The 54,707-nt window shown below is 67.1% G+C and carries 57 protein-coding genes (2 of these 57 cut by a window edge); 25 read left to right on the top strand and 32 right to left on the bottom strand.

The genetic code is table 11. From position 1 onward, the window contains the following. The 7 genes from SB751_RS03740 to SB751_RS03710 form a co-directional block, all read left to right on the top strand. Positions 1-573, top strand: the 3' portion of a protein-coding gene (locus SB751_RS03740; RefSeq protein ID WP_410747792.1) for a histone deacetylase family protein. The gene continues 351 nt to the left of window position 1, outside the view; the window shows 573 of its 924 coding nt (coding positions 352-924); the start codon falls outside the window, past its left edge; it ends in the stop codon at positions 571-573. Positions 574-785: 212 nt separating this feature from the next. Then, positions 786-1,820, top strand: coding sequence for a methionine ABC transporter ATP-binding protein (locus tag SB751_RS03735; RefSeq protein WP_144197451.1), 1,035 nt, complete (start codon positions 786-788; stop codon positions 1,818-1,820). After that, on the top strand, positions 1,810-2,463 hold the full coding sequence (locus SB751_RS03730) for a methionine ABC transporter permease (protein WP_092301909.1): 654 nt from the start codon (positions 1,810-1,812) through the stop codon (positions 2,461-2,463). The genes SB751_RS03735 and SB751_RS03730 overlap by 11 nt, the downstream gene beginning before the upstream one ends. 39 nt (positions 2,464-2,502) lie before the next feature. Further along, a complete protein-coding gene (locus SB751_RS03725; protein WP_144197452.1) occupies positions 2,503-3,300 on the top strand; it encodes a MetQ/NlpA family ABC transporter substrate-binding protein in 798 nt (265 codons plus the stop codon). A 235-nt stretch (positions 3,301-3,535) separates the two neighbouring features. Next, a complete protein-coding gene (locus SB751_RS03720) occupies positions 3,536-4,285 on the top strand; it encodes an electron transfer flavoprotein subunit beta/FixA family protein (protein WP_144197453.1) in 750 nt (249 codons plus the stop codon). 17 nt (positions 4,286-4,302) lie between these two features. Then, positions 4,303-5,238, top strand: a complete 936-nt coding sequence (locus SB751_RS03715; protein ID WP_410747791.1) for an electron transfer flavoprotein subunit alpha/FixB family protein — start codon at positions 4,303-4,305, stop codon at positions 5,236-5,238. Between the two features lie 120 nt (positions 5,239-5,358). Further along, the gene (locus tag SB751_RS03710) at positions 5,359-7,143 is read left to right on the top strand and encodes an acyl-CoA dehydrogenase (protein ID WP_144197454.1); all 1,785 of its coding nucleotides are present in this window, start codon (positions 5,359-5,361) and stop codon (positions 7,141-7,143) included. Positions 7,144-7,233: 90 nt separating this feature from the next. Here the strand turns inward: SB751_RS03710 and SB751_RS03705 are convergent, their stop codons facing one another. After that, complete coding sequence (locus SB751_RS03705) at positions 7,234-8,538, bottom strand: D-amino acid dehydrogenase (protein WP_144197455.1); 1,305 nt, start codon at positions 8,536-8,538, stop codon at positions 7,234-7,236. A gap of 109 nt (positions 8,539-8,647) precedes the next feature. On the opposite strand from SB751_RS03705, the gene SB751_RS03700 reads away from it, so the two are divergent. Then, complete coding sequence (locus SB751_RS03700; protein WP_092301927.1) at positions 8,648-9,142, top strand: Lrp/AsnC ligand binding domain-containing protein; 495 nt, start codon at positions 8,648-8,650, stop codon at positions 9,140-9,142. 16 nt (positions 9,143-9,158) lie between these two features. Further along, positions 9,159-10,331 carry a PA0069 family radical SAM protein gene (locus SB751_RS03695; RefSeq protein ID WP_313818678.1) on the top strand — a complete coding sequence of 391 codons (1,173 nt, stop codon included), beginning with the start codon at positions 9,159-9,161 and terminating at the stop codon, positions 10,329-10,331. Between the two features lie 281 nt (positions 10,332-10,612). Here SB751_RS03695 and SB751_RS03690 read toward each other — a convergent pair whose 3' ends face one another. Then, a complete protein-coding gene (locus SB751_RS03690) occupies positions 10,613-11,107 on the bottom strand; it encodes an NINE protein (protein ID WP_144197457.1) in 495 nt (164 codons plus the stop codon). Positions 11,108-11,425: 318 nt separating this feature from the next. Further along, positions 11,426-11,833, bottom strand: a complete 408-nt coding sequence (locus tag SB751_RS03685; protein ID WP_144197458.1) for a hypothetical protein — start codon at positions 11,831-11,833, stop codon at positions 11,426-11,428. A 354-nt stretch (positions 11,834-12,187) separates the two neighbouring features. Between SB751_RS03685 and rpsP the strand changes: the two genes are divergently transcribed. The 5 genes from rpsP to SB751_RS03660 all read left to right on the top strand — a co-directional run bounded on the left by rpsP (position 12,188) and on the right by SB751_RS03660 (position 15,264). Further along, positions 12,188-12,439 carry a 30S ribosomal protein S16 gene (rpsP, locus tag SB751_RS03680; RefSeq protein WP_144197459.1) on the top strand — a complete coding sequence of 84 codons (252 nt, stop codon included), beginning with the start codon at positions 12,188-12,190 and terminating at the stop codon, positions 12,437-12,439. Positions 12,440-12,500: 61 nt separating this feature from the next. Then, entirely contained in the window at positions 12,501-13,178 is a 678-nt protein-coding gene (gene rimM / locus SB751_RS03675) for a ribosome maturation factor RimM (RefSeq protein ID WP_144197460.1), read from the top strand. A gap of 28 nt (positions 13,179-13,206) precedes the next feature. Then, positions 13,207-13,989: a tRNA (guanosine(37)-N1)-methyltransferase TrmD gene (gene trmD / locus SB751_RS03670; protein WP_144197461.1), complete on the top strand. Its 783-nt coding sequence runs from the start codon at positions 13,207-13,209 to the stop codon at positions 13,987-13,989. Between the two features lie 76 nt (positions 13,990-14,065). Continuing rightward, a complete protein-coding gene (rplS, locus tag SB751_RS03665) occupies positions 14,066-14,455 on the top strand; it encodes a 50S ribosomal protein L19 (RefSeq protein WP_144197462.1) in 390 nt (129 codons plus the stop codon). Positions 14,456-14,583: 128 nt separating this feature from the next. Further along, positions 14,584-15,264 (top strand): CoA pyrophosphatase, encoded by a 681-nt coding sequence (locus SB751_RS03660; protein ID WP_144197463.1) that lies wholly within the window; start codon positions 14,584-14,586, stop codon positions 15,262-15,264. A gap of 44 nt (positions 15,265-15,308) precedes the next feature. On the opposite strand, the gene SB751_RS03655 is transcribed toward SB751_RS03660, so the two are convergent. Then, positions 15,309-16,157 carry a sulfurtransferase gene (locus SB751_RS03655; RefSeq protein ID WP_144197464.1) on the bottom strand — a complete coding sequence of 283 codons (849 nt, stop codon included), beginning with the start codon at positions 16,155-16,157 and terminating at the stop codon, positions 15,309-15,311. Between the two features lie 195 nt (positions 16,158-16,352). On the opposite strand from SB751_RS03655, the gene dnaE reads away from it, so the two are divergent. Together dnaE and SB751_RS03645 are read left to right on the top strand one after the other, a co-directional pair. Then, positions 16,353-19,862, top strand: a complete 3,510-nt coding sequence (dnaE, locus tag SB751_RS03650) for a DNA polymerase III subunit alpha (protein ID WP_144197465.1) — start codon at positions 16,353-16,355, stop codon at positions 19,860-19,862. Then, positions 19,855-21,105, top strand: coding sequence for a glycosyltransferase (locus SB751_RS03645; RefSeq protein WP_244844493.1), 1,251 nt, complete (start codon positions 19,855-19,857; stop codon positions 21,103-21,105). The genes dnaE and SB751_RS03645 overlap by 8 nt, the downstream gene beginning before the upstream one ends. On the opposite strand, the gene SB751_RS03640 is transcribed toward SB751_RS03645, so the two are convergent. Beyond that, a complete protein-coding gene (locus tag SB751_RS03640) occupies positions 21,035-21,820 on the bottom strand; it encodes a glycosyltransferase family 2 protein (RefSeq protein WP_144197466.1) in 786 nt (261 codons plus the stop codon). The two genes, SB751_RS03645 and SB751_RS03640, sit on opposite strands and share 71 nt — an antisense overlap. Positions 21,821-21,916: 96 nt before the next feature. Here SB751_RS03640 and msbA point away from each other — a divergent pair, with 96 nt between their 5' ends. Then, positions 21,917-23,683, top strand: a complete 1,767-nt coding sequence (msbA, locus tag SB751_RS03635; protein WP_144197467.1) for a lipid A export permease/ATP-binding protein MsbA — start codon at positions 21,917-21,919, stop codon at positions 23,681-23,683. Positions 23,684-23,707: 24 nt separating this feature from the next. Here msbA and SB751_RS03630 read toward each other — a convergent pair whose 3' ends face one another. The 9 genes from SB751_RS03630 to phnG form a co-directional block, all read right to left on the bottom strand. After that, positions 23,708-24,220: a hypothetical protein gene (locus SB751_RS03630; protein WP_144197468.1), complete on the bottom strand. Its 513-nt coding sequence runs from the start codon at positions 24,218-24,220 to the stop codon at positions 23,708-23,710. Positions 24,221-24,426: 206 nt separating this feature from the next. Beyond that, the gene (locus SB751_RS03625; protein WP_144197469.1) at positions 24,427-24,999 is read right to left on the bottom strand and encodes an MOSC domain-containing protein; all 573 of its coding nucleotides are present in this window, start codon (positions 24,997-24,999) and stop codon (positions 24,427-24,429) included. Then, a complete protein-coding gene (locus SB751_RS03620; protein ID WP_410747790.1) occupies positions 24,999-26,207 on the bottom strand; it encodes an alpha-D-ribose 1-methylphosphonate 5-triphosphate diphosphatase in 1,209 nt (402 codons plus the stop codon). The genes SB751_RS03625 and SB751_RS03620 overlap by 1 nt, the downstream gene beginning before the upstream one ends. A 15-nt stretch (positions 26,208-26,222) precedes the next feature. Further along, positions 26,223-26,960 carry a phosphonate C-P lyase system protein PhnL gene (gene phnL / locus SB751_RS03615; RefSeq protein WP_144197471.1) on the bottom strand — a complete coding sequence of 246 codons (738 nt, stop codon included), beginning with the start codon at positions 26,958-26,960 and terminating at the stop codon, positions 26,223-26,225. Between the two features lie 5 nt (positions 26,961-26,965). Further along, entirely contained in the window at positions 26,966-27,742 is a 777-nt protein-coding gene (gene phnK / locus SB751_RS03610; protein WP_144197472.1) for a phosphonate C-P lyase system protein PhnK, read from the bottom strand. Further along, positions 27,739-28,644, bottom strand: a complete 906-nt coding sequence (locus SB751_RS03605; protein WP_144197473.1) for an alpha-D-ribose 1-methylphosphonate 5-phosphate C-P-lyase PhnJ — start codon at positions 28,642-28,644, stop codon at positions 27,739-27,741. Before SB751_RS03605 ends, phnK begins: the two co-directional genes overlap by 4 nt. Then, positions 28,641-29,783: a carbon-phosphorus lyase complex subunit PhnI gene (locus tag SB751_RS03600; protein WP_410747788.1), complete on the bottom strand. Its 1,143-nt coding sequence runs from the start codon at positions 29,781-29,783 to the stop codon at positions 28,641-28,643. The genes SB751_RS03605 and SB751_RS03600 overlap by 4 nt, the downstream gene beginning before the upstream one ends. A 1-nt stretch (position 29,784) precedes the next feature. Then, positions 29,785-30,456 carry a phosphonate C-P lyase system protein PhnH gene (gene phnH / locus SB751_RS03595; protein WP_211942770.1) on the bottom strand — a complete coding sequence of 224 codons (672 nt, stop codon included), beginning with the start codon at positions 30,454-30,456 and terminating at the stop codon, positions 29,785-29,787. Between the two features lies 1 nt (position 30,457). Then, positions 30,458-30,934 (bottom strand): phosphonate C-P lyase system protein PhnG, encoded by a 477-nt coding sequence (gene phnG, locus SB751_RS03590; RefSeq protein ID WP_144197476.1) that lies wholly within the window; start codon positions 30,932-30,934, stop codon positions 30,458-30,460. A gap of 195 nt (positions 30,935-31,129) precedes the next feature. Between phnG and phnF the strand changes: the two genes are divergently transcribed. The 4 genes from phnF (at position 31,130) to phnN (ending at position 34,527) form a co-directional block, all read left to right on the top strand. Next, positions 31,130-31,864, top strand: coding sequence for a phosphonate metabolism transcriptional regulator PhnF (gene phnF, locus SB751_RS03585; RefSeq protein WP_144197477.1), 735 nt, complete (start codon positions 31,130-31,132; stop codon positions 31,862-31,864). A gap of 97 nt (positions 31,865-31,961) precedes the next feature. Then, a complete protein-coding gene (locus SB751_RS03580; protein WP_410747787.1) occupies positions 31,962-33,194 on the top strand; it encodes an alpha-D-ribose 1-methylphosphonate 5-triphosphate diphosphatase in 1,233 nt (410 codons plus the stop codon). Next, the gene (locus SB751_RS03575; RefSeq protein ID WP_410747786.1) at positions 33,191-33,931 is read left to right on the top strand and encodes a DUF1045 domain-containing protein; all 741 of its coding nucleotides are present in this window, start codon (positions 33,191-33,193) and stop codon (positions 33,929-33,931) included. Before SB751_RS03580 ends, SB751_RS03575 begins: the two co-directional genes overlap by 4 nt. Further along, complete coding sequence (phnN, locus tag SB751_RS03570; RefSeq protein WP_410747785.1) at positions 33,928-34,527, top strand: phosphonate metabolism protein/1,5-bisphosphokinase (PRPP-forming) PhnN; 600 nt, start codon at positions 33,928-33,930, stop codon at positions 34,525-34,527. Before SB751_RS03575 ends, phnN begins: the two co-directional genes overlap by 4 nt. A 58-nt stretch (positions 34,528-34,585) precedes the next feature. Here phnN and SB751_RS03565 read toward each other — a convergent pair whose 3' ends face one another. The 12 genes from SB751_RS03565 to SB751_RS03510 all read right to left on the bottom strand — a co-directional run bounded on the left by SB751_RS03565 (position 34,586) and on the right by SB751_RS03510 (position 45,476). Further along, complete coding sequence (locus SB751_RS03565; RefSeq protein WP_149136493.1) at positions 34,586-35,131, bottom strand: phosphonate degradation HD-domain oxygenase; 546 nt, start codon at positions 35,129-35,131, stop codon at positions 34,586-34,588. Beyond that, positions 35,128-35,949, bottom strand: a complete 822-nt coding sequence (gene phnE / locus SB751_RS03560; RefSeq protein ID WP_092292169.1) for a phosphonate ABC transporter, permease protein PhnE — start codon at positions 35,947-35,949, stop codon at positions 35,128-35,130. Before phnE ends, SB751_RS03565 begins: the two co-directional genes overlap by 4 nt. Positions 35,950-36,027: 78 nt before the next feature. Then, positions 36,028-37,008, bottom strand: a complete 981-nt coding sequence (gene phnD / locus SB751_RS03555) for a phosphonate ABC transporter substrate-binding protein (protein WP_410747784.1) — start codon at positions 37,006-37,008, stop codon at positions 36,028-36,030. Between the two features lie 94 nt (positions 37,009-37,102). Then, complete coding sequence (gene phnC / locus SB751_RS03550; protein WP_144197483.1) at positions 37,103-37,951, bottom strand: phosphonate ABC transporter ATP-binding protein; 849 nt, start codon at positions 37,949-37,951, stop codon at positions 37,103-37,105. A 130-nt stretch (positions 37,952-38,081) separates the two neighbouring features. Beyond that, positions 38,082-39,545, bottom strand: coding sequence for a ribonuclease G (gene rng, locus SB751_RS03545; RefSeq protein WP_144197484.1), 1,464 nt, complete (start codon positions 39,543-39,545; stop codon positions 38,082-38,084). An 82-nt stretch (positions 39,546-39,627) separates the two neighbouring features. After that, on the bottom strand, positions 39,628-40,242 hold the full coding sequence (locus tag SB751_RS03540) for a Maf family protein (protein ID WP_144197485.1): 615 nt from the start codon (positions 40,240-40,242) through the stop codon (positions 39,628-39,630). A gap of 43 nt (positions 40,243-40,285) precedes the next feature. Further along, entirely contained in the window at positions 40,286-40,765 is a 480-nt protein-coding gene (gene rlmH, locus SB751_RS03535; RefSeq protein WP_144197486.1) for a 23S rRNA (pseudouridine(1915)-N(3))-methyltransferase RlmH, read from the bottom strand. A gap of 58 nt (positions 40,766-40,823) precedes the next feature. After that, the gene (gene rsfS / locus SB751_RS03530; RefSeq protein WP_144197487.1) at positions 40,824-41,591 is read right to left on the bottom strand and encodes a ribosome silencing factor; all 768 of its coding nucleotides are present in this window, start codon (positions 41,589-41,591) and stop codon (positions 40,824-40,826) included. A 45-nt stretch (positions 41,592-41,636) separates the two neighbouring features. Continuing rightward, positions 41,637-42,344, bottom strand: coding sequence for a nicotinate-nucleotide adenylyltransferase (locus SB751_RS03525; RefSeq protein WP_149136487.1), 708 nt, complete (start codon positions 42,342-42,344; stop codon positions 41,637-41,639). 11 nt (positions 42,345-42,355) lie between these two features. After that, positions 42,356-43,267 carry an oxygen-dependent coproporphyrinogen oxidase gene (gene hemF, locus SB751_RS03520; RefSeq protein ID WP_144197489.1) on the bottom strand — a complete coding sequence of 304 codons (912 nt, stop codon included), beginning with the start codon at positions 43,265-43,267 and terminating at the stop codon, positions 42,356-42,358. Positions 43,268-43,399: 132 nt separating this feature from the next. Beyond that, on the bottom strand, positions 43,400-44,668 hold the full coding sequence (purD, locus tag SB751_RS03515; RefSeq protein WP_144197490.1) for a phosphoribosylamine--glycine ligase: 1,269 nt from the start codon (positions 44,666-44,668) through the stop codon (positions 43,400-43,402). Positions 44,669-44,750: 82 nt separating this feature from the next. Further along, positions 44,751-45,476, bottom strand: a complete 726-nt coding sequence (locus SB751_RS03510; protein ID WP_144197491.1) for a YebC/PmpR family DNA-binding transcriptional regulator — start codon at positions 45,474-45,476, stop codon at positions 44,751-44,753. 167 nt (positions 45,477-45,643) lie between these two features. On the opposite strand from SB751_RS03510, the gene SB751_RS03505 reads away from it, so the two are divergent. Then, positions 45,644-47,188, top strand: a complete 1,545-nt coding sequence (locus tag SB751_RS03505; RefSeq protein ID WP_144197492.1) for a helicase HerA-like C-terminal domain-containing protein — start codon at positions 45,644-45,646, stop codon at positions 47,186-47,188. 95 nt (positions 47,189-47,283) lie between these two features. Here SB751_RS03505 and upp read toward each other — a convergent pair whose 3' ends face one another. Both upp and SB751_RS03495 read right to left on the bottom strand, forming a co-directional pair. Continuing rightward, complete coding sequence (gene upp, locus SB751_RS03500; RefSeq protein WP_144197493.1) at positions 47,284-47,934, bottom strand: uracil phosphoribosyltransferase; 651 nt, start codon at positions 47,932-47,934, stop codon at positions 47,284-47,286. Between the two features lie 158 nt (positions 47,935-48,092). Further along, positions 48,093-49,067: a Bug family tripartite tricarboxylate transporter substrate binding protein gene (locus tag SB751_RS03495; RefSeq protein WP_144197494.1), complete on the bottom strand. Its 975-nt coding sequence runs from the start codon at positions 49,065-49,067 to the stop codon at positions 48,093-48,095. Between the two features lie 272 nt (positions 49,068-49,339). Between SB751_RS03495 and SB751_RS03490 the strand changes: the two genes are divergently transcribed. The 3 genes from SB751_RS03490 to SB751_RS03480 all read left to right on the top strand — a co-directional run bounded on the left by SB751_RS03490 (position 49,340) and on the right by SB751_RS03480 (position 51,511). Then, a complete protein-coding gene (locus tag SB751_RS03490; protein ID WP_144197531.1) occupies positions 49,340-50,227 on the top strand; it encodes a DMT family transporter in 888 nt (295 codons plus the stop codon). A 76-nt stretch (positions 50,228-50,303) separates the two neighbouring features. Then, positions 50,304-51,092: an SDR family oxidoreductase gene (locus SB751_RS03485; protein ID WP_144197495.1), complete on the top strand. Its 789-nt coding sequence runs from the start codon at positions 50,304-50,306 to the stop codon at positions 51,090-51,092. Further along, positions 51,089-51,511, top strand: coding sequence for a methylglyoxal synthase (locus SB751_RS03480; protein WP_144197532.1), 423 nt, complete (start codon positions 51,089-51,091; stop codon positions 51,509-51,511). The genes SB751_RS03485 and SB751_RS03480 overlap by 4 nt, the downstream gene beginning before the upstream one ends. A 26-nt stretch (positions 51,512-51,537) precedes the next feature. On the opposite strand, the gene SB751_RS03475 is transcribed toward SB751_RS03480, so the two are convergent. The 4 genes from SB751_RS03475 to SB751_RS03460 all read right to left on the bottom strand — a co-directional run. Further along, entirely contained in the window at positions 51,538-51,831 is a 294-nt protein-coding gene (locus SB751_RS03475) for a YkvA family protein (protein WP_144197496.1), read from the bottom strand. 137 nt (positions 51,832-51,968) lie between these two features. Beyond that, on the bottom strand, positions 51,969-53,111 hold the full coding sequence (locus SB751_RS03470; protein WP_144197497.1) for a BMP family ABC transporter substrate-binding protein: 1,143 nt from the start codon (positions 53,109-53,111) through the stop codon (positions 51,969-51,971). A 73-nt stretch (positions 53,112-53,184) separates the two neighbouring features. Further along, positions 53,185-54,105 carry an ABC transporter permease gene (locus SB751_RS03465; RefSeq protein WP_211942763.1) on the bottom strand — a complete coding sequence of 307 codons (921 nt, stop codon included), beginning with the start codon at positions 54,103-54,105 and terminating at the stop codon, positions 53,185-53,187. Positions 54,106-54,123: 18 nt separating this feature from the next. Beyond that, a protein-coding gene (locus SB751_RS03460) for an ABC transporter permease (RefSeq protein WP_144197499.1) crosses the window boundary here: on the bottom strand, positions 54,124-54,707 show its 3' portion. The gene runs 511 nt beyond the window's last position; only the last 584 of its 1,095 coding nucleotides appear in the window; its start codon lies beyond the right edge, outside the window; its stop codon occupies positions 54,124-54,126.

Below are 54,707 nucleotides of genomic sequence, written 5' to 3'. Positions count from 1 at the left end.
TGCTGCGTGCGCCCGCCGGGCCACCACGCCGAGCCGGACCGCGCCATGGGCTTCTGCTTCTATAACAACGTGGCAATTGCCGCCCGTCACGCGCTGGCCGCGCACGGCCTGGAGCGCGTGGCCGTGATCGATTTCGATGTCCACCACGGCAACGGCACCGAGGCGGCCTTCCGCAACGACCCGCAGGTGCTGATGTGCAGCTTTTTCCAGCATCCGTTCTATCCGTACAGCGGCACGGAGCACATTGCGTCGAACATGTCGAACATCCCGCTGCCCGCCTATACCAACGGCATGGCCGTGCGCGAGGTGGTGGAGACGATCTGGCTGCCGCGCCTGAACGAATTCCGGCCCCAGATGCTGTTCATCTCGGCCGGCTTCGATGCCCACCGCGAGGACGACCTTGGCCAGATGGGCCTGGTAGAGCAGGACTACGCGTGGATCACCGAGCGGCTGATGGAGGTGGCGCGCGTGCACGCCAAGGGCCGCATCGTGAGCTGCCTGGAGGGCGGCTACAACCTCAGCGCGCTGGGCCGGAGCGTGCTTGCGCACCTGAAGGTGTTGATGGAAGGCTGAAAACCTCGTCAATCGTCAATCGTCGATTCAAGTGATTCAGAATTCGCAAAAATGCGATCGACGGTGCTTCTATATGCTCTCAATGCATAAGGAGATCGAAAAAATCTCGTTTGAGGTATGAAGCGGATCGCATAAAATGCGAGCTTCAGAAAAATAATGCGCGGCAACAACGCTGGAGACCCCACGCTGTTGCCGTTTTCTTTTCTCTTTCCATGATCGAACTGCAAGGACTCTCGCAGCGATTCCCCGGCGGGTCGGGGGAAGTGCATGCGCTGCGCGACGTCAGCCTCTCCATCGCGCCCGGTGAAGTCTTCGGCATCATCGGCCGAAGCGGGGCCGGCAAGAGCACGCTGGTGCGTGCCATCAACCTCCTGAACCGGCCCAGCGCTGGCCGGGTGATCGTCGACGGCCACGATTTGACCGCGCTGGACGCCAACCGCCTGCGCGCGGCGCGCCGCGAGATCGGCATGATCTTCCAGCATTTCAACCTGCTGTCGTCGCGCACGGTCTATGACAACGTAGCGCTGCCGCTGGAGCTGGCCGGCAAAACCAAGTCAGAAATTGCCGCGACGGTGCTGCCGCTGCTGGACCTCGTGGGCCTGTCGGCCCTGCGCGACCGCTATCCCGCGCAGATCAGCGGTGGGCAGAAGCAGCGCGTGGGTATTGCGCGTGCGCTGGCCAGCAAGCCGAAGGTGCTGCTGTCCGACGAAGCCACCTCCGCGCTGGACCCCGAGACCACGCGTGCGATCCTCGACCTGCTCAAGCAGATCAACCGCGAGCTGGGCCTGACCATCGTCATGATCACGCACCAGATGGAGGTCATCAAGCAGGTCTGCGACCGCGTGGCCGTGCTCGAGGCCGGCCAGGTCGTGGAAACCGGCCGCGTGATCGACGTCTTCCTGCGCCCGCAGCACGCCGTCACGCGCGCGATGATCGGCGACGTGATCGCCCAGGAGCTGCCGGCCAGCGTGCTCAAGCGCGTGGAAAGCCGGCTCGGCAACGGCCGCGACCACGTCTACCGACTGGCTTTCACGGGCGAGAACGTCGACCGGCCGGTGCTGGCCCAGGCGATCCGCCAGCACGGGCTGGACTTCAACATCCTGCACGGCCATATCGACGAGATCCAGGGGCAGGCGTTCGGCTCGCTGGCGATCATGGCTACGGGCGAGCCGGCCGCGGTGCGCGCGGCCATGGAGTATTTGCAGACGCAGGGCGTTGTGGTGGAGGAGATCGAACATGTGGTCTGAAATGTTTGACCTGTTCCTGGCGTCGTTCGGCGAGACGCTGTTGATGGTGTCGATCTCGGGCGTGGTGGGCGCATTGTTCGGCGTGCCGCTGGGCGTGCTGCTGCACCTGACCAACCGGGGCGGCGTGCTGTCGCATCCGCTGTTCAACCGCTCCATCGGCGTGGTCGTGAACGCGGTGCGTTCGATCCCGTTCATCATCCTGCTGGTGGTGGTGATCCCGTTCACGCGCTTTATCGTCGGTTCGTCGATCGGCACGACGGCGGCCGTGGTGCCGCTGACGATCGCGGCGGTGCCGTTCATCGCCCGGCTGGTCGAGGCGGCGCTGCGCGAGGTGGACAAGGGCCTCGTGGAAGCCGCGCAGTCGATGGGCGCCACCACGCGCCAGATCGTCTGGAAAGTGCTGCTGCCCGAGGCGATGCCTGGCATCGTGGCCGGCCTGACCATCACCTTCGTGAGCCTGGTCGGCTATTCGGCCATGGCCGGCGCCATCGGCGGCGGCGGGCTGGGTGACCTGGGCATCCGCTACGGCTACCAGCGCTATATCACCGAGGTCATGGTCGCCGTGGTGGTGATCCTGATCGTCTTCGTACAGGCCGTGCAGAGCTTTGGCGACTGGCTCGTGCGCCGCATCAGCCATCGTTGATCGGCTTCAATTCTTTGGGAAACTAGGGGTAAATCGAAAATGCAACGTCGTAATTTGCTGAAGACTGCTGCTGCAGTGGCGCTGGGCCTGGCCGTTTCCACGGGCGCGCTGGCGCAGGAAAAGCCGATCAAGGTTGGCGTGACGGGCGGCCCGCACGCGCAGATCATGGAGCAGGTGAAGAAGGTGGCGGCCAAGGACGGCCTGAATATCCAGGTGGTGGAGTTCAGCGACTACATCCAGCCGAACGCCGCGCTGGCCGCAGGCGACCTCGACGCCAACAGCTACCAGCATCTGCCGTACCTGGAAGCCCAGATCAAGGATCGCGGCTACAAGTTTACGCACGTGGGCTTCACGGTCACGTTCCCGATGGGCGTGTACTCGAAGAAGGTGAAGTCGCTGGACCAGATCAAGCAGGGCGCCCGCGTGGGCGTGCCGAACGATCCGACCAACGGCGGCCGCGGCCTGTTGCTGCTGCAGGCCAAGGGCCTGATCAAGCTGCGTCCGGATGCCGGCCTGAAGGCCACGCCGCTGGACATCGTGGAAAATCCGAAGAAGATCAAGATCGTCGAACTGGACGCCGCCCAGCTGCCGCGCTCGCTTGACGACCTGGATGCCGCCGCGATCAACGGCAACTACGCCGAGTCCGCCGGCCTGTCGCCCACGCGTGATGCAATCGCCACAGAAGGCCCCAAGGGCCCGTACGCGAACCTGATTGCCATCCGCGCGGCGGACAAGGACAAGCCGTGGGTGGCCAAGCTGGTCAAGGCCTACCACTCGGCCGAGGTGAAGCAGTACATCACCAACACCTACAAGGAGTCGGTGATCACCGCCTGGTAATCATCACTCGGGTGCCGGTCAGGGACGATTTTCGAGGAAATCGTCCAAACCCTGTGCACGCGGGGCATCCTGCGGCACAATGGGCGCAGATTTCTTCGATTGCCGGGCTAGCCCCGGCAATTCTTTGTCTATAAAATAGTACGATCGTTCGAAAAACTAAAGCTGCGCCACCCCGGTGGTTATAATGGCGAGCGATTTAAATCTTTGGACTATCAGCTATCAGTGGAGTGAGCGCATGAAAGTACTCGTCGCAGTCAAGCGGGTGGTGGACTACAACGTCAAGGTCCGCGTGAAGTCGGATGGCACGGGCGTCGACCTGGCCAACGTCAAGATGAGCATGAACCCGTTCGACGAAATCGCCGTGGAAGAGGCCGTGCGCCTGAAAGAAGCTGGCGTCGTCACCGAAGTGATCGCCGTGTCGTGCGGTGTCACGCAGTGCCAGGAGACCCTGCGTACCGCGATGGCCATCGGCGCCGACCGCGGCATCCTGGTGGAATCGAGCGAAGACCTGCAGCCGCTGGCCGTGGCCAAGCTGATCAAGGCACTGATCGACAAGGAGCAGCCGCAACTGGTGATCCTGGGCAAGCAGGCCATCGACGATGACTCGAACCAGACCGGCCAGATGGTGGCCGCGCTGGCCGGCCTGCCGCAAGCCACGTTCGCCTCGAAGGTAGTGGTGGCGGATGGCAAGGCATCGGTGACCCGTGAAGTGGATGGCGGTCTGGAAACGCTGTCGGTCAAGCTGCCGGCCGTGGTGACCACGGACCTGCGCCTGAACGAGCCGCGCTACGTGACGCTGCCGAACATCATGAAGGCCAAGAAGAAGCCGCTGGAAACCGTGAAGCCCGAAGACCTCGGCGTGGATGTGGCCCCGCGTCTGTCGACCGTGAAGGTCGTGGAGCCGGCCAAGCGCAGCGCAGGCGTGATGGTGCCGGACGTGGCCACGCTGGTGCAAAAGCTGAAGTCTGAAGCCAAGGTTATCTGAGCGCGGGGAGAGAAAACATGACTGCACTCGTCATTGCTGAACACGACAATCAATCGATCAAGGCCGCCACGCTGAACACCGTGACGGCTGCCGCCCAGTGCGGTGGCGACGTCCACGTGCTGGTAGCCGGCGCCAACGCCAAGGCTGCCGCCGATGCCGCTGCCAAGATCGCCGGCGTTACCAAGGTGCTGCTGGCCGATGCCGCCTATTTCGGCGACGGCCTGGCCGAGAACGTGGCCGAGCAGGCGCTGGCCATCGCCAACGACTACAGCCACATCCTGGCGCCGGCTACGCCGTACGGCAAGAACATCCTGCCGCGCGTGGCCGCCCGCCTGGACGTGGCCCAGATCTCGGAAATCTCCAAGGTCGACGCACCGGATACCTTCGAGCGCCCGATCTACGCTGGCAACGCCATTGCCACCGTGAAGTCGGCCGACAAGATCAAGGTCATCACCGTGCGCGGCACGGCGTTCGACGCGGTTGCCGCCGAAGGTGGCTCGGCTGCGGTCGAGACCCTGCCGGCCGTGGCTGACCTGGGCATCTCGCAATTCGTCTCGCGCGAAGTGGCCAAGAGCGACCGTCCGGAGCTGACCGCCGCCAAGATCATCGTGTCCGGTGGCCGTGGCGTGGGTTCGGGCGAGAACTACACCAAGGTGCTGACGCCGCTGGCTGACAAGCTGGGCGCCGCGCTGGGCGCCTCGCGCGCAGCCGTGGATGCCGGCTTCGTGCCGAACGACTACCAGGTCGGCCAGACCGGCAAGATCGTCGCGCCGCAGCTGTACATCGCCGTCGGTATTTCGGGCGCGATCCAGCATCTGGCCGGCATGAAGGACTCCAAGGTGATCGTCGCGATCAACAAGGACGCCGAAGCCCCGATCTTCTCGGTGGCGGACTACGGCCTGGTGGGCGACCTGAACACCGTGGTGCCGGAACTGGTGGCAGCACTGGGCTGATGTCTGGCCCGCGCCGGGCCGCGTACCGTCAGGTATGGGCGCCGGCGCCACAACAAGAAGAATGAAGCCGTTCCGGGAGCATCCCGCGAGCGGCTTTTTTACAATATCCAGGAGACTTCGATGACTTATCGCGCACCGCTCAAGGACATGCTGTTCGTCATGAACGAACTGGCGGACCTGAACGCCGTCAGCCAGATGCCGGGCTACGAGGAAGCCACCCCGGACACGGCGCAGGCCGTGCTCGAGGAAGCGGCCCGGTTCAACGAGGAAGTGGTGGCCCCGCTGAACCGCGCGGGCGATCTCGACCCCAGCAGCTGGAAGGATGGCGTGGTCACCACCACGCCCGGGTTCCGCGACGCGTTCCGCCAGTTTGGCGAGGGCGGCTGGCAGGGTGTGCTGCACCCGAGCGATTTTGGCGGCCAGGGTTTGCCCAAGCTCGTCGCCACGCCGTGCATCGAGATGCTGAACAGCGCCAACCTGTCGTTCGCGCTGTGCCCGCTGCTGACCGACGGCGCCATCGAAGCCTTGCTGACTGCCGGTACCGACGAACAGAAGGCGGTCATCCTGCCCAAGCTGATCGCAGGCGAGTGGACCGGCACGATGAACTTGACCGAGCCGCAGGCCGGCTCTGACCTGGCCGCCGTGCGCACGCGCGCCGAGCCGCAGGGCGACGGCACGTTCAAGCTGTTCGGCACCAAGATCTTCATCACGTACGGCGAGCACGACATGGCGAAGAACATCGTCCATCTGGTGCTGGCCCGCACGCCAAGCGCGCCGGAGGGCGTCAAGGGCATCTCGCTGTTCGTCGTGCCGAAGTTTCTGGTCAACCCGGACGGCACGACCGGTGCGCGCAACGACGTGCACTGCGTGTCGATCGAGCACAAGCTTGGCATCAAGGCCAGCCCGACGGCGGTGCTCCAGTTCGGCGACCATGGCGGCGCCATCGGCACGCTGGTCGGCGAGGAGAATCGCGGCCTCGAATACATGTTCATCATGATGAACGCGGCGCGCTTCGCGGTGGGCATGCAGGGCATCGCGGTGTCCGAGCGCGCCTACCAGCACGCCGTGGCCTATGCGCGGGACCGCGTGCAGAGCCGGCCGGTCGATGGCTCGGCGCGCGAGGCCGTGACGATCATCCATCACCCCGACGTCAAGCGCATGCTGATGACGATGCGCGCGCTGATCGAGGGCGCACGCGCCGTGGCCTACGTGGCCGCCGCGGCCAGCGATGCCGCCCACCAGCATCCGGACGAGGCGACGCGCCGCGAAAACCAGGCGTTCTACGAGTTCATGGTGCCTGTGGTCAAAGGCTGGAGCACCGAGCTGTCGATCGATGTGACCAGCCTTGGCGTGCAGGTGCACGGCGGCATGGGTTTCATCGAGGAAACCGGCGCGGCCCAGTACTACCGCGATGCGCGGATCCTGCCGATCTACGAGGGCACCACGGCCATCCAGGCCAATGACCTCGTGGGGCGCAAGACCGTGCGCGATGGCGGTGCCGTGGCGCGCGCGATCTGCGCGAAGATCGCCGAGACCGAGGCCGCGCTGGGCCAGCATGGCGGCGCTGCCTTCGTGGCAGTGCAGGGCCAGCTCAAGCGGGGCCGCGAGGCGCTCGAGGCCGTGGTGCGCTTCGTCGTGGAGAATGCCAAGGGCGATCCGAACGCGGTATTCGCAGGCAGCGTGCCGTACCTGAAGCTGTGCGGCATCGTGTTCTCGGGCTGGCAACTGGGCCGCGCGATGCTGGCGGCCGATGCCAAGCGCGGCGAAGATCCGTCGTTTTACGATGCCAAGATCGCCACGGCGCATTTCTTCGGCGAGCACATCCTGTCGCAGGCGACGTCGCTGCGCGACGCCATCGTGGCCGGTGCCGAGCCGGTCAAGGCGATGTCGGTGGACCAGTTCTGACGCGCAGCTTGCGTTGGGGATGAAAAAGGGCGACCCGAAGGTCGCCTTTTTTTCGTCGAAGTACGGACGCTCAGGAACGCTCAGAACCGATCAGGCCGGCACCGGACGCGGCACGCCGTGTGCGCGCGCGGGCTGGCGGTAGCGGTCCACCGACAGGTCGTCGGCGCGGATCGCCGGCTGCGTGCCGGAGACCAGGTCGGACAGCAGCTTGCCCGAGCCGCAGGCCATGGTCCAGCCGAGCGTGCCGTGGCCGGTGTTGAGCCACAGGCCGCGAATGCCGGCGGGGCCGACCACTGGCGTGCCGTCCGGCGTCATCGGACGCAGGCCGGTCCAGAACGTGGCGCGGCTGACATCGCCGGCGCCGGGGAACAGGTCCGTCACCACGTGTTCGAGCGTGCGGCGCTTGGCCGGGTCGAGCGAACGGTCATAGCCGACGATCTGCGCCATGCCGCCCACGCGGATGCGGTCGTCGAAGCGCGTGATCGCCACCTTGTAGGTCTCATCGAGCACCGTCGACACCGGGCTGCGTGCGGCATCGGTCATCGGCACCGTGATCGAGAAGCCCTTGAGGGGATACACCGGCAGGTTCGACAGTCCCGGCAGCACGTTGCGGACGAACGGCGTGGACCAGCTGCCCAGGGCCACCACCACGGCCTCGGCATACATCGGCTGGCCGCCGACCACGGCACCGGTCACGGCGTCGCCCTGGGTCATCAGGCCGTCGATCGAGCGGTTGTACAGGAACTGCACGCCAAGCGATTCGGCCATGGCTGCCAGCCGCTGGGTAAACAGCTGGCAATCCCCGGTTTCATCGTTCGGCAGGCGCAGGCCGCCGGCCAGCTTGTGGCCTGCGGCGGCCAGCGCCGGTTCGCTCGCGCCGAGTTCCTCGCGCGAAAGCAATTGATAGGGCACGCCCGCTTCCTCGAGCACGGCGATGTCGCGCGCGGCGGCTTCGAGCTGCGCGTCCGTGCGAAACACCTGGAGCGTGCCCTGCTGGCGGCCTTCGTAGGCAATACCGGTCTCGGCCCGCAGCGTGCGGATGCAATCGCGGCTGTACTCGGCCAGTCGCACCATGCGTTCCTTGTTCACGGCATAGCGTGCCGGCGTGCAGTTGCGCAGCATCTGCCACATCCACTGGAGCTGGAACAGCGTGCCATCCGGCCTGATGCTCAGCGGGGCGTGTTCCTGGAACATCCACTTGATGGCCTTGAGCGGCACACCCGGCGCGGCCCACGGCGACGCGTAGCCCGGCGAGATCTGGCCGGCATTGGCAAAGCTGGTGCCAAGCGCCGGCGCGGCCTCGCGATCCACGACGGTCACTTCATGACCGGCACGGGCCAGGTACCACGCGCTGGTCACGCCAATAACACCACTGCCAAGCACAAGAACACGCATTTCGATGACTCCGGACCTGCGAAAGAATGAAATGGAAGGATTCGTATCTATACTATTGACTTCAAAGCAGTGTTAGTTACCGATTAATTTAGAAAAACAGGAAAAAGTCATGAGAACGACGCGTCAGCCAGTGCGCGGCCTCGATCGGCTGGATCGGAAGATTCTTACGGTGCTCCAGGACGACGGGCGGGTGTCGATGAAAGACCTGGCGGAGCGGGTGGGGCTGACCATCACGCCGTGCATCGAGCGCGTGAAGCGGTTGGAGCGCGACGGTGTCATCATGGGCTACTACGCCCGGCTGAATCCGGGGCTGCTGGGTAGCGCGCTGCTGGTATTCGTGGAGATTTCGCTGGGCAACAAATCGGGCAATATGTTCGAGCAGTTCCGGCGCGAGGTGCTGCGGATTCCCGAGGTGCTGGAGTGTCACCTTGTCTCGGGCGACTTCGACTACCTGATCAAGGCGCGGATTCGCGAGATCAGCGAGTACCGCCGCCTGCTCGGCGACATTCTGTTGCAGTTGCCGGGCGCAGCCCAATCCAAGAGCTATGTAGTGATGGAAGAAATCAAGGAGACACTGGCCATCTCGGTGGAAGAACGCGAGTAAGGCCGTCCGACGCAAGATGGGTGACGATCACGATTTCGGCGGCGACGGGGAGGGCGAAGGTGCCCGCCGCCCGCCCGTGGCCCGCAAGGGGCGCGGCGCCGTCAGCAATCTCCAGGGACGCTTCGAGCGCGACCAGCGCGAGGCGTTCGACGACGGCTGGGCGCCGGCCGACGACGTGGCTCCCGCCGATGGCGCGCTGCCGCCCAGGCTCGTCACCCAGGTCACGCTGGAGCAGGCCCGCTCGATCCTGACGCGCAACGCCTCGCCAGACATCCCGTTCGATGTCTCGATCAATCCTTACCGGGGCTGTGAGCACGGCTGCATCTACTGCTTCGCCCGGCCGACGCACGCCTATCTGGACCTGTCGCCGGGGCTCGATTTCGAGACGAAGCTCTACGCCAAGACCAATGCGGCCGAGCGCCTGCGTGACGAATTGTCCAGGCCGTCATATCGCTGCGAAACCATCGCGCTGGGCGTGAACACTGACGCCTACCAGCCCATCGAGCGCGAGCAGCGCATCACGCGCAGCCTGTTAGAGGTATTGCAGGAGACCGACCACCCGGTGGCGCTGATCACGAAGTCGTCACTGATCGAACGTGATATCGACTTGCTGGCGCCCATGGCCGCCAAGCGGCTGGCGGTGGGGGCTGTGACGATCACCACACTCGACGCTGGCATCGCCCGCACGCTGGAGCCACGCGCGGCCACGCCGGCGCGGCGACTGCGCACCATCCGCGAACTGACCGATGCGGGGATTCCAGTGGGGGTGAGCGTGGCGCCGATCATCCCGTTCGTCACCGAACCGGACCTCGAGCGCGTGCTGGAAGCCGCCCGGGAGGCCGGGGCGGTCTATGCCAACTACATCGTGCTGCGTCTGCCGTGGGAGGTGCGCCCGCTATTCCAGGAGTGGCTGGAAGCGCATTTCCCGGACCGTGCCGAGCGGGTCATGAACCGTGTACGCGAGATGCGGGGCGGCAAGGATTACGATGCCGACTTCGCCTCGCGCATGCGCGGCACGGGGATCTGGGCGGATCTGATGCGTCAGCGGTTCTACAAGACCGCCGAGCGGCTAGGCTTCCGTTACAACCGGTTCGAACTGGATACGTCGCTGTTCAGGCCGCCGCCCAGGCCGACCCGGCCCACCGGGCGACCCCGCGACACCGATGACCGGCAGGGTTCGCTGTTCTGAGGCGCCGCCTGCTGGTCCTCGATCATGCGGCAGGCCAACTCCAGCGCGGCCTTCGCACTGGTCGCCGGCAGGCCGGACGACAGGGCCAGCCTGACCGCGATGGCAGCCAGGCGTCCTTCTTCATACGTGGGATGTTCCATCGGGCGCTCCTTTGCATCGACCCGCCATGGCGGGCCATGCTCCATACCGTGCGTACTCGGACTTACCAGTATGGGCGATTTGCAGGAGCGCGTTTGACCAATGTCATCCCATTGTCATGTTGCAGCGAAAGTGCGCGCTAACTATTGGGAAAGCGCCTTGGCCGCCTCCACCTGCGACTCGAAGAACGTCTGGAAGCTGATGGCGAGCCCGGCCATCAGGAGGCCGGTACCGATCAGCAGCGACAGGATGACCAGGATCACCACGGGCCAGCCGGAGCGCGTGGGTGTGCCGTGTGCGTTGTAACGCGCATCCCAGCGGTCGTCGGGACGCAACCCGAACACGATGGCGGTCAGGAATGCCGCAATTACCGAGGTGCCGCCCGCTACTGCGAACGTCCAGTTCAGCGCGGTGGAGCCGGCGCCTGTCACCAGCGAGGCAATCCCGATCGCGCCGGCCAGCGTGGCCAGCAGGTGCGCCCAGCCGAACTTGTCGCCGAAACCCTTCAGATAGAAGCGATGCGCGCCCAGGCTGCCGAACAGGAACGCCAGGGCGACGGTGATCAGCTTGGACTTGCCCCGGGCCGGGCGGCGTGCATCGGCGCCGAGGGCGGGGGCTTGGCTTGCGGTGGTAGGCATTGTGGGTGGCGATGTGGCAGGCACGGGGGCCGACAATCGTCACATTGTACGTGGAGGCTGCGCCCGGCGAGGATATCGGGACAAGACCGGAGTGGCCGGAGCCGGACCAGTGGGTGCCGGGCAGAGGCAGGTCAGTTCGATTGCCGTCTGCGCAACGACGGCACGCTGCGAGGGCGCCGGGGTTGAACCCCGTCTGGAATCGCCGACTGCACCGGGCGGCAGCCTGTACGGGCACGAGGCACGCACATCCTGAGAGACACGGCAAAACGGCCGGAGTTCCGGCCGTTCGAGAAAGGGGAGTGGGGAGGGGCGGGGATCTCAGCGCCCGCCATCGCGGCCGCGCGCCTGCCAGCCCGGGCCCATGCCCGCCGGGCGCATGTCGTTGCCGCGACCCGGGGTAGCATTCATGCTGCTGCGGTCGGACGTCTGCCGCACCGGGCGGTCATCGTCGCGTCCCGCGGCTCCGGGCGGGCGCCCGCTCAGGCGGTCGTCATTGCGCGCCCGCTGTTCCATCCGTTCGATCTGCGCCCGCACATGGTCCCGGCTTTCGGCACGCACACTCGCCATTTCCCAGCCACCGGCAACGCGATTGACGCGCGCCGATTGTTCGGCCCGGGCGGTGTGCCAGAAGGCAACTTGCGCGTGGCTGGCGGCAATACTGCCGATCAGGCCCGAGAGGGCCAAGGTACCAGCCACCAGGAGACGCAGGTGGGGGCGGGTAAGCATGCGAGATCCCAAGATCCTTAGCAGGGAAAAGAGTCAGGAAGATGGGTTCATGGTACGCAGGCGCCGTGTGACCGCCTATGCCAATCCCGTTACCCGTGTAACCGATTGTTTCGACATTTTTGCCAGCTTTGTAACGTCGTGCCGGCCGGAGATTTCGCGACAGGTTTCACAGCGGGTTTCACGGCGAGTTGCAACGGTTTACGCGACGGTGCCAGCAGCCCATGTTGCGCCAACGGCGCACAAAGGGCCGGGCGCGGCGCGAAATGCGCGCTAAGTGTTTGTTTGGCATCGGGAACTGGGCTATACTCTTGCGTTTCGTGTTCGCACACCCCCGTTTTTTCGAGGAATAACCCCATGGTCGTAATCCGTCTGGCTCGCGGCGGCAGCAAGAAGCGCCCCTTCTTCAATATCGTTGCCGCTGACTCGCGCAACCGTCGCGATGGCCGTTTCATCGAGCGCGTTGGTTTCTATAACCCGCTCGCCTCCGGCAAGGAAGAAAGCCTGCGCCTGGTGCAAGACCGCCTGACGTACTGGCAAGGCGTTGGCGCGCAGCTGTCGCCGACGGTTGCCCGCCTGGTCAAGCAAGCCGCCAAGGCCGCTGCCTGATTGCCGCCATGGCGCGCGGCCCGTTGTGGCGCGTGCCTGACGCATCGGACGCATCGTCTCAGTGACTGGCAACGCCCCCGGCCGCAAGCCGTTGAACCGGCAAGGTACCGCGGCGCAGGCCGAGGTATCGGGCCAGCCGCCCAAGCCCCGCAAGCTGCCCGCTGCGCTGCTGTTCACCGACAGCCTCCCCGACGATCTCGTCGAAGTGGGCTATGTGGGCGCCGCCTATGGCATCCGTGGCTGGATCAAGGTCCTGCCGCACGCGGACGACGCCTCCGCATTGCTCCACGCCCGCCGCTGGTGGCTGCTTCGCGCGCCGCAGGCCGGCGTGGTGGTGGCGCCGGCACAGCCGGACGAGGCGTTGTGCGTCAAGATTGCCCAGTCGCGCGAACATAGCGGCACCGTGGTGGCCCAGGCCACCGGCGTAGCGGACCGCAATGTGGCCGAAGCCCTGAAAGGGCGTCGCGTCTGGATCCGGCGTGCGGATTTTCCGCCGCCGGAAGAGAATGAGTTTTACTGGGTCGACCTGATCGGTTGCGCCGTGATCAACGAACAGGGCGAAACCCTGGGCGAAGTATCCGGCCTGATCGACAATGGCGCCCACCAGATCCTCCAGGTGGCGTACACGCTGCCGGATGGCAAGCCCGGCGAGCGGCTGGTGCCGTTCGTGGACGCGTTCCTGCGCACGGTGGATACCGCCGCCCGGCGCATCGTGGTGGACTGGGGGCTCGACTACTGAAGTACCGAAGCACACCAAGGGGCCGCGGATGCAGTTCGATGTAATCACGCTGTTTCCCGAGATGTTTCGGGCGCTGACCGACTGGGGCATTACCAGCCGGGCGGCCAAGCAGCAGCGTTACGCGCTGCGCACCTGGAATCCGCGCGACTTCACGGTCGACAATTACCGCACCATCGACGACCGGCCTTACGGCGGTGGTCCTGGCATGGTGATGCTGGCCAAGCCGCTGGACGACGCGATCGACGCGGCGGCCGCGGCGCAGGCGGAAGCCGGTGTGGCAGTCCCACATGTGGTACTGATGTCGCCGCAGGGCGCCCCGCTCACGCATGAGAAGGTGATGTCGCTGTCGCGGCGGCCCGGGCTGGTGCTGTTGTGCGGCCGCTACGAGGCCATCGACCAGCGGCTGATCGACCGCCGCGTGGTCGAGGAAATCAGCCTCGGCGATTTCGTCCTGTCCGGTGGGGAACTGCCGGCCATGGCGCTGATCGACGCGGTGGTGCGGCATCTGCCTGGCGTGCTGGGCGATGCGCAGTCGGCCGTGCAGGACAGCTTCGTCAACGGCCTGCTGGATTGTCCGCATTACACGCGGCCGGAAGAATACGAAGGTGTGCGGGTGCCCGATATTTTGCTCGGGGGCCATCACGCCGAGATCGAGAAATGGCGGCGCCAGCAGGCGCTGGCCAACACCGCGCGCAAGCGTCCCGATTTGATCGAGGCGGCGCGCGGACAAGGTTTGTTGTCCAAGGCCGATGAGAAGTTTCTGTCGGAGTGGACGGCGAAAGCAGGGCGGGAGTTCGCTCCCGTCAAATGAAACCCCATCCTCTGCCGGGGCCCGGGCCAAGTCCTGGGGCATACAACGCTGGCATGATGGTAATGGAGAAGAAACGATGAACCTCATCGAGCAAATCGAGCAGGAAGAGATTGCGCGCCTGACCGCGAACAAGACCATTCCCGCGTTCGCCCCGGGCGACACCGTGATCGTCAACGTGAACGTCGTGGAAGGCACCCGCAAGCGCGTGCAGGCCTACGAAGGCGTGGTGATCGCCAAGCGTAACCGTGGCCTGAACTCGTCCTTCATCGTGCGCAAGATCTCGTCGGGTGAAGGCGTGGAACGTACGTTCCAGCTGTACTCGCCGCTGATCGCCGGCATCGAAGTGAAGCGTCGTGGCGACGTGCGCCGTGCAAAGCTGTACTACCTGCGCGAGCGTTCGGGCAAGTCGGCACGTATCAAGGAAAAGCTGGTCTCGAAGGCTGCGAAGGCTGCTGCCGCCGAGTAAGGCGATGCCGTCCGGCACCGGGCAACCGGTGCTGTATCGGATTCGGAAAGGACACCTTCGGGTGTCCTTTTTGCTTATATGTGTGCTGCAGCGCGACATGGCGCGCTTCTGTCATACTCGATGGTGTCATGCGCCCCAAATTCGACCCAGAAACCTTGCCGGTCATCGGCACCGATGCCCTCCGCGCGCCGCTCTCGGCGCCCCGGATGCGCCCGGACTTTATCCGCCACCGCCTGCTATCGCCGCCAGCCTGGGAACCCGAGCTGACTGACGAGTCGCGTGTCTACGACAGGAGCCGGGGCCTGCGCGAAGCCGCCGTACTGGTGCCGCTGGTGGACCGTACCGACGGCCTGACCGTGCTGCTGACCGAACGCAACGCCAACCTCAATGCCCACGCGGGCCAGATCAGCTTTCCGGGCGGGCGGCAGGAAACCTACGATGCGGACCGCATCGCTACCGCGCTGCGTGAGACGAAGGAAGAGATCGGGCTTGATCGGGACTATATCGAGGTGCTCGGCTCGCTGCCCGACTACATCACGGGCACCGGCTACCACGTCAGCCCCATTGTGGGGCTGGTGCGCACCGGCTTCGCGCTGGAGGCTGATGCCGGCGAGGTGGCCGACATCTTCGAAGTGCCGCTGGCCTTCCTGATGGACCCGTCACGCCACGAGCGGCGGCTGTTTCGCTGGGAGGAGGGCGAACGTCAGTTTTATTCGATGCCGTACCCGCGCGAGGAAGGTGGCCACCGCTTCATCTGGGGTGCCACCGCAGGCATGCTGCGCAACCTCTATCACCTGCTCGCCGCGTAAGAACTCGGCGAATTGCCAGGTGAATTCGCGTTGGGATGTGTGCGTCAGGCGGCCGCCTGACCGCTCTGCGCCGCGCAATGCGGGCATTGCTTGCCCACCACATAGCTTGGATGTTGCTGTTCCTCTGGCGTGACCACCGCACGGCAGGCAAAGCACTGCACCGGGCCGGCCGGCTCGAGGCTGGGGTTCAGCGCGGTTCGATAGTCGAACACGAAGCAGTCGCCCTTGTAGTGGCTGCCGCCCACTTCCTCGAAGTACTTCAGGATGCCGCCTTCGAGCTGGTAGATGTGCTCCATGCCCACTTCCTGCATGTGGATGGCAGCCTTCTCGCAGCGGATGCCGCCGGTGCAGAACGACACTACGGTCTTGCCCTCCAGTTCGGCCTTGCGGGCGGCCACGGCGGGCGGAAAATCGCTGAACTTCGCAATGTCGTATTCCACCGCGTTCTCGAAGGTGCCCACGGCCACCTCGAACGCATTGCGTGTATCGAGCATCACCACGGGGCGGCCGGCGTCGTCGTGGCCCTGGTCGAGCCAGCGCTTGAGATCCACGGGCCGCACGGACGGCGCCCGGCCCGCCTCGGGGCGGATCAGCGGCATCTTCATGGTGATGATTTCTTTCTTGGCGCGCACCAGCATCCGCTTGAATGGCTGGTTGTCCGACAGGCTCTCCTTGGGCGCGATGTCCGCGAAGCGCGCGTCGGCGTGGAGCCAGGCCATGAAGGTGTCGATGGCGTCGCGCGGGCCGGCCAGGAACATGTTGATGCCCTCGGGCGCCAGCAGGATCGTGCCCTTGAGGCCGGCCGCCTCGCAGCGCGCGCGCATTTCCGGACGCAGGGTCTCGATGTCGTCCAGCGTGACGAATTTGTAAGCGGAAATATTGACGATCTGCATGGGATGGGCGCTGCCGGACCGCGCGGCGGGCCGCGCGATAACTGCCTGATTGGAAAGGCGAAATTATAGCCGCTTGCGAGCCTGGCTGACACCCTGTTTCCAGGCACCCTGGGCCGGGCCAGGCGTCGCCCGAGCCCCGCATTTTCCGAAAAGTCTCAAGTTTTCAGGCGGGGGGAGCCGGTACAATGGCGCCCTATGTCTGCACCCCGCTTCGTACACCTCCGCCTGCATTCCGAATACTCCGTCGTGGACGGCATCGTCCGCCTGGAGGATGCCGTCAAGGCCGCCGCCAAGGATGGCATGGGCGCGCTCGCCCTGACCGACCTCGCCAACGCCTTCGGCCTGATCCGCTTCTACAAGGAAGCGCGCGGGGACGGCGTGAAACCGGTAGTGGGCGCTGACGTCTGGCTGACCAACGCCGATGACCGCGACAAGCCCGCGCGCATGCTGCTGCTGGTGCAGGACCGCCGTGGCTACCTGAACCTGTGCATGCTGCTCTCGCGTGCGTGGCTGGGCAACCAGCACAAGGGCCGCGCCGAGATCGAGCCGGGCTGGTTCGACGAACCCGGCGAGGACGGGCTGCCGCTGGCCACGGGCATGATCGCGCTATCCGGCGCCATGGGCGGCGATATCGGCCAGGCGCTGGCCAACGGCAACGAGGAAGGCGCCCGCCGCGCCGCGCAGCACTGGGCGCGCGTGTTCCCGCAGCGGTTCTATATCGAACTGCAACGGGCCGGGCACCCCGGCACCGATGCCTACGTCCAGCAGGCCGTGCAGCTGGCCGCCGCGATGCAGCTACCGGTGGTGGCCACCCACCCGGTGCAGTTCATGACGCCGGACGACTTCACGGCGCACGAGGCCCGCGTCTGCATCGCCGAGGGCGAGCTGCTGGCCAACCCGCGCCGCACGCGCAAGTTCACGACCGACCAGTATTTCAAGACGCAGGACGAGATGTGCGCGCTGTTCGCGGACATTCCTTCCGCGCTGCAGAACGCCGTCGAGATCGCGCGGCGCTGCAACCTGACGCTGGAGCTGGGCAAGCCGCGCCTGCCGCTGTTCCCCACGCCGGACGGCATGTCGCTCGACGACTACCTGATCCACATGGCGCGCGAGGGCCTGGAGAAGCGGCTGGTTGTCCTGTTCCCGGACGAAGCCGAGCGCGAGGCGCAGCGGCCCGAGTACTACGCGCGGCTGGAGTTCGAGACCGGCACCATCATCAAGATGGGCTTCCCGGGCTACTTCCTGATCGTGGCGGACTTCATCAACTGGGCCAAGAACAACGGCGTGCCGGTGGGGCCGGGCCGGGGCTCGGGCGCCGGCTCGCTGGTCGCGTACGCACTGGGCATTACCGACCTGGACCCGCTCAAGTACGCGCTGCTGTTCGAGCGTTTCCTGAATCCGGAGCGGGTCTCGATGCCCGACTTCGACATCGACTTCTGCCAGCACGGCCGTGACCGCGTGATCACGTATGTGAAGGAGAAGTACGGCAAGGACGCCGTATCGCAGATCGCCACGTTCGGCACCATGGCCGCCAAGGCGGCCGTGCGCGACGTGGGCCGCGTGCTGGACCTCGGCTATGGCTTTGTCGACGGCGTGGCCAAGCTGATTCCGTTCAAGCCGGGCAAGCTCGTCACCATCGAGGAAGCCAAGAAGGAAGAGCCGGTCCTGGCCGAGCGCGAGAATAACGAGGAAGAGGTGCGCCAGCTGCTGGAGTTGGCGCAGCGTGTGGAAGGCATGACCCGGAACGTGGGCATGCACGCCGGCGGCGTGCTGATCGCGCCGGGCCGCCTCACCGATTTCTGCCCGCTCTACACCCAGGGCGGCCAGAATGACGGCATGAGCGGCGTGGTGAGCCAGTACGACAAGGACGACGTGGAAGCCGCCGGCCTGGTCAAGTTCGACTTCCTGGGCCTGACCACGCTGACCATCCTCGACTGGGCCGAGCGCTACATCCGCCGGCTGGACCCGAGCAAGGCCGACTGGAATTGCAGCCAGATCCCGCTGGCCGATGGCCCCGCATTCGACATCCTGAAGACCGCCAACACGGTGGCCGTGTTCCAGCTGGAAAGCCGGGGCATGCAGGGCATGCTGAAGGACGCCAAGCCTGACCGCTTCGAGGACATCATCGCCCTCGTGGCGCTGTATCGCCCGGGTCCGATGGACCTGATCCCGAGCTTCTGCGCCCGTAAGCATGGCCGCGAGAAGGTCGAGTACCCCGATCCGCGCGTGGAACCGGTGCTCAAGGAGACCTACGGCATCATGGTCTACCAGGAGCAGGTGATGCAGATGGCGCAGATCATCGGTGGCTACTCGCTTGGCGGCGCCGACCTGTTGCGCCGCGCCATGGGCAAGAAGAAGGCCGAGGAGATGGCCAAGCACCGCGAGTTGTTCCGCGAGGGCGCCGCCAAGAACGGGCTGTCGTCACAGCAGGCCGACGACATCTTCGACCTGATGGAGAAGTTCGCCGGCTACGGCTTCAACAAGTCGCACGCGGCCGCCTACGCGCTGTTGGCGTACTACACTGCGTGGCTCAAGGCGCACCACCCGGCCGAATTCATGGCAGCCAACATGTCGCTGGCCATGGACGATACGGACAAGGTCAAGATCCTCTACGAGGATTGCCGCCTGAACGGCATCGCCGTGCTGCCGCCCGACGTCAACGCCAGCGAATACCGCTTCGCCCCGACCGATGCCAGGACCATCCGCTACGGGCTGGGCGGCATCAAGGGCTCGGGGCAGGGCGCCATCGAGGACATCCTGCGCGCCCGCGAGGAAAAGCCGTTCGCGGACCTGTTCGACTTCTGCGAGCGCGTGGACCGCCGGCAGGTCAATCGCCGCACGATCGAGGCGCTGATCCGCGCTGGCGCGTTCGACAGCCTCAATGACAACCGAGGCCAGTTGCTGGCCTCGGTGTCCATCGCCATGGAAGCGGCCGAGCAGAAGGCGGAGTCGGCCAATCAGGTGTCGCTGTTCGACCTGATGGGCGACGCCGGCGATGCCCACCGGCCGGAACTGCTCGACGAGCCGCGCTGGACGCCCAAGCGCACGCTGCAGGAGGAAAAGCAGGCGCTCGGCTACTACTTCTCGGGGCACCTGTTCGATGCCTGGCGCGACGAGGTGCGCCGCTTCGTCAAGGGTACGCTGGCCGGGCTCGAGAAGGAAGTGCAAGGCAATGGCGGCGGCTATGGCCGCGACGTGCGGGGCAAGATCGTGGCGGGCGTCATCACCGGCATCCGCACGCAGATGACCCAGCGCGGCAAGATGCTGATCGTGCTGCTCGATGATGGCACGGGCCAGATCGAGATGACCGTGTTCAACGAATTGTTCGACGCCAACCGCCACATGTTCCGCGAGGATGAGCTGCTGATCGCGCAGGGCAATGCCCGCCACGATACGTTCACCGGCGGCGTGCGGTTCACGGCCGAGTCGGTGATGGACCTCGTGGCCGCGCGCGCCAAGTATGCCGATGCGGTCTGCCTGGGCTTCAACGGCAACGCCTCCACCGAGCGGCTGCGCGAACTGCTGACGCCGTACCTTGCCCACACGGCGCGTACGCCGGGCGTGCCAGTGCGTATCCGCTACGTCAACAAGACCGCGCAGTGCGAGGCCACGCTGGGCGACCAATGGCAGGTCACGCCGTCGGACGACGCGCTGACCACCTTCCGCAACGCGCTGGGCGATAGCGTCCGGATGATCTATGGCTGAGGCGGCGGTGCAATCGATGACGCAGGGCGGCAAGCGGCGCATCCTGTTCCATGTCACGCATCTGCTGCATGGGGGAATCGAGACCGCGCTGGTCTCGCTGCTGACCTCGCTGGACCGCAGCCAGTTCGAGATCGGGCTGACGATCACCTATCCGTCGGACGAACTGGCCTCGCATTTTCTTGAAAGATTGCCGAAGGACGTGAAGGTCCACGTGCTGGCGCCCGAGGCCTGGCTGTCGCACTGCCGGCAGCTCAAGAAGAAGCGCAAGCTCGGGCCGCTCGGCAAGATCTACGAGGAACTGCTGCTGCCGCCGGTGCGCAAGCCGGTGCTGAACCGGCGCTTCCGCAAGATCCTGCAGGGCTATGACCTGGTGGTGGACTACGACATGTCCGTGTCGCGGCTGACGGGCAAGCTGCCTGTGCCGATGATGGGCTACCAGCATTTCAGCGTGGCGCACCTTGCGCGCGGGCACGGCCGCAAGCTCCGCAAGCTGCGGCGGCAGTGCCGCGAGCACTACGATGCCGTGGTGGTGCTCAACGACAGCATGCTGCGCGATGCGCAGGCGCTGATCCCCGAGGCGGCAGACCGGTTCGTGCGGCTCTACAACCCGATCGATCTGGACAGCATCCGCGAGAAGGCCAAGGCACCGGTCGATGCGCCGGCCGGGCCGTTCGTCGTGTCGGTGGGTCGGCTCGAGGAAAGCCAGAAGGACTTCACCACGCTGCTGCACGCCTATGCACGGCTGGTGGCGGATGGTATCGAGGACAGGCTGGTCATCGTCGGAGATGGTGCCTCCCGCCCGCAACTCGAGGCGCTGGCGAAGTCGCTCGGCATCGCTGACCGCGTCACGTTCCAGGGTTTTCAGTCGAACCCGTACGCCTGGATCCGGCGCGCGCGCCTGATGGCGTTCAGTTCAAAGATGGAAGGGCTGCCGAATGTTCTGCTGGAGGCGCTGGCGGTCGGTCAGGTTGTGGTCAGTACCGACTGCCCGACCGGGCCGCGCGAGATTCTCGACGAGGGCCGCGCGGGGCTGCTGGTGCCGGTCGGCGATGCGCCGGCGCTGGCCGACGCGATCGGGCGGGGCCTGCGGGATGTCTCGCTGCGTGCCGCGCTGCTGGCGCACGCGGCGGTCCATATCGAGCAGATGGGCTTTGGGCCCACTGCGCGTGAATTCAGCGTGGTGGCAAACCGGCTGATGGCGGGAGTGTCTCCGCTGCCTGCCGGTGCAGCAGCCACAGCTTGACGTACTTGTAGTAACTGGCCTGTCCGTTCATCAGCGCCACGCCGAGCCCCTGCGGGCCGTCGAGGAAGCCGCGCCGGAACAGGTAGGTCCGCAGGAACGCCCAGGTGCCGTGCAGCAGGGCGCTGGCTGGCGAGGCGGTCTTGCCGCGCGCGAAGGCTTGCCGGGCGCCGAGCGTTGAATATTGATCGATCTTGCGCAGCACCTGCGAGAAGTCGTCGTAGGTGTAGTGCAGCAGCGGTGAACGCAGATGGGCCACCGGAGCATCGGTGACCACGTTCTCGTGGACGAGGTCATCGGTGAAGCGGGCCTTGCCCAGCCGGAACAGGCGGGTGAGGCGGTCCGGATACCAGCCGCCGTGGCGGATGAACCGGCCGCAGAACCGCGAGAGCCGGGGCATGTCATAGGCATCGGCCTGGCCGGAGTCGATGGCGGCCAGGATCTCGTCGCGCAGCGCGGGCGTGACACGCTCGTCGGCGTCGATGGACAGGACCCACTCACTCTGGGCCTTGGAGAGGGCGAGGTTTTTCTGGGGGCCGAAACCAGGCCACGTGGCGGTTTCGTAGACCTCCGCACCCATGGAGCGGGCAGCCTCCACGGTGCCGTCCGTGCTGCCCGAATCCACTATAATCGCGCGGTCGCACCAGGAGACGCTTTCGAGGCACTCCCGGATATTGTGTGCCTCGTTTTTCGTAATCAGTACGACAGAGATTTTCATAGAGATGCTTGCAAGGTTCCCCTCTTGGAACGCCATTCTAGCGGTAGTCGCAGTCTTGGCAGGCACAACCCCCCGTGCGAGCGGGGCGGAGTCATCGTGAACGAAAACAATAAACAAACGCCCCAGGAAGCCGACACCCTCAAGCGGGTCTGGGCTTATCTGAAGCCCGAGATGCGCCTGTTCGCGCTGGCCATCCTCGCCATGGGCCTGGTGGCCGCCAGCGAGGGGATTATCCCGAAGGTGGTCAACGACCTGCTCGACAAGGGGTTTGGCGGCGACTACGCCGGCAAGCTCTGGCATGTGCCCGCGCTGCTGACTGGCGTGGCGCTGGTCCGTGGCGTGGCGCAGTTCGCGTCCGGCTACCTGCTGGCGCAGATCTCGAACCGCGTGCTGTTCAAGATGCGCATGCAGATGTTCGGCCGGATGCTGCAGGCGCCCGCGCTGTTCTTCCACCGCAACACCGCCGCGTCGCTGATCAATGCCGTGATCTTCGAGGTCAACCAGGTGATGCAGATCCTGACCGGGGTGCTGATCACGCTGGTGCGCGACTCGCTGACCGTGCTGGCGCTGCTGATCTACCTGTTCTATACCAACTGGCGGCTCACCCTGGTGGTGGCGGTGCTGCTGCCGGTGATCGGCTTCATCATGTCGAAGGTGAACCGGCGCCTGCGCCGGCTCAACCGTGACCACCAGACGCTGACCAACGAGGCCGCGTACGTGGTCGAGGAAGCCGCCGGCGGCTACAAGGTGGTCAAGCTGCACGGCGGGGAGGCCTACGAACAGTCGCGCTTCGAGGCCATGGCCGAGCGCCTGCGCGGCTACTCGATGCGCATGGCCGTGGCGGGCGGGCTGAACCAGCCGGTCACCGCGTTCCTGGCGTCGCTGGCGCTGTCCGTGATCCTGACCATCGCGATGATCCAGGCCCAGGGCAACCAGACCACCGTGGGCGGCTTCACCGGCTTCGTCATGGCGATGCTGCTGCTGATCTCGCCGCTCAAGCACCTGACCGACCTGAACCAGCCGCTGCAACGCGGGCTGACCGCCGCCGAGATGATCTTCCGTCTCATCGACGAGCCGATCGAGCCGCAGACCGAAGGGCTGCCGCTGGAGCGTGCCAAGGGCGATCTGGTGTTCGAGGACGTGGGTTTCCGTTATGGCGATGCCGGCCGGGCGGCGCTCCAGCATGTCAATTTCCGGGTGGCCCCGGGCGAGGTGGTAGCGCTGGTCGGTCCGTCCGGCAGCGGCAAGACCACGCTGGTCAATCTCGTGCCGCGCTTCTTCGATCCGACCGATGGCCGGATCCTGCTCGATGGCCAGCCCATCGGCCAGTTTGCGCTGGCCGATCTGCGCCGCCAGATCGCGTTCGTGAGCCAGGACGTGGTGCTGTTCAACGATACCGTGGCGGCTAATGTGGCCTACGGCGTGCATCCGCGTGAAGCGATCGATATGGCGCGCGTGGAGCGTGCACTCGCAGCAGCCTACCTGACCGATACGGTCAAGGGCCTGCCGGAGGGGCTGGAAACCAATATCGGCGACAACGGCATGAAGCTGTCCGGCGGCCAGCGCCAGCGGCTGGCCATTGCGCGCGCGATCTACAAGGATGCCCCGATCCTGATCCTGGACGAGGCCACCTCCGCGCTCGATTCCGAATCGGAGCGGCAGGTGCAGGCGGCGCTGGAGTCGCTGATGGTGGGGCGGACCACGCTCGTGATCGCCCACCGGCTGTCCACGATCGAGAACGCCGACCGCATCGTCGTGCTGGAGCAGGGCCGCGTGGCCGAGCATGGCAGCCATGCCGAACTGCTCGCCGCCAACGGGCTCTACGCGGGCCTGCACCGCATCCAGTTCGCGACCCAGCAGTAACTTCCTCCGATCCCCCGAGGGCGCTTAGCGGATCTCCGCGCAAGCGCCGCTTTTTGGATCGAACAGCACCGGCCACGCCTGCTCGTAGATACCCGGCGTGCAGTGCTTCTCGCAGCGGGCATGGGCCAGCGTCACCCGGCGCGGGTCCTGCCACACCATCAGCTTGCAGGCACTGCCGTCAATCGCGTGCAGTTCGATGTGTGGCGTCTGCTGTACCTGCTTGAAATCCTCCAGATCGAACTGGCACGAACCCTTCCGGGACACCCAGAGCTTCCATTTCAGCGTCTGCACGGCATTGCGCGAGACCTTGACCAGCGCGTCCTCGCGGAAACCATCCTCCTCGGTGCGCTTGCAGCTGCCGGACAGGTCGATCACACGCGTCGCGATGGGCGTGGCGCGGGTTTCAGGCGGCGGCGGGTAGGGCTTGGGGGCGGTGGGGCCTTGCATGGGCGCCGAGCGGTCGGCCAGCATCGGCGGCGTGCATGCCGCACATAAAAAAACAGCCAGCATGGCTGGCAGTGTGGGTTTGAACGGCATGCTGGCTCCTCGGTGCGATCCGGCCGTCCTGCAAGGCGGCCCGCCTTCCTTATATATATAGAGGACGGCGCCGGAACGCGAGCGGGAGGGGATCGGGACAAGTCCTGAGGAACGCGCCCGTCCCGGCAACCTATAGTGAGGGGATGCCCGGCACGCGCCGGTTCTCGTACTTGTCAGACCTGATTTAAACGCGCTTTACACCCGCTTCAGACGCGTTCCAGCCGCTTGTGCGGCAGCGGCGGCAGCGTCGTCTCGATACCCTGGCCGGGCCGCACCACGCCGCCCGCCACCACCACGCCCATCACGCCAGCCTTGCGCACAATCTCGCCGTGCGCGTCCTTAACCACCACCTGACTCAACAGGCCCTCGCGGAACTGCTCGATCTGCGCGCACGGGTTGCGCAGCCCGGTAATCTCGATCTGCGCATCGCCAATCCGCAAGCGGGTGCCGACCGGCAGCGCGAGCAGGTCGATGCCGGCCGTGGTGATGTTCTCGCCCAGTTCCCCGTAGCCGATGTCGAATCCGGCTGCCGCCAGCGCCGCGTGCAGCTCGGCGTGGATCAGGTGGACCTGACGCAGGTTCGGCTGGGTCGGGTCCACGGCCACGCGCGAGCGGTGCTTGACCGTAGTGCCGGCATGGGCGTCGCCTTCCACGCCGATGCCGGGCAGCAGCCGGATAGACGCCTCGCGCGGCTTGCTGAAGCCGTGCACGGGGCTGCGGCTGACTGCCACCACCTGCGCCAGCCCGGCGGCCTGTTCGTCCGACTGCGCGTCCGCCATCAGGCGACCTCGCGCACGGCTTGGCGCGGCGCGGCATGCTGCACCGCGCCAGCCGGGTAGCCGGCCGAGAACACCAGCCGGCCCGCCGACCACGTGTGCGTGACCATCGGCTGCCCGGCCACGGTGGCCACGGCGATCAGGTCCGCGCGCAGGCCCGGCGCCAGGCGGCCCCGGTCGGCGAGCAGGCAGGCGTCGGCGGGGTTGGCGGTGACCAGCGCCAGCGCCTCGTTGAGCGGCAGGTCGGCCTGCCGGGCGGCGGCGTAGGCCGAGGCGATCAGCGTGGACGGCTGGTAGTCCGAGCAAAGGATGTTGCCCACCCCGGCGTGGATGGCGTCGATGGCGCGCATCGACCCACTCTGGCTCTTGCCGCGCAGCACGTTGGGGGCGCCGAGGATGGTCGGCAGCGCGTGCGTGGCCGCCGCGCGGGCCGTTTCCAGGTTGATCGGGAACTCGCTCATCCGCACGCCGAGTGCCTGCATCGCGGCGATGCGCTGGGGGCTGTCGTCGTCGTGGCTGGCCGTGGGAATGCCCAGCTCGTGCGCCCGGGCCACCAGCCGGTTCACGCGCTCGTGCGCGCCATCCAGCTCGGCCGTCTTCTTGGCGGCGGCATCGGCGGCTTCCTCGCGGCTCATGCCGTGGTTGCCCATCATGTACGACAGATAGGCGTCCAGCGTCTTGAACTGGCCCTGGCCCGGCGAATGGTCCATCACGGAGAGCAGGTCCACCACGCCTTCGGCCATCAGCATTTCGAGCACGGGGACGGCGGCGGCGTCGGTCACCTCGTAGCGGCAATGGATGCGGTTGTCGACCAGGCTACTCGCACGGTACGCGGCCACGGTGCGCACCAGCGTGGCGGCGGTGTCGTTGTTGCGCACGCCGAACTGGTTGCTGGCGAACGAGAGCGCGTGGTACGGCGTGGTGATGCCGGCGGCGGCGTTGCGGCGGTCCACCTGCGCCACGGCGAAGTCCAGCGGAAACAGCACATTGGCGCGCGGCTCGGCTTCCTTCTCGATGGCGTCGCAGTGCACGTCGATCAGCCCCGGCATGACCGCGTGGCCGCGCAGGTCGATCACGGTGGCGTGGGCCGGCACGGCAGCCGGGGCGGATTCGATGGCGGCGATGCGGCCATCCTCGATCAGCAGGGCGCTATCTTGCAGCACGCGGTCCGGCAGGACCAGCGTGGCGTGGGTCAGGTAGGTGGTGGTCATGGGGGCGGTCGTCCGTCAGGCGATGGCGGTAGCGGGTTGCAGCGGCAGCAGGCGCGTGGCCACGGCGTCGCGCACGGCTTCGTCGTGGAAGATGCCGATCAGTGCGCGGCCTTCGGCCAGGGCTTCGCGGATCAGGTCGATCACCACGGCGCGGTTGTCAGCGTCGAGCGAGGCGGTGGGCTCGTCCAGCAGCAGGATCGGATGGCCGCCGATCAGCCCGCGCGCGATGTTCACGCGCTGCTGCTCGCCGCCCGAGAAGGTGGCGGGCGGCAGGTCCCAGAGGCGGCGCGGCAGGTTCAGCCGTTCGAGCAGCACGGCGGCGCGGGCGCGGGCTTCTTCGTGCGAGGTGCCGCGCTGCTGGAGCGGGTCCGCCACGACGTCGAGCGCCGAGACGCGCGGGATGGCGCGCAGGAACTGGCTGACGTAGCCGATCACATGGCGGCGCAGGTGCAGGATGCGTTGCTCCGGGGCCTGCGTCAGTTCGACCCACGGCGCGCCTTCGGCGCTGGTATCGCGCAGGCGGATGGTGCCTTCGGTGGCGAGATAGTTGCCGTAGAGGCAGCGCAGCAGCGTGCTCTTGCCGGTACCGGAGCGGCCGGACAGCACCAGGCATTCGCCGCGCGCGGCGTCGAAGTCGATCGCGCGCAGCACGGGCAGGCGGATGCCGCCCTGGTTGTGCAGCGTGAACATCTTCCCAAGGCCGCGCACCTCGATCAGTCGCTCGGCAGGGGTGTGGAGGTTGTCGGTGGACATCGTCGTCAGCCTTGCAGGATGGAGGAGACCAGCAGCTGGGTGTACGGGTGCTGGGGGTCGTCGAGGATCTGGTCGGTCAGCCCCTGTTCCACCACGCGGCCGCCCTGCATGACCAGCGTGCGGTGGGCCAGCAGGCGGGCCACGGCCAGATCGTGGGTGACCAGCACGGCGGCGAGGCCGAGATCGGTCACCAGTCGGCGCAGCAGGTCGAGCAGGCGGGCCTGCACGGAGACGTCGAGCGAGGCGGTCGGCTCGTCCATGAAGACCAGGCGCGGATGGGTGACGAGGTTCCGTGCGATCTGCAGGCGCTGCTGCATGCCGCCCGAGAACGTGCCGGGCACGTCGTCGAGCCGGGACAGGTCGATTTCCATCTTTTCGAGCCAGGCGCCAGCCACTTCGCGCAGATCGCCGTAGTGGCGCTCGCCCACGGCCATCAGCCGCTCGGCGATGTTGGCGCCGGCGCTGACCTGCATGCGCAGGCCGTCCCGGGCGTGCTGGCGCACGAAGCCCCAGTCGGTGCGCGCCAGCAGCCGCATGCGGGCGCTGGAGAGTGTGGCAAGGTCGGTCAGGCCCGATTCGCGCATGTCATAGCTGACGCTGCCGCGCTGCGGCGGCGCCTGCATCGACAGGGCCTGCAGCAGCGTGCTCTTGCCCGAGCCGGATTCGCCGACCACGCAGAGCACTTCGCCCGGATAGAGGTCGAAGCTGACGTCGTGGCAGCCGTGCAGGCCGTCCCAGGTGCGCGTGAGGTGGCGGACGGAAAGAAGCGGCGTGGCGGTCATTGGCGCACTCCCGCGGCTTCCACGGCTTCCACGGTCTGGGCGGCCTGGCGGTCGGCGCAGTACTCGGTGTCCGAGCAGACGAACATGCGGGTGCCGGCGTCGTCGGTGATGATTTCGTCGAGATAGCTGTCGGTGGCGCCGCACTGGGCGCAGCAGCTGGACCACTTCTCCACGGTGAACGGGTGGTCCTTGAAATCGAGGCTCTTGACGGACGTGTACGGCGGCACCGCGTAGACGCGCTTCTCGCGGCCGGCGCCGAACAGCATCAGCGCGGGGCTGCGGTCGAGCTTGGGGTTGTCGAACTTCGGAATGGGCGACGGACGCATCATGTACCGCTGGTTGACGATCACGGGATAGTCGTAGGTCGTGGCGATATGCCCGTGGTGGGCAATATCCTCGTAAAGCTTGACGTGCATGGCGCCGTACTCGGACAGCGCATGCATGGTGCGCGTCTCGGTCTCGCTCGGCTCCAGCCAGCGCAGCGGCTCGGGAATGGGCACCTGATAGACCATGGTCTGGCCCGCGCGCAGTGCCGTCTCGGGAATGCGGTGGCGGGTCTGGATGATCGATGCCTCGGCGGTGCGCTCGGTGGTCTGCACCCCGGTCACGCGGCCGAAGAAGCGGCGGATGTTGATGGCGTTGGTGGTGTCGTCGGAACCCTGGTCGATCACCTTCAGCACGTCCTGCTTGCCGATGATGGCGGCCGTCACCTGGATGCCGCCCGTGCCCCAGCCATAGGGCAGCGGCATCTCGCGGCTGCCGAACGGCACCTGGTAGCCCGGAATCGCCACGGCCTTGAGCAGCGCGCGGCGCAGCATGCGCTTGGTGGATTCGTCGAGGTAGCCGAAGTTGTAGTGGTCGTCGCGGGCGACGGTGGCCGGATGGGCGATGGTCTGTGTCATGCCAGCGTTTCCTCTTGGGTGGCGGCCGGTGCGGGGGCCGGCGTCGGCGCGGATGCGGCCTGCGGCGCGGCGGCCTCCTGCTCGGCGCGCAGGCGGCGCAGCAGTTCCAGGTTGGCCTGGAAGTCGACGTAGTGGGGCAGCTTCAAGTGCTGGACGAAGCCCGAGGCCTCCACGTTGTCGCTGTGATAAAGCATGAATTCGATGTCGTTGGCCGGGGCGTCGGCGGCTTCGCCCAGCTCCGCCGCCCGCATCGCACGGTCCGCCAGCGCCATCGACATGGCCTTGCGCTCGTTGTAGCCGAACACCAGCCCGTAGCCGCGCGTGAAGCGGGGCGCCTCGTCGGCATTGCCGCTGAACTGGCTGACCATCTGGCACTCGGTCAGCTCGACCTCGCCGATCGTCACGGCGAAGCCCAGTTCCTCGACGAACAGTTCCACCTCGGCGGTGCCGTAGCGGATCTCCGCCGCGAACGGGTGCGAGTTGCCGTAGCCGCGCTGGGTCGAGTAACCCATCGACAGCAGGAAGCCCTCGTCACCGCGCGCCAGGTTCTGCAGGCGGGCGGCGCGGTCGGCCGGCAAGGTCAGCGGCTCGCGCGTCAGGTCCGGCGGGGCGGGGTCGCCGGGCGGGATGGCGTCGGCTTCGACCAGTTCATCGGCTTCGAGCAGGCACGTCACGCGCGGCATGCCGCTGGCCAGCGGCTGGGCGGAGGGCGGCAGCGGTTCGGGGTCGCGGCCGGCTTCGAGCGTGAAGTCGAGCAGCCGCTGGGTGTAGTCGTAGGTCGGGCCGAGTACCTGGCCGCCCGGCACGTCCTTGAACGTCGACGAAATGCGGCGTTGGAGGCGCATGGCGCCGGTATCGAGCGGCTGGGTGTAGCCGAAGCGCGCCAGCGTGGTGCGATAGGCGCGCAGCAGGAAGATCGCCTCGATCTGGTCGCCGGCGGCCTGCTTGAGGGCGAGGGCGGCGAGGTGCGGGTCGTAGAGCGAGCCTTCGGCCATCACGCGGGCCACGGCCAGCGGCATCTGCTCGCGGATCTGGGCGAGCGTGAGTTCCGGCACCGACGTATCGCCACGGCGATAGCTGTCGAGCATCTGGTACGAGTTCAGGATGGCGCGTTCGCCTCCCTTCACGGCTACGTACATGTCAGTTCTCCCCGTGCGTCAGGTGCGTCAGGTGCGTCAGGTGCGTAAGGTGCGTAAGGTGCGTGGTGCGCGTCAGTGCGCAGAATTGGTCGCCGCTGGCCAGCAGCAGGTCCACACCGAGCGGGAAGCCGGCGTTGTTCGCGCGCCAGCTCGCCGGGAAATCGGCGGGCAGGCCGGTGACGGTCAGCGCCTGCGTGGTCTCGATGCCGGGGCCGTGCAGCGTGAGCGTGTCGCCTTCGGTCAGCGAGGCCACCTCCACGATCAGCGTGGCCGAGCGGTCCGGGTAGGCCGGCTGGCCCTGGGCGCAGTCGGCGAGGGCGGGCATCGCATGGCCGGCCGGCACGCAGACGAAGCTGGCGGCATCGAGCTGATCGACCAGCGGGCAGCCGCAGTGGAAGCGCAGGAAGGCGCGCGCCGGGGCGGGGACGGCGGCGGGCAGCCAGACCGGCGTGTCGGGGTCGGCCAGCGTCAGCAGCAGCGCGGCCAGCGCGGGCGAGAGGCCCTCGGGCACGCCGCTGGTGGCGGGCAGCGTCTCCAGCCGGCCCGGATGGGCGAAGGCTTCCAGCGTGGCGCGGAACACCTGCTGGGCGTCATCGACCGGGTTGTCGAAGCCGGGCAGCAGCGAGGCGGCCGGCGTGCCGAAGTTCGGCAGATTTGCTTGCGTGGTGGGCATGTCAGTCTTCTCCGCGTGCCATCGTGAAGAATTCGACGCGCGTCTGCGCGGCGGTGGCGGCCTGCTGCGCCGCGCGCTCGGCAAAGGCCTGCGCCATCGGGGCCAGGACGAGGTCGGTCACGCGCGGGTGCCAGGCCGGAAGCTGGAGCAGGGCGTCCAGCACGGCGGCCTGCTCGGCATGGCGGGTGCCCCGGCCCTGCACGTAGGCCACGCCGGCGGTTCCACCGGCTTCCCCATCCTCGATCACCACGGCGCAGCGCGTGACGGTCATCTCGCCCAGATTGAACTGGGCGCCCGTGCCGCCGGCGCGGCCCCGCACCATGGCCATGCCCGACTCCGGCTTGCGCAGCAGGCGGTAGGCCGGCAGCGCCGCTGCCTCGCCAAGCCGCGCGTAGGCCGCGTCCAGCGCGTCAGACTGCGCCAGGGCCAGGGTTCGCAGCCATGCGGCGCGTGCCGCATTGGTTTCGCTTTGCATCATCACCCCTATACGTCTATACGTTTAGATGTAAAATACCACATCACGGCGATACTAGACCACAGCCACATGAAGGTTTCATGACGCGCTGGCCGACCCGGAGCGGATTGATCGGGCACGCCACGCGGGCGCTCCGGCTGAGGCACAATCGCACGCAATTGTGGATTTACGATGAATGCATGATGAAAGAGGGAAGCGATGTCTGATCGGGAAGTCGAACGTGGCTCCGGCGTGGCCGTGTGGCGCCAGATTGGTGAGGCGCTGGCGGACGACATCCGCAACAAGCTCTACGGCCCGGGCGAGCAGCTGCCGCCCGAGCCGGAGCTGGCCACGCGCTTTGCCGTGAACCGTCACACCATCCGGCGCGCCATGGGCGAGCTGGAGCTGAGCGGCCTCGTGCGCATCGAGCAGGGGCGCGGCACCTTCGTGCAGGAGCACGCCATCGACTACGCCATCGGGCGCCGGACGCGGTTCTCGCAGAACCTGGCCGCGCAGGGCATGCGCGGGCATATGGAGATCCTGGGCAGCCAGGTGATCCGCGCGCCGGAGGTGGCCAAGCACCTCGGTCTGGCGCGCAATGCCGACGTGCTGCACGTGCAGATGGTGGGCAAGGCCGAGGATCGCACCATCGACGTAGCCGAGCACTACTTCGACCCCAAGCGCTTCCCGGGCATGGAGGAGCAGGTGCGCGCCAAGTTGTCGATCTCGCGCGCGCTGGCGCACTTCGGCATTGCCGACTACACGCGCAAGTGGTCGCGCATCACCGCCGCCATGCCGAGCGCGCCCGTGGCGCGGCTGCTGAACCAGCCCAAGACGCGGCCGGTGCTCCAGGTGGAAGCCCTCAATGTGGACATCGACGGCGCGCCGCTGCAATACAGCATGACCCGCTTTGCCGGAGACTGGGTGCAGCTCACCGTCTCCGACAGCGACTGAATCCGGGTGCGCCGCGAGGGGCGGCGCTTGCATCGCATTGGTCTAGACATCCGGTGTAGACATGCGACTGTCATCAACCAGGGGTAGTGTGTTGTCCATGCCTACGACAAACCAAACTCATTCGGCGCGGCTGGCCGGCATCACGGGTCGCCGTGTGCTGGGCGCGGCCGCCATTGGCCCGGCAACGCTGGGTTTCGACCAGGGCAGCATCGCGTCGCCGCAACAGGCGCCCGAGAGCGGCCCCTGCATCGATGCGGGCGATCTGCTGGTGCTGCCCGGCATCGTCGACATCCATGGCGATGCCTTCGAGCGCGCCGTGATGCCGCGCCCCGGCGTGAGCTTTCCGTACGCGGGCGCGCTGCTCGACGTGGACCGCCAACTGCTGTCGCACGGCATCACGACCGAATTCCACGGCGTGACGCTGTCCTGGGAAGGTGGCCTGCGTGGCGAAGCCTACGCGCTGCGTATGTTCGATGCCCTGGCGCACCTGCAACCGGTGCTGGGGGTCTCCCACAAGGTGCACCTGCGCTTCGAGGCCTATCACCTCGCCGGCGTGGAGACCGCGCTGTCCTGGATGGCCGATGGCCGCGTCGGCCTGCTCGCCATCAACGATCACCTGCCGATGATGGCGCGCAAGATGGCCAACGACAGCAAGCTGGCCCAGTACGCCGAGCGCGCCGAGTGCGACCCCGAGACCTTCCGTACGCGCCTGCGCACGGCCGGCCGCAACGCGCAGGACGTGCCGGCGGGCGTGTCCAGCCTGATCGCGGCCGCCCGCGTGGCGGGCCTGCCGGTGGCTTCGCACGACGACCCGGACCTCGCCACGCGCCAGCACTATCACCGCCAGGGCTGCCATATCGCCGAGTTCCCGCTGACCATCGAGGTCGCGAAGCTCGCCCGCCAGATCGGCGACGAAACCGTGTTCGGCGCGCCTAACGTGGTGCGCGGCACCAGCCACACCGGCGCCCCGAACGCCACCGAGATGGTGGCGGCGGGCCTGTGCACGGTGCTGGCCTCCGACTATTACTATCCCGCGCCGATCCAGGCCGCGTTCAAGCTCGCGCAGCTTGGCGTGGTCTCGCTGGCGGACGCCTGGCACCTCGTCTCGCGCAACCCGGCCCGTGCGGCTGGCCTGCGCGACCGGGGCGTGCTCGCGCCGGGGCTGCGCGCCGACGCCATCCTCGTCGATGACAGCGTGCCGGGCCTGCCGCGCGTGTGCGGCACCATCGTCAACGGTGAGCTGAAGCACGCCACGCGCGTGCTGCCGATGATCGACATCGCCGATGCCCGCTACGCGGCGGAGGGCGACGCAGGCAGTCTGGCCGCATGACGATGGCCGCCTCGCGCTTCGCGATCTACCTGGCGCCGGCCGAGCCGTTCCGCACGTTCGGCGCGCAGTGGCTGGGGCGCGATGCCGATACCAGCGCGCCGCTGCCACTGCCGAAGGACCTCGGGCCGCGCCCGGACGCCTGGGTGGCGGCGCCCGCCCACTACGGCCTCCACGCCACGCTGAAGCCACCGTTCCGGCTGGCGGCGGGCACGGACGGCCCGATGCTCGACGCCGCCGCGCGGGACTTCGCGCGCGGGCTCGATGCCTTCCACGCCCGGCTCACGCTGCGCGCGCTGCGCGGCTTCCTGGCGTGGTGTCTCGATGACGGCGCGGAGAGCCACGATGGCGCACGCCGGATGCACGCGCTGGCAGATGGCTGCGTGCGGGCCTTCGAACCGTTCCGCGCGCCGCCCACCGAGGCGGAGCTGCGCAAGCGCAAGCCGGACCAGCTCACCGCCGCCCAGCGGCGCATGCTCGAGGCGTGGGGCTACCCCTACGTGTTCGAGACCTTCACCTTTCATATCACCCTCACCGGCATGCTCGACGCCGCGGCGCAAGCCGCCGCGCTGGCGCAACTCGCGCCGGCCAGCCAGTCGCTCTGCAGCGCGCCGATGCATGTGGACGGCATCGCCGTGTTCGTGCAGCCCAAGCCCGGCGCCGATTTCCTCGTCGCGCGCCACTACGGCTTCAACGGCAGCACGCGCGATGGCACGGGCGTGGCGTTCCTCGGATCATGACGACCTATACCCGTGCCGACTCCGGCATCGATCCCCACGCGGACGGCCACGGCCTGTTCTACGTGATGGGCCCCTCTGGCAGCGGCAAGGATTCGCTGCTGCGCGCGCTGCGCGAGCGGCTGGGGCCGCAGGACCGCGTGGTGGTGGCCCACCGCTACATCACGCGCGCCGCCGATGCCAACGAGGCCTCGGTGGCGCTCTCCACTGACGAGTTCGCACGCCGCCAGGCGCTCGGCTGCATGGCGCTGCACTGGCACAGCCATGGGCTGGACTACGGCATCGGGGTGGAAATCGAGGACTGGCTCGCGCGCGGGCTCAAGGTCATCGTCAATGGCTCGCGCGAGTACCTGCCGAAGGCAGTCGCCCGTTATCCGGGCCTGTGCGCGGTGCACGTGCGCGTGAAGCCCGAGGCCCTGGCGGCGCGCCTGCGCCAGCGTGGCCGGGAGTCGGAAGCGGCGATCGCACAGCGGCTGGCGCGCGCAGGGCAGGCGTTCGACGTGCCGGCCGGCTGCAGGCTGGTCGAGATCGACAATAGCGGGGCGCTGGATGACTCGGCGGCGTCGTTCGCCCGGCTGATTGGGGTAGGGCACGACTGAGCCCCGGATCGAATGAAAAATGCCCGGGACTCCCGGGCATTTTTCATGGGCGCGTGGCTCAGGCGTGCCGCGTGCAGCGCGCGGCGATGTCCAGATAGTGCGCCAGCGCCGGCGTCGGCAAATCCACCACCTTGGCCAGATCGTCGTAGCGGCGCAGCCGCACCGCTGCCTCGGCATGCGGGCTGGCGATGAAGGCGTCCGCCTGCGCGGCGTCGTACGGTCCGCCCTGCAGGGCCAGGCTGTGGACCGAGGCGGGCGAGAGCGTGGCAAAGTAGGCCGGGTCCACCGCGCACAGGTAGCGCTTGGCGGCCACGTGCAGGCGTACAGGCTCGGTCACGTCCGCGCCGAACAGGTCGGCCAGCGCCTGGGCGGCGGCCTCCTGGTGGCGCATGTCGGTGGTGCTGCTCTCGGCCAGCATCAGATGACCCACGTCGTGCAGCAGCGCGGCGGCCACCAGCGCCGCCGGCTCGCCGGCCTGCTCGGCCAACTGCGCGCACTGCAGCGCGTGGGCGGTCTGGCTGATCGCCTCGCCGCCATACCAGTCCGTGCCGTGGTTGGCGAAGAGCGTCTCGATGCGTGCCAGGGTCAGGCGGTCCGCGCTCATACGAGCACCTTGCGGATCTGCGCGGACACGATGTCGATGCCGGTGACGAACAGGATGATGATGATCATCACCGCACACGTCTGCGCGTACTGGAAGCTGCGGATGATCTCCCAGAGCACGGTGCCGATACCGCCGGCGCCCACGATGCCGACCACCGACGCCGAGCGCACGTTCGACTCGAAGCGGTACAGCGCGAACGACAGCCACAGCGGCAGCACCTGCGGAATCACGCCATAGACGATTTCCTCGATCGGGCCGGCCCCGGTGGCGCGCACGCCTTCCACGGGGCGGGGGTCGATGGCTTCCACGGCTTCGGCGAACAGCTTGGCCAGCACGCCCGTGGTGTGGATCCAGATCGCCAGCACGCCCGCGAACGGGCCCAGCCCCACGGCCACAATGAACAGCATCGCAAAGACCATCTCGTTGATGGCGCGGCAGGCGTCCATGATGCGGCGCGCCGGCTGGTAGACCCACACCGGCACGATATTGGCGGAGCACAGCAGGCCGAGCGGCACGGCCATGAACACGGCGATGGCGGTACCCCAGAGCGCGATCTGCACGGTCACGAGCATCTCGTCGAGGTAGTTGCGCCAGTCGCGGAAATTGGGCGGGAAGAAGTCGGCGGCGAACTTCGCCATGTTGCCGGAGTCGCGCAGCAGGTCCATCGGGCGCATGTCGGCGCCTTGCCAGGACATGGCGAGCAAGGCCAGCACGATCGCCCAGACCAGCATCATGGACAGCGAGGTGCGCGGCGGGCGGACGTTGCTGTGCGGCGCGGGGGACGGGGGCGGGAGGCCGGGCTTGGCGGTGGCGGTCATGGGGGGCATCGGATGGAATACGGTGAAGATGGCACAAGGCCGATGGCAGCGCGCCATCGGCCCTGGGCGGGGTACGGCTTACTGGGCGCTGATGGCCTTGTCGATCTCGGCCAGGCGGCGCGACACGTCAGCCAGCTGCTTTTCCTTGTCGGCGGCGGTCAGCGTGGTGTCCGTCTCGATCTTGGACTTCTGCTTGGCCAACTCGATCTGGCGGATCGGCAGCAGCTGCGCGTCCGACGACACGCGGAAGCCCTGGTAGGTCAGCGTGGTCAGCACCTGCTTTTCGCGCGCGGCGTCGGCCCCCTTGCCGTAGTTGACGAAGAAATCCTGGATCTTTTTCTTCGTCTCGGCCGGCAGGTCCTTGCGGTAGACCATGGGGTCTGCGGCGATCAGCGGGCTCTTCCACAGCACGCGCACCTCGTCATAGGCATTCTTGCCCGTGTTGATGCGATAGCGCTCGAAGTTCTCGGTGTTGTTCACGGCCACGTCCACCTGCTTGTTCAGCACGGAGAGCAGGTTGGTCTCGTGGTTGCTGATGCGCACGGCCTTGAACAGCGTCTTCGGCTCCACCTTGTGGGCGCCCCACAGGTAGTAGCCCGGCACGGCCGTGCCGGACGTGGAGTTCGGGTCGCCGGCGCCGTAGGAGAGCTCCTTGCCGCGCTTGATCACGTCTTCCACGGTCTTCAGGTCGCTGTCCTTGCGCACGACCAGCAGCGACCAGTAGCCCGGGTTGCCGTCCTTGTCGATCACGGAGGCGAACACCTCGCCGTTGGCGCGGTCGACGGCTTCCATGGCCGACTTGTTGCCGAACCAGCCGATCTGCACCTTGTTGAAGCGCATGCCTTCGATGATGCCGGCGTAGTCGGAGGCGAAGAACGGCTTGACCGGCACGCCGAGCGCCTTGCTCAGGTCGTCGATCAGCGGCTGCCAGGCGGACTTCAGGTTCGACGACGATTCCGTCGAGATAAAGCCGATGTTCAGGGTCTTGGCGTCCTGGGCGTAGGCGGGCAGGGCCACGACGCCCGAGGCGACCACGGCGAGAAAGGTTCTGCGAAGCATGTGTGACTCCGTTTCGGATGAGTCGTTGTGGATAACGGCAAATGACCGCAAGACAGCGGGAAAGCGAAAACGGGGTGCGATGACGCGGCGGCGTTCAGGCGGCTGCGAGGTTCATCGTCACCATGGCCGGCACCGGCATGGCGCTGGTGGTGTCGGCCTGGTCGGGTACCGAGTCGTGGAGCAGTTCGTCGGCCTCGGTGCCGTACAGGTCGCGCAGCATGCCCGGCGTGAGCGCGGCGGACGGGCCGTCGTAGACCACCTTGCCCTGGCGCAGCGCCACCACACGGGGGCAGTAGCGCATGGCCACATCTACCTGGTGCAGCGACACCACCACGGCCACCTTGCGGGTGCGGTTGATCTGCGAGAGCAGGGCCATCACGCGGCGCGACGATTCCGGGTCCAGCGAGGCAATCGGTTCGTCGGCCAGGATGACCTTGGCGTTCTGCACCAGCGTGCGTGCGATGGCGGCGCGCTGCTGCTGGCCGCCCGAGAGCGTGGAGGCACGCTGAAACGCATAGTCGTCTATACCAACCTGGGCAAGTGCATCGAGGCCGGCTTGCACTTCATCAGCCTTGAACAGGCGGAACAGGCTGCGCCAGGCCGGGATGCGGGTGAGCATGCCGACGAGCACGTTGGTGATGACCGGCAGGCGGCCGACCAGGTTGAACTGCTGGAACACAAAGCCGATCTCGGCGCGCACCTTGCGCACGTTGCCGGCCAGGCGGCCCTGGCGCTGGATGGAGCGGCCATTGACCAGGATCTCGCCGGCGTCGCCGGTCACGAAGCCGGCCACATGGCGCAGCAGCGTGGACTTGCCAGAACCCGAGGCGCCCAGCAGGGCCACCATTTCGCCCGGCGCGACGTGCAGCGTGACATCGTCAAGCGCCTTGCGGTCCGCGCGGAACGATTTGCTGAGTCCGCGGACTTCGATTGCATGCGTCATGTCGACTCCCTTGCTTGAATGACTTGGCGCATTCTGGGGGGAGCGGATGACAGAACGATGACGTGGCGCGGGAGAGTGTGGGGGGAATGTCTGCGGGGTGAGGTATTGGGCGCGTGGCGCCCAATGCACTTTACATCAGGATGATGTCGTACTGTTCCTGATGGAACGTGGATTCCACCTGGAGCGAAATCGGCTTGCCGATGAAGTCGTTGAGCATCGCCAGATGCTGGCTTTCTTCCTCGAGGAACAGATCGATCACTTCCTGGGAGGCCAGGATGCGGAACTCGCGCGGGTTGAACTGGCGGGACTCGCGCATGATCTCGCGCAGGATGTCGTAGCAGACCGTGCGCGGCGTCTTGACCTGGCCCTTGCCCGAGCAGACCGGGCACTGCTCGCACAGCACGTGCGCCAGCGACTCACGCGTACGCTTGCGGGTCATCTCCACCAGCCCGAGCTGCGAGAAGCTGTTCACCGTAATCCGGGTGCGGTCCCGGGACAGCGCGCGCTTCAGCTCGGAGAGCACCGCGTCGCGATGCTCCACGTTCTCCATGTCGATGAAATCGATGATGATGATGCCGCCGAGGTTGCGCAGCCGCAGTTGCCGGGCGATGGTGTGCGCGGCCTCGAGGTTGGTCTTGAAGATCGTGTCGTCGAAGTTGCGGGCGCCGACGTAGCCGCCCGTGTTGACGTCGATCGTCGTCATCGCCTCGGTCTGGTCGATCATCAGGTAACCGCCGGACTTCAGGTCCACCCGCCGCGACAGCGCCTTTTCGATCTCGGCGTCGATATTGAACAGGTCGAAGATTGGCCGCTCGCCGGTGTAGTGCGAGAGCCGGGGCAGCACGGCCGGGGTGTACTCCTGGGCGAACTCCACCAGCTTCTGGTAGTTCTCGCGCGAGTCGATCTGGATCACGCCCGTGGCGTCGTTGATGAAGTCGCGCAGCACGCGCTGGGCCAGGTTCAGGTCCTGGTACAGCAGGCTGGTGGCCGGCTGGGTGGTCGCGTTCAGGCGGATCGACGCCCAGATCTTGCGCAGGTAGGCGATGTCGTTGCCGAGTTCGTCGTCGCTGGCTTCCTCGGCGATGGTACGCACGATGAAGCCACCACGCTCGTCGCGCGGCACCAGCCCCTGCACGCGGGCGCGCAGCGCCTCGCGGTCTACCTCGCCCTCGATGCGTTGCGAGATGCCGATATGCGGGTCCTGGGGCAGGTACACCAGCGTCCGGCCGGCAATGCTGATCTGCGTGGACAGCCGCGCGCCCTTGGTGCCGATGGGGTCCTTGATGACCTGCACCATCAGGGCCTGGCCCTCGAACAGCGTCTTTTCGATGGCGAGCTGCGCGGTGCCGTTCTTGTCGGGGTCGCGCGGATGCCAGATGTCGGCCACGTGCAGGAAGGCCGCGCGCTCGAGGCCGATGTCGATGAATGCGGATTGCATGCCCGGCAGCACGCGCACGACCTTGCCGAGATAGATATTGCCCACCAGCCCGCGCGTCAGCGTGCGCTCGACATGCAGTTCCTGCACGGCGGCCTGCTGCACGATGGCAACGCGCGTCTCTTGCGGCGTGATGTTGACGAGGATGTCTTCAGTCATAGCGATGGATGCGCGCTGCCGTGTTGTCGGCGGCTTGTTGTTGTCGTTCGGCGCCGGGCGGGATGGCTGCGGGACGGGGCGCTCAGAAGCGCAGGCCGGCCTCGCGCAGCAGGGCCGCGGTCTCGAACAAGGGCAAGCCCATGATACCCGAATAGCTGCCGTCGATTCGTTCGACAAACTCGGCCGCGCGGCCCTGGATGCCGTACGCGCCAGCCTTGCCGAGCGGCTCGCCGCTGGCCACGTAGCGGGCGATCTCATCGGCGTTCATCGGCCGGAAAGTGACGTGCGAGATCGACAGCGCATGGCGCTGGCCGAGTGTGGAAATCACGGTCACGGCGGTCAGCACGCGGTGGGTGGTGCCGGCGAGCGCGGCCAGCATCGCGGCGGCATCGTCAGGGTCGGCCGGCTTGCCCAGGATGTCGCCACCCCGGCATACCGTGGTGTCCGAGGTCAGAATCGGATGGTCGGGCAGGGCGCGGCGCTCGCGGCGGCGCAGGGCGGCCTCGGCCTTGAGCGCGCAGACGCGCTGCACGTAGGCGTCGGGCGTCTCGCCGGGGAGCACGGCTTCGAGCGCTTCGGCGTCCTCGTCGTCATCGGCGAGCAGCAGTTCGTGGGAGACGCCGAGCTGCGTCAGCAGTTCGCGGCGGCGCGGGCTTTGGGAGGCGAGGTAGAGGAGGTCGTGGGTCACGGCGCGCATCGGGAAAATCGATGCGGCGATTGTAACCGTCGGCGGCGGGAACTCAGACCCGGTGATACGGGTGGTTTTGCGTGACCGACCAGGCGCGGTAGAGCTGCTCGGCCAGCAGCACGCGCACCATGCCGTGCGGCAGCGTCAGGCTGGAGAGCCGGATCAGCGTGCTGGCGCGCGCCTTGAGGGCCGGGTCGAGCCCGTCCGCGCCGCCAATCAGGAAAGCCACGTCGCCGCCTTCGCGCTGCCAGCCGGTCAGCTGGTCGGCCAGCTGCACCGTGGTGAAGTCGCGCCCGCGTTCATCGAGCGCAACGATCCGGCATTGCTTGGACAGCGAACCGAGCACGGCGTCGATGCGCGCGGCTTCCCGCTGCATGACCGTGGCGGCGTTGTTGCTCGACGAACGGGCTTCCGGCTTGACCTCGCGCAGTTCGATGCGCAACTCCGGCGGCATGCGCTTGGCATACTCGCCGAAGCCGGTTTCGATCCAGCCGGGCATCTTGTGGCCGACGGCCACGATCACGAGTTGCATGGGCGATCTGGCGATACCTGGTGGATCGGTGCGGACGGCTTAAGTCGAATCCGCTGACTCAGGCCGAGCGCTTGCGCGGCGCGGCGGTCTTGGTCGCAGCCTTCTTGGCGGCCGGCGCCTTGCGTGCCGGGGCCTTGGCGGCGGTCTTTGTTGCCGGCTTCGTAGCGGGCTTCGTAGCCGTCTTGGTTGCCACCTTGCGGGCCGGCGCCTTCACGGCCGGGGCTTTGCGGGCCGGCGTCTTGGCAGCCGCCGTCTTGGTGGCGGCGCCGGTGCTGGTCTTGCGCACCGGCTTGCGGATGGTGGCGATGGCGTCCGGATCGGTGTCTTCGTGGCCCATCGGCGGCGAAGGTTCCTTCATGCCTTCCGGCAGCTTGGCCAGCGCCGGGCGCAGGCTCGAGGCACGGCGCGAGCGCGGGGCGGGCGCCGAGGCCTCGGCTTCGTCCTCGTCCATCGGCTCGCTGGCCTTGGCCAGGCTCCTGGCGCCGGTCAGCTTCACGCGCACCGGCTTGTCGCCCCAGATTTCCTCGAGGTTGTAGTACAGGCGCAGTTGCGGCTGGAGGATGTGCACCACGGCGTCGCCGCAGTCCACCAGCACCCACTCGCCGGTCTCCAGACCCTCGACGGCAATGATATGGCCGCCAGCGTCCTTCACCGTATCCCGCACAGAGGCAGCAAGCGCCTTGGTCTGGCGGTTCGAACTACCGCTGGCGATCACCACCCGGTCGAATAGTTCGGTCAGGTGAGTGGTGTCGAACACCTTGATGTCCTGCGCTTTGACATCTTCGAGCCCGTCGACGATGGCGCGTTGCAGTTTACGAATATCCATGGTGTCTTTCTTGTTCAGCTTCGTTCGGGATAGGGGCGAGCCGGCTCAGGGATTGCGGTACAACCCGCGACTCGCGATGTAGTGTGCCACGCCGGCAGGCAGTTGGTCATCCGCCGGCTGGCCATCGGCCAGGCGCTGGCGTAGACCGGTGGAGGACAGATCGACGGCAAGGGTCTGGTCGATCCACATCCGGCCGGAGGGCGTGCATTGTATCAGGTGCGTGTCCGCCAGCCGCTGGTTCATGGCTTCGAGCACCGGACCGTCCAGCGCGGCGAGGTCGAAACCGGGCCGGGTGGCGATGCACAGGTGCACTTGTTCGAACAGCGCCTCCCACCCGTGCCATGTGTGCAGGCGCAGCAACTGGTCGGCGCCCATCAGCCAGGCCATGGAGGTATCCGGGCCGTATTCGTCGCGCAGGTGGCGCACCGTGTCGATGGTATAGCTCGGGCCGGCCCGGTCCACCTCCATGCGGCTTACTCGTATCTTGGCGCGCGGGCTGTCCAGCGTGGCTGCGGCCAGTTCGGTCATGGCAAAGCGGTCGGCGGCGGGCGTTACCTGGTCACCCTTCTGCCAGGACTGGCCGGTCGGGATCCAGACCAGCTCGTCGAGCGCCAGATGGTCGATGCAGAGTTGCGCCAGCGCGACATGGCCGCGATGCGGCGGATCGAAGGTGCCGCCCAGGATACCCAGGCGGTACGGGCGGCCGGTGGACGGGGCGGGGTGGGTTGCGCGGGAGTCTTCAGGAACAGTCATCACACTCGCCGTCAGGCCCACTCGCGTGCCGGCAGGAAGTCGGTGTACAGCGCGGCCTCCGCGCTGCCCGGCTCGGGTTGCCAGTCGTAGCGCCAGGTCACCTGCGGCGGCATCGACATCAGGATGGATTCGGCGCGGCCGCCCGATTGCAGGCCGAACAGCGTGCCGCGGTCGAATACCAGGTTGAATTCCACGTAGCGCCCGCGCCGGTAGGCCTGGAAGTCGCGCTCGCGCGCGCCGTAGGGCGTGTCCTTGCGGGCTTCGAGGATGGGGAGGTAGGCGTCGAGGAAGGCGTCGCCGACCGATTGCATCATCGCGAAGCTGCGGTCGAAGCCCAGCGCGGCGAAATCGTCGAAGAACACCCCGCCGATGCCGCGCGCCTCGCCCCGGTGGCGCAGGAAGAAATAATCGTCGCACCACTGCTTGAAGCGCGGGTACAGGTCGTCGCCGAACGGCGCCAGCGCGGTCTTGCAGGTGCGGTGGAAGTGCGCGCAGTCATCGGCATTGCCGTAGTACGGCGTCAGGTCCATGCCGCCGCCGAACCACCAGACCGGGTCCGCATCGGGCTTCACGGCCACGAAGCAGCGCACGTTCATGTGCACCGTCGGCACGTACGGATTGCGCGGATGGAACACCAGCGAGACGCCCATGGCCTCGAAGCTGCGCCCGGCCAGTTCGGGCCGGTTGGCGCTGGCCGAGGGGGGCAGGGTGTCGCCGCGCACGTGGGAGAAGCCCACGCCGGCGCGCTCCATCACGGCGCCGCCTTCCAGAATGCGGGTGCGGCCATTGCCGCGCAGGCGCTCGGTCGGTGGCTTTTCCCATTCGTCGGTCAGGAATGGCTGGCCGTCCACGGCGGCAATGGCGTCGGTGATGCGGTCTTGCAAGCCGAGCAGGTAGGCGCGGACTGCCTGGGAGTCGATCATGATGGGCGGAATCGGATGGGCCGGTAGCGCGACGGCCGCCCGGAGGGCGCGGCCGTCATGGCGCTGTCATGATTGTACCGGCTGGACTCCCGCCGCGCCGTGAAGCTGGCGCGGGGGCGTCCGGTGCGCGCATCAGCGCTTGATGGCGCGGTAGCCAATGTCGGTGCGGAACTGCATGCCGTCGAAGCGGATCTGCTCCACAGCCGCGTAGGCAGCGCGCTGCGCGGCCTTGACGGTGTCGGCCAGGCCCACCACGCAGAGCACGCGGCCGCCCGAGGTCAGCAGGGTGCCGTCCTTGAGCGTGGTGCCGGCGTGGAACGTCACGGCCTCGACCGTCTCGGCGGGAATGCCGGTGATGGCATCGCCCTTGCGCGGGTCTTCCGGGTAGTTGTAGGCAGCCATCACCACGCCCAGCGCGGTACGGCGGTCCCAGTCCAGTTCCACCTGGTCGAGCTTGCCGTCCACGGCCGCTTCCATCACGTCCACGAGGTCGGTCTTCAGGCGCGCCATGATCGGCTGCGTCTCCGGATCGCCCATGCGGCAGTTGAACTCGAGCGTCTTCGGGTTGCCGTCCTTGTCGATCATCAGGCCGGCGTACAGGAAGCCCGTGTACGGGATGCCATCCTTTTCCATGCCGCGCACGGTCGGCATGATGATCTCGCGCAGTGCACGGGCGTGCAGCGCCGGCGTAACCACCGGGGCGGGCGAGTAGGCGCCCATGCCGCCGGTGTTGGGGCCGGCATCGGCGTCCAGCAGGCGCTTGTGGTCCTGGCTGGTGGCCAGGGCGAGCACGTTCTTGCCATCCACCAGCACGATGAAGCTGGCTTCCTCGCCTTCCAGGAATTCCTCGATGACCACGCGCGCGCCGGCATCGCCGAGCTTGTTGTCGGCCAGCATCATGTCGACGGCGTGGTGCGCTTCTTCCAGCGTCATCGCCACGACCACACCCTTGCCGGCGGCCAGGCCATCGGCCTTGATCACGATCGGGGCGCCCTGGGCGTCGATGTAGGCGTGCGCGGCGGCCGCATCGGCAAACGTCTGGTAGGCAGCCGTGGGGATGTTGTGGCGATGCATGAACGCCTTGGCGAAGTCCTTGGAGGACTCCAACTGCGCGGCAGCCTGGGTCGGCCCGAAGATGCGCAGGCCACGGGCGCGGAACACGTCGACGATGCCGGCGGCCAGCGGGGCCTCGGGGCCGACCACGGTGAACGCCACCCCTTCGCGCTCCACGAAGGCGGCGAGCACCTCGGGATCGGTCAGCGGCACGTTCTGCAGGCGCTTGTCGAGCGCCGTGCCGCCGTTGCCCGGCGCCACGTACACCACTTGCACCTTGGGGGACTGGGCCATTTTCCACGCCAGCGCGTGCTCACGTCCGCCCGAACCGACAACCAATACTTTCATGATCCACTGCCAGAAAAGAAACGCATGCGAAAAGCGGCAGCTGGCCGGGGCCGGGCTGCCGCCATGGGGCGCGGCGGAGGACTTAGTCCTCGATCACCGCGTTGGTGAAGACTTCCTGTACGTCGTCCAGGTTTTCCAGGGCGTCCAGGAGCTTCTGCATCTTGACCGCGTCGTCGCCGGTAAAGCTCACCTCGTTCTGCGGCTTCATCACCACATCCGCCAGTTCGGCCTTGAAACCGGCCGCTTCGAGGGCGGTCTTGACCGCCGGGAAGTCGTTGGGCGGGCAGGTCACTTCGATCGAGCCGTCGTCGTTGGTCACGACGTCATCGGCGCCGGCTTCGAGCGCGGCATCCATCAGCTTGTCCTCGGGCGTGCCCGGGGCGAACAGGAACTGGCCGCAGTGGGTGAACATGAAGGCCACCGAGCCTTCCGTGCCCATGTTGCCGCCGTGCTTCGAGAACGCATGGCGGACTTCGGCCACGGTGCGGGTACGGTTGTCGGTCAGGCAGTCGACGATGATCGCCGCGCCGGCCAGGCCGTAGCCTTCGTAGCGGATTTCCTCGTAGTTCGCGCCTTCCAGGCCACCCACGCCGCGCTGGATCGCGCGCTGGATGTTGTCCTTGGGCATGTTCGCGTCCATGGCCTTGTCGATCGACAGGCGCAGGCGCGGGTTGGAGTCGGCATCGCCGCCGCCAAGCTTGGCGGCCACGGTGATTTCCTTGATCAGGCGCGTCCAGATCTTGCCCCGCTTGGCGTCAGCAGCGGCTTTCTTGTGTTTGATATTGGCCCATTTTGAGTGACCGGCCATGATTCTCTCCGAGGCGGAATAGCTGTCGTGCAGCGTGCTGGGTGGCGCTTCCGGCGGCCACGCCATGTGATGGATGTGCCGATTTGCTGGCTATAATCAGCGCAGGATTTTATCACGCGGCCCCTGTCTTCCGATCTGGATGACACCGCGATTACGACGAGACCATCATGGCCGACCCCATCCTCATCGCCAAGAACGCCGACTGCGAGCTCGTACTGCTGCCCGAGATGGGGAATCGGCACGGTCTCATCACCGGCGCCACCGGTACCGGCAAGACCGTCACGCTGCAAACGCTGGCGCAGGGGTTCTCGCGCCTGGGGGTGCCGGTGTTCATGGCGGACGTCAAAGGTGATCTTTCAGGCATATCTCAGGTCGGCAAGCCCTCGGACAAGCTCAAGGCCCGCCTGGCGGAACACGGGCTGCCCGAACCGGCCTGGGGCGCCTGCCCGACCACGCTCTGGGATGTCTTCGGCGAAAAAGGGCATCCGGTGCGCGCGACGGTCTCGCACATGGGGCCGCTGCTGCTGTCGCGGATGCTCGAACTCAACGACACCCAGCAGGGCGTGCTGAACCTTGTGTTCCGCATCGCCGATGCCAACGGCCTGTTGCTGCTCGACGCCAAGGACCTGCGCGCGATGCTCCAGCACGTGGGCGACAACGCCAGCCAGTTCACCACCGAGTACGGCAATATCTCGGCGGCCTCCATCGGCGCGATCCAGCGCGGGCTGATCGCGCTGGAGTCGCAGGGCGCGGACAAGTTCTTTGGCGAGCCGATGCTGAACCTGGAGGACTTCATCCAGACCGAGAAGGGGCAGGGCGTCGTCAACATCCTCGCCGCCGACAAGCTGATGAATGCGCCCCGGCTGTACGCCACCTTCCTGCTCTGGATGCTGTCCGAGCTGTTCGAGCGGCTGCCCGAGGCCGGTGACCTGGACAAGCCCAAGCTGGTCTTCTTCTTCGACGAGGCGCACCTGCTGTTCAACGATGCCCCCAAGGCGCTGCTGGACAAGATCGAACAGGTGGTGCGGCTCGTGCGGTCGAAGGGCGTGGGCGTGTACTTCGTGACGCAGAACCCCGTGGACATTCCGGATACCGTGCTCGGCCAGCTTGGCAACCGCGTGCAGCATGCGCTGCGCGCGTTCACGCCGCGTGACCAGAAGGCGGTGAAGGTGGCCGCCACGACCATGCGGCCAAATCCGAAGCTCAATCTGGAACAGGCGATTGGCGAACTGGGCGTGGGCGAGGCGTTGATCTCGTGCCTGGACGCCAAGGGGACCCCGGTCGTCACCGAGCGGGCGTGGGTACTGCCCCCGGGCAGCCGCATCGGCCCGGCCACGCCCGACGAGTGCAAGGCCCTGATCGCCAATTCGCTGGTGGCCGGCACCTACGAGAAGACCGTGGACCGGGAATCGGCCTACGAGAAGCTGCGCGGCAGTGTGGCGACGGCCGGCAACGGCGAGACATCGGCGCAAAAGCCCGGCACGACCGCCAGGCCCGGCACCCCCCAGCCGCAGGCCGAGGAAGGCGGCAGCAGCTGGGCCGGCGACATCTTCGGCACGCTGACCAAGGGCACCGGCAAGACTGGCCGCGGCGACTCGATCCTCGAATCGATGGCCAAGTCCGCCGGCCGGACGCTCGCCTCGCAAGTCGGCCGGGAACTGGTCCGTGGCGTGCTGGGCAGCCTGCTGGGCGGCGGCGGACGGAAGAAGTAAGGCTGGTTTAGCGCAACAGCAGCAGGTGCGGGAAATGCACCGCCAACTGGATCGCGCATAAACATTGAGGCGCATCAAGCGCCTCATATTTCACATCAGTTCTTGGTGCCGAACAGCCGGTCGCCGGCGTCGCCCAGGCCCGGGATGATGTAGGCGTGGTCGTCCAGGTGGCTGTCCAGCGACGCCACGTACAGCCGCACGCCCGGGTGGGCCTTCTGGAACACTTCCACGCCTTCCGGCGCGGCCACCAGCGCCACGAAGGTGATGGCTTCGTCCTTCACGCCGCGCCGCTTGAGCACGTCCACCGCATGCGCGGCCGAATAGCCGGTGGCGACCATCGGGTCGCAGAGGATGAAGCTGCGGTCTTCCACGTCCGGCAGGCGCACCAGGTACTCCACCGGGCGATGCTGTTCGTCGCGGTACACGCCGATATGGCCGATGCGGGCCGACGGAATCAGCTCGACCAGCCCATCGCTCATGCCCACGCCGGCGCGCAGTACCGGCACGATGGTCAGTTTCTTGCCGGCGATGACCGGGGCTTCCAGCGGCACAAGCGGGGTCTCGATGCGGCGCGTGGTCAGCGGCAGGTTGCGCGTGATCTCGTAGCCCATCAGCAGCGTGATCTCGCGCAGCAGCTCGCGGAACGTGCGCGTGGACGTTTCCTTGTCGCGCATGTGCGAGAGCTTGTGCTGGATCAGCGGGTGATTGAGGATGAAGAGATTGGGGAAACGCGGATCTTGTTTCATGGCGGCGGCAGGCTCGGCGGAGGGTGGTGGGCGCGCTGGCCTGGCAAGGCAGGCGCGGCGCCCGATGCAGCGGGATTGTAATGGATGCCGCCCCGCTCCACGCGGCCATCTACGTGGTCATCGGGGCCGCCGGGCCCCGCCTTTGATCTTGCCCCGCCTCAGTCCACGGTGATGGCGGCCGACTTCGCCACTTTGCCGAAGCGCTCGTACTCGGTCTGCGTCAGCGTCTGGAGTTCGGCCGCGCTCGATCCCTTCGGATTGAAACCGGCCTGTTGCAGCTTGTCGCGCACCTCGGGGCGGACCAGCGCCTCCACGAAGGCCGCGTTGAGCGCCTGCACCACCGGCGCCGGCAGGTTGGCCGGGCCGTAGACGCCGAACCACGGCTCCACGGCGTAGCCGGGCAGGCCGGCCTCGGCCAGCGTCGGCACGTTGGGCAGCGACGGCGCTCGGGTCTTGCCGGCCACCGCCAGCGCGCGCAGCTTGCCCGCCTGGATATGGGGCAGCGAGGCGGGCAGGTTATCGAACATCACCTGGATATGGCCGCCGAGCAGGTCGTTGATGGCCGGGCTGCTGCCTTTGTAGGGCACGTGGGTCAGGCCGGTCTGGGTCATCTGCGAAAACATCGCGCCGGCCAGGTGCATCGACGTGCCAGTGCCAGCCGTGGCGTAGGTCAGCCCTGGGTGCGCCTTGGCATAGGCAATCAGCTCTGGCACGGTCTTTACGGGCAGGCTTTCGCTGACTTCCAGCACGATGGTCGAGGTGCCCAGCAGGCTGATGGCCGTGAAGTCCTTGCGGGGGTCGAACGGCACGTGCTTGTAGATATGGGGATTGAGCGCGTTCGTCGAAATCGCCCCGAAACCGATGGTGTAGCCATCGGCAGGTGCCTTGGCCACGGCTTCCATGCCGATGTTGCCCCCTGCGCCGGGGCGGTTCTCCACCACCACCGGCTGGCCGAGCTTCTCGGCCACGCGCTGGCCGACGGTGCGGGCGACGAGGTCCGTGGTGCCGCCGGCGGCGTAGGGCACGATGAAGCGGATCGGCTTGGCGGGGAAGGCATCGGCGGCGCCGGCAGGGGTGGCGGCGGCGAACAGGACGCCGGTGGAAAGGATGGCGCGGGCGAACGGGAAGGGCATGGCTCGGTGTCTCCGTGTTTTTTATATGGCAGGGTGTGGCCTGGTATCGTCTTGGCGCCCCGCCGGCAAGGCTTGGCGGGGCGCGGGCCATTGTAGGGGAAAGCTGCTGGTGCCGCGCGCGGCACCCCGGCGCGCCTTGCGCCTTTTGACATACAATCGACGCGTTCCGGCCCCGCGTCATCCTCGCGTCACCCCCTCGCGGCCGCGGCCGGCATCCGAACTCTGCGTCTCCCGTGCCTGCTTCCCAGAAGTCCCTGTCCTCGCCCGTCGAGCTGCCCGCGCCGCAGCGCTATGGGCTCGCCGTCGCGGCCGTCGGCGCCGTGCTGTTTTCCGCCAAGGCCATCGTGGCCAAGCTGATGTACCGCTATAGCGTCGATGCCGTCATGGTCATCACGCTGCGCATGCTGTTCGCGGTGCCGCTGTTCATGGCCATCGGCTGGTGGCAGGCGCGCAAGCTGCCGGCGCTGTCCTGGGCCGATCGCGGCCGGGTGGTCTTCCTGGGCTTCATCGGCTATTACCTGTCCAGTTTTCTCGATTTCCTCGGCCTGCAGTACATCACCGCCGGCCTGGAGCGGCTGATCCTGTTCCTGACGCCGTCCTTCGTGCTGCTGACCACGGCGCTGGTGTTCCATCGGCCGATCCATGCGCGGCAGTGGATGTCGCTGCTGCTGGCGTATGCCGGCATCGTGCTGGTGTTCGCCCATGACCTCGACGTGAGCGGTGCGCAGGTCTGGCTGGGCGGCGCGCTGGTGCTGGCCAGCGCCTTGTCGTATGGTGTGTACCTGATCCTGAGCGGCGAGCTGGTCAGGCGCGTCGGCTCGCTGCGGCTGGTGGCCTACGCGATGTGCGTGTCCACGGCCTGCTGCGTGGTGCAGTATGTGGCGCTGGGCCGTCCGCTGGCGGCGCTGGCGCAGCCGGCGCCGGTGATGTGGCTGTCACTCGTCAACGCGGTGTTCTGCACGGTGCTGCCGGTGTCGCTGACGATGATCGCGGTGGCGCGCATCGGCGCGCCGATGGCGTCGCAGGCGGGCATGATCGGCCCGGTTTCGACGCTGCTGCTGGCATTCTGGCTGCTCGGCGAGCCGATCACGGGCTGGCAGATCGCCGGCAGCGCGCTGGTGCTGGGCGGCATGTATCTGTTGTCGAGCCGCCGGGTCTGAACAATTTCGAGAGCAACCGGGACGCCGCACCAAGAGCCGGCGCCCGGTCTTAGCAACCAAGGAAGGAGAGCAAGCGATGGATTTCGGACTGCGCGGTAAGCATGCGCTGGTGTGTGGCGCCAGCAAGGGACTCGGGTTTGCGTGCGCCGACGCGCTGGCGGCCGAAGGGGTGGACGTGGTGATCGTGGCGCGCGGCGCCGATGCGCTGGAAAAGGCCGCTGCCGACCTGCGCGCCCGCCATGGCCGCCGCGTGCTGGCCGTGGCCACGGACATCACCACGCCCGAGGGCCGCAAGCTCGCGCTGGACGCCGCGGCCAAGCTGGGCGACCTCGACATCCTGGTCAACAACGCCGGCGGCCCGCCCCCGGGCAATTTCCGTGACTGGGACCGCGACGCCTGGCTCGCCGCCATCGACGCCAACATGCTGACCCCGATCGAGCTGATCAAGGCCACCGTGGACGGCATGATCGCGCGCAAGTGGGGCCGCATCGTCAACATCACGAGCGGCGCGGTCAAGGCACCGATCGACGTGCTGGGCCTCTCCAACGGCGCACGCTCGGGCCTGACCGGCTTCGTGGCCGGCCTGGCGCGCGAAGTGGCGCAGCACGGCGTGACCGTGAACAACCTGCTGCCCGGCCCGTTCAACACGGACCGCCTGTTCAAGACCATGGAAGGCGGCGCCAAGAAGGCCGGCCTGAGCGTGGAGGAAGTGGCCGCCAAGCGTGCCGCCGCCAATCCCTCGCGCCGTTTTGGCGAGCCGGCGGAGTTCGGCGCGACCTGCGCGTTCCTGTGCAGCAAGCAGGCCGCCTACATGACGGGCCAGAACGTGCTGCTGGACGGCGGCTCGTACCCGGGGACGTTCTGATGGGAAAGCCGCGCATCGCGCTGATTGCGCACGATCACAAGAAGGACGACATCGTGGCCTTCGCGGGCCGTCACCGCGAGATGCTGGTGCGCTGCGAGCTGCTGGCCACCGGCACCACCGGCGGCCGCATCGCGGCCGAAACCGGCCTCGAGGTGGAGCGCATGCTGTCCGGCCCGTGGGGCGGCGATCTCCAGATCGGCGCGCAGCTGGCCGAGGGCAAGGTGACTGCGGTGATTTTCCTGCGCGACCCAATGACGCCGCAGCCGCATGAACCGGACATCAACGCGCTGGTGCGGGCGTGCGACGTCCACAATGTGCCGTGCGCGACCAACCTCGCCACGGCCGAACTGCTGCTGGTGGAACTCGCGCGGCACTGCTTCGAAGACGAAAAAGCCGCCGGAAGAACGCCGGCGGCCTGAGTAGAGAGTCGGGTGGGACGATGCCGTCAGCGCGACCGGACCGTGGTCGCGGTGGCGCGCATCGTCGCCTGGCGCAAAATGTGCGGCGGCAGCCGCTTCAGGATCAGGTGGACGGCCAGCGGAATCAGTACCACGTCATCGACGATGCCGAGCCCGGCGATGAAATCTGGAATGAGGTCGATCGGGGAGATGGCGTAGAACACCAGCCCCAGCGCGGCAGGCTTGAGCCACGCGGGCGCGTCGGGATGACGCAGCGCGAACCAGAGCAGGCGGCCGTCGCGGCGCACCAGCGTCCACAGGGCCGAAAATCGCTTCCACATATGGGCCTCCTTGTCCACACGCCACACACGCAGTCATTGCGCATGCACGGATAACTTGGGCCGATGCAGGGGGATTCAAGTTCCCCTCCGCCCGAGGCGGCGGACGGAGGGGCGGTCAGTCAGGCCGAAACCGGCGATCAGCCCGGCACGTTGCCTTCCACGCCTTCCACGTAGAACTTGATGTCGTGCAGGAACTTGTCGTCGGCGACCTGATCCTTGGCCAGCTGTTCCTTGCCGGCGTTGTCCTTGAGCGGACCCTTCCAGATCGGGGCGGTACCGTCGATCACGCCCTTCTTGCGTTCCTCGACCAGCGCCTTCACGTCATCCGGCACCACGGCGTTGAAACCCTTCAGGTCGATCATGCCTTCCTTGAGGCCCCACCACGTGGTGCTGTTCTTCCACTGCTTGTTCAGCACGTCTTCCACCACCTTGTTGTAGTAGACGCCCCAGGTGATCACCGAGGCAGCCAGGTGGGCCTTCTCGCCGAACTTGCTCATGTCGCTGTCCCAGCCGAACGCGTAGACGCCTTTCTCCTGCGCGGTCTGCACCACGGCAGCGGAGTCGGTGTTCTGCATCAGCATGTCCACGCCCTGGCCGATCAGGGTGGTGGCGGCTTCGCGCTCCTTGCCCGGATCGAACCACTTGTTCACCCACACCACCTTGACGGTAGCCTTGGGGTTCACGCTGCGTGCGCCGAGCGCGAACGAGTCGATGTTGCGGATGACCTCGGGAATCGGCACCGACGCCACCACGCCCATCTTGCCCGACTTGCTCATCTTGCCGGCCACCACGCCGGCCAGGTAGGCGCCTTCATAGGTGCGCACGTCGTACTGGGCGAGGTTGTCGGCGGTCTTGAAGCCGGTGGCGTGCTCGAACTTCACGTCCGGGAATTCCTTGGCCACCTTCAGCATCGACTCCTGATAGCCGAACGTGGTGCCGAAGATCAGCTTGTTGCCCTGGCTGGCCAGGTCGCGGAACACGCGCTCGGCGTCAGCGGCGGACTCGGGCACGTTCTCGACGAACGAGGTCTTCACCTTGTCGCCGAACTTGGCTTCCACCGCCTTGCGGCCGGCGTCATGGGCGAAGGTCCAGCCGGCATCGCCCACCGGGCCGATGTAGACGAATGCCACCTTGAGCGGTTCGCTGGCGGCGGCGGCCGGCGCGGAGGCCGGGCCTGCCGACTCGGCCGGCTTGTCGGCCTCTTTCTTGCCGCAGCCGGCCAGGGCCAGTACGGCGGTGGCGGCCAGGGCTGCCAGGGTGGTCCTGCGTGACACGATCATCGATCTCTCCTTGAAAAACGTCTTGTGATGCGTTTGGTTTTGACGACTGGTTGGCTCGAAAAACGACGAAAAATCAGGCATTGCCCGGGCGGAACGGCTTGCCCAGCGAGGCCGGCATATTGAGCCGGATCCACGCCGGGTTCCGCGAAATCAGCGCCAGCACGACGATGGTGGCCGCGTACGGCAGCATCGACAGCACCTGCGACGGCACCGACACGCCAATGCCCTGCAAATAGAACTGGAGAATGGTCACGCCGCCGAACAGCCACGCGCCCACCAGCACCCGGCCCGGGCGCCACGTGGCGAAGGTGGTCAGCGCCAGCGCGATCCAGCCCCGGCCCGAGACGAGGTTCTCCACCCACATCGGCGTATAGACCAGCGACAGGTACGCGCCCGCCAGCCCGCAGCAGGCGCCGCCGAACAGCAGGGCGCCAAAGCGGATCCAGCGCACCGGGTAGCCCAGCGCATGGGCGGACTCCGGGGACTCGCCAATCGCGCGCAGGGTCAGCCCGGCCCGCGTGCGGAACAGGAACCAGGCGATCGCAGCACATAGCAGAATGCTGAAATACACCATCCAGTGATGCTGGAAAAAGGCCGGCCCGACAAAGGGCAGGTCGGCCAGGAACGGCACCGACTTGGCCTGCGCGGGCATGGCGTAGCCGACGAAGCGCTGCGCCATGAAGGCCGACAGGCCGGTGCCGAAGATCGACAGCGCCAGGCCCGTGGCCACCTGGTTGGTGGCCAGCACCAGCGCCAGCCACGAGAACAGCGAAGCCATCAGCATGCCGGCCAGCGCGCCGGCCGCGAAGCCGAGCATCGGCGACTGGGTCTGGTAGCCGACCATGAAACCGAACGCGGCAGCCACCAGCATCATGCCTTCGGCGCCGAGGTTGAGCACGCCGGCGCGCTCGTTGACGAGCAGGCCCAGCGCGGCCAGCAGCAGCGGGGTGCCGGCGTTGATCGCCGTGGCGATCAGGGGAGCGAGTTGTTCCATATTCTTGTCGGCTCCGGTTCAGGCGGCCCGGGCGCGCCAGCGCAGGCGGTTGTCGATCAGCGTGTCGCACGCCAGCAGGAAGAACAGCAGCATGCCCTGGAACACCCAGCCGATGGCCGAGGGCAGCCCCAGGCGCGACTGCGCCATCTCGCCGCCTATATAGAAGAGCGACATGACGATGCCGCCGAACACGGCGCCCACCGGATGCAGCCGCCCCACGAAGGCGACGATGATGGCCGTGAAGCCGTAGCCGGGCGAGATCGAGGGCAGCAGCTGGCCGATCGGCCCCGTTACCTCGAACGCGCCCGCCAGCCCGGCCGTGCCGCCCGAGATCATCAGCGCGCTCCACAGCGCCTTGCGCGACGAGAACCCGGCGTAGCGCGCCGCCAGCGGGGCGGTGCCGCCCACCTGGAGCCGGAAGCCGGCAAAGCTGCGGAAGACGAACACCGTCATCGCCGCCACCAGCACCAGCATGACCAGGAAGCCCACGTGCAGCCGCGAGCCGGACAGCAGGTTCGGCAGCAGGAACTCGGACGAGAACACCTTCGACTGCGGGAAGTTCATCCCCGCCGGGTCCTTCAGCGGCCCGTTGACCACCCACA

It is taken from the genome of Cupriavidus sp. SIMBA_020 (genome assembly GCF_046535395.1).
In the GTDB taxonomy this organism is placed as follows: Bacteria; Pseudomonadota; Gammaproteobacteria; order Burkholderiales; family Burkholderiaceae; genus Cupriavidus; species Cupriavidus campinensis.
The sequence above is the reverse complement of the archived record's forward strand: the minus strand, read 5'-3'. Positions and strand labels throughout refer to the sequence as shown.

Excerpts from the sequence above, each read along its gene's own strand:
- phnE (WP_092292169.1), bottom strand. The coding sequence starts at position 35,949 with ATGACCGCCACCGCCAAGCCCGGCCTCCCGCCCCCGTCCCCCGCGCCG.
- upp (WP_144197493.1), bottom strand. The coding sequence starts at position 47,934 with ATGAAACAAGATCCGCGTTTCCCCAATCTCTTCATCCTCAATCACCCG.
- SB751_RS03485 (WP_144197495.1), top strand. The coding sequence starts at position 50,304 with ATGGATTTCGGACTGCGCGGTAAGCATGCGCTGGTGTGTGGCGCCAGC.
- SB751_RS03715 (WP_410747791.1), top strand. The coding sequence starts at position 4,303 with ATGACTGCACTCGTCATTGCTGAACACGACAATCAATCGATCAAGGCC.
- SB751_RS03620 (WP_410747790.1), bottom strand. The coding sequence starts at position 26,207 with ATGACCACCACCTACCTGACCCACGCCACGCTGGTCCTGCCGGACCGC.
- SB751_RS03475 (WP_144197496.1), bottom strand. The coding sequence starts at position 51,831 with ATGTGGAAGCGATTTTCGGCCCTGTGGACGCTGGTGCGCCGCGACGGC.
- phnH (WP_211942770.1), bottom strand. The coding sequence starts at position 30,456 with ATGCCCACCACGCAAGCAAATCTGCCGAACTTCGGCACGCCGGCCGCC.
- rsfS (WP_144197487.1), bottom strand. The coding sequence starts at position 41,591 with ATGGATATTCGTAAACTGCAACGCGCCATCGTCGACGGGCTCGAAGAT.
- SB751_RS03470 (WP_144197497.1), bottom strand. The coding sequence starts at position 53,111 with ATGATCGTGTCACGCAGGACCACCCTGGCAGCCCTGGCCGCCACCGCC.
- SB751_RS03685 (WP_144197458.1), bottom strand. The coding sequence starts at position 11,833 with ATGCTTACCCGCCCCCACCTGCGTCTCCTGGTGGCTGGTACCTTGGCC.
- SB751_RS03525 (WP_149136487.1), bottom strand. The coding sequence starts at position 42,344 with ATGACTGTTCCTGAAGACTCCCGCGCAACCCACCCCGCCCCGTCCACC.
- SB751_RS03705 (WP_144197455.1), bottom strand. The coding sequence starts at position 8,538 with ATGCGTGTTCTTGTGCTTGGCAGTGGTGTTATTGGCGTGACCAGCGCG.
- SB751_RS03725 (WP_144197452.1), top strand. The coding sequence starts at position 2,503 with ATGCAACGTCGTAATTTGCTGAAGACTGCTGCTGCAGTGGCGCTGGGC.
- SB751_RS03465 (WP_211942763.1), bottom strand. The coding sequence starts at position 54,105 with ATGGAACAACTCGCTCCCCTGATCGCCACGGCGATCAACGCCGGCACC.
- SB751_RS03540 (WP_144197485.1), bottom strand. The coding sequence starts at position 40,242 with ATGCGCGCCGTGACCCACGACCTCCTCTACCTCGCCTCCCAAAGCCCG.
- SB751_RS03690 (WP_144197457.1), bottom strand. The coding sequence starts at position 11,107 with ATGCCTACCACCGCAAGCCAAGCCCCCGCCCTCGGCGCCGATGCACGC.
- trmD (WP_144197461.1), top strand. The coding sequence starts at position 13,207 with ATGCAGTTCGATGTAATCACGCTGTTTCCCGAGATGTTTCGGGCGCTG.
- SB751_RS03605 (WP_144197473.1), bottom strand. The coding sequence starts at position 28,644 with ATGACACAGACCATCGCCCATCCGGCCACCGTCGCCCGCGACGACCAC.
- SB751_RS03695 (WP_313818678.1), top strand. The coding sequence starts at position 9,159 with ATGGGTGACGATCACGATTTCGGCGGCGACGGGGAGGGCGAAGGTGCC.
- rpsP (WP_144197459.1), top strand. The coding sequence starts at position 12,188 with ATGGTCGTAATCCGTCTGGCTCGCGGCGGCAGCAAGAAGCGCCCCTTC.
- SB751_RS03625 (WP_144197469.1), bottom strand. The coding sequence starts at position 24,999 with ATGGCGGACGCGCAGTCGGACGAACAGGCCGCCGGGCTGGCGCAGGTG.
- phnL (WP_144197471.1), bottom strand. The coding sequence starts at position 26,960 with ATGTCCACCGACAACCTCCACACCCCTGCCGAGCGACTGATCGAGGTG.
- SB751_RS03575 (WP_410747786.1), top strand. The coding sequence starts at position 33,191 with ATGACGATGGCCGCCTCGCGCTTCGCGATCTACCTGGCGCCGGCCGAG.
- phnG (WP_144197476.1), bottom strand. The coding sequence starts at position 30,934 with ATGATGCAAAGCGAAACCAATGCGGCACGCGCCGCATGGCTGCGAACC.
- phnN (WP_410747785.1), top strand. The coding sequence starts at position 33,928 with ATGACGACCTATACCCGTGCCGACTCCGGCATCGATCCCCACGCGGAC.
- SB751_RS03505 (WP_144197492.1), top strand. The coding sequence starts at position 45,644 with ATGGCCGACCCCATCCTCATCGCCAAGAACGCCGACTGCGAGCTCGTA.
- SB751_RS03655 (WP_144197464.1), bottom strand. The coding sequence starts at position 16,157 with ATGCAGATCGTCAATATTTCCGCTTACAAATTCGTCACGCTGGACGAC.
- rlmH (WP_144197486.1), bottom strand. The coding sequence starts at position 40,765 with ATGCAACTCGTGATCGTGGCCGTCGGCCACAAGATGCCCGGCTGGATC.
- SB751_RS03640 (WP_144197466.1), bottom strand. The coding sequence starts at position 21,820 with ATGAAAATCTCTGTCGTACTGATTACGAAAAACGAGGCACACAATATC.
- SB751_RS03720 (WP_144197453.1), top strand. The coding sequence starts at position 3,536 with ATGAAAGTACTCGTCGCAGTCAAGCGGGTGGTGGACTACAACGTCAAG.
- purD (WP_144197490.1), bottom strand. The coding sequence starts at position 44,668 with ATGAAAGTATTGGTTGTCGGTTCGGGCGGACGTGAGCACGCGCTGGCG.
- SB751_RS03645 (WP_244844493.1), top strand. The coding sequence starts at position 19,855 with ATGGCTGAGGCGGCGGTGCAATCGATGACGCAGGGCGGCAAGCGGCGC.
- phnK (WP_144197472.1), bottom strand. The coding sequence starts at position 27,742 with ATGACCGCCACGCCGCTTCTTTCCGTCCGCCACCTCACGCGCACCTGG.
- SB751_RS03510 (WP_144197491.1), bottom strand. The coding sequence starts at position 45,476 with ATGGCCGGTCACTCAAAATGGGCCAATATCAAACACAAGAAAGCCGCT.
- phnC (WP_144197483.1), bottom strand. The coding sequence starts at position 37,951 with ATGACGCATGCAATCGAAGTCCGCGGACTCAGCAAATCGTTCCGCGCG.
- hemF (WP_144197489.1), bottom strand. The coding sequence starts at position 43,267 with ATGATCGACTCCCAGGCAGTCCGCGCCTACCTGCTCGGCTTGCAAGAC.
- SB751_RS03700 (WP_092301927.1), top strand. The coding sequence starts at position 8,648 with ATGAGAACGACGCGTCAGCCAGTGCGCGGCCTCGATCGGCTGGATCGG.
- phnF (WP_144197477.1), top strand. The coding sequence starts at position 31,130 with ATGTCTGATCGGGAAGTCGAACGTGGCTCCGGCGTGGCCGTGTGGCGC.
- SB751_RS03735 (WP_144197451.1), top strand. The coding sequence starts at position 786 with ATGATCGAACTGCAAGGACTCTCGCAGCGATTCCCCGGCGGGTCGGGG.
- rplS (WP_144197462.1), top strand. The coding sequence starts at position 14,066 with ATGAACCTCATCGAGCAAATCGAGCAGGAAGAGATTGCGCGCCTGACC.
- SB751_RS03710 (WP_144197454.1), top strand. The coding sequence starts at position 5,359 with ATGACTTATCGCGCACCGCTCAAGGACATGCTGTTCGTCATGAACGAA.
- SB751_RS03660 (WP_144197463.1), top strand. The coding sequence starts at position 14,584 with ATGCGCCCCAAATTCGACCCAGAAACCTTGCCGGTCATCGGCACCGAT.
- SB751_RS03580 (WP_410747787.1), top strand. The coding sequence starts at position 31,962 with ATGCCTACGACAAACCAAACTCATTCGGCGCGGCTGGCCGGCATCACG.
- SB751_RS03600 (WP_410747788.1), bottom strand. The coding sequence starts at position 29,783 with ATGTACGTAGCCGTGAAGGGAGGCGAACGCGCCATCCTGAACTCGTAC.
- SB751_RS03630 (WP_144197468.1), bottom strand. The coding sequence starts at position 24,220 with ATGCCGTTCAAACCCACACTGCCAGCCATGCTGGCTGTTTTTTTATGT.
- SB751_RS03495 (WP_144197494.1), bottom strand. The coding sequence starts at position 49,067 with ATGCCCTTCCCGTTCGCCCGCGCCATCCTTTCCACCGGCGTCCTGTTC.
- SB751_RS03565 (WP_149136493.1), bottom strand. The coding sequence starts at position 35,131 with ATGAGCGCGGACCGCCTGACCCTGGCACGCATCGAGACGCTCTTCGCC.
- SB751_RS03730 (WP_092301909.1), top strand. The coding sequence starts at position 1,810 with ATGTGGTCTGAAATGTTTGACCTGTTCCTGGCGTCGTTCGGCGAGACG.
- phnD (WP_410747784.1), bottom strand. The coding sequence starts at position 37,008 with ATGCTTCGCAGAACCTTTCTCGCCGTGGTCGCCTCGGGCGTCGTGGCC.
- dnaE (WP_144197465.1), top strand. The coding sequence starts at position 16,353 with ATGTCTGCACCCCGCTTCGTACACCTCCGCCTGCATTCCGAATACTCC.
- rng (WP_144197484.1), bottom strand. The coding sequence starts at position 39,545 with ATGACTGAAGACATCCTCGTCAACATCACGCCGCAAGAGACGCGCGTT.